56 protein-coding genes, 1 tRNA gene and 1 pseudogene (1 of these 58 cut by a window edge) are annotated in these 57,671 nt (G+C 41.2%); 32 read left to right on the top strand and 26 right to left on the bottom strand.

Features of this window, described 5'->3' with window-relative positions; genetic code table 11:
- Positions 1 to 177 precede the first annotated feature (177 nt).
- Genes ACN222_RS14790 through ACN222_RS14780 form a run of 3 tightly spaced genes read left to right on the top strand, consistent with a single transcriptional unit; the run spans position 178 to position 2,170 of the window.
- Complete coding sequence (locus tag ACN222_RS14790) at positions 178 to 486, top strand: helix-turn-helix transcriptional regulator (RefSeq protein WP_010997113.1); 309 nt, start codon at positions 178 to 180, stop codon at positions 484 to 486.
- Positions 467 to 1,387, top strand: coding sequence for a reverse transcriptase family protein (locus ACN222_RS14785; protein WP_010997112.1), 921 nt, complete (start codon positions 467 to 469; stop codon positions 1,385 to 1,387). Before ACN222_RS14790 ends, ACN222_RS14785 begins: the two co-directional genes overlap by 20 nt.
- 36 nt (positions 1,388 to 1,423) lie before the next feature.
- Entirely contained in the window at positions 1,424 to 2,170 is a 747-nt protein-coding gene (locus tag ACN222_RS14780) for a hypothetical protein (RefSeq protein WP_010997111.1), read from the top strand.
- An 80-nt stretch (positions 2,171 to 2,250) separates the two neighbouring features.
- On the opposite strand, the gene ACN222_RS14775 is transcribed toward ACN222_RS14780, so the two are convergent.
- From ACN222_RS14775 to ACN222_RS14765, 3 genes are read right to left on the bottom strand one after another with little or no spacing between them, the layout of a single operon-like run.
- Positions 2,251 to 2,583: a DUF5615 family PIN-like protein gene (locus ACN222_RS14775; RefSeq protein ID WP_044521565.1), complete on the bottom strand. Its 333-nt coding sequence runs from the start codon at positions 2,581 to 2,583 to the stop codon at positions 2,251 to 2,253.
- Positions 2,580 to 2,810, bottom strand: coding sequence for a DUF433 domain-containing protein (locus tag ACN222_RS14770; RefSeq protein WP_010997109.1), 231 nt, complete (start codon positions 2,808 to 2,810; stop codon positions 2,580 to 2,582). Before ACN222_RS14770 ends, ACN222_RS14775 begins: the two co-directional genes overlap by 4 nt.
- A 41-nt stretch (positions 2,811 to 2,851) precedes the next feature.
- Complete coding sequence (locus tag ACN222_RS14765; protein WP_010997108.1) at positions 2,852 to 4,444, bottom strand: bifunctional ADP-dependent NAD(P)H-hydrate dehydratase/NAD(P)H-hydrate epimerase; 1,593 nt, start codon at positions 4,442 to 4,444, stop codon at positions 2,852 to 2,854.
- Between the two features lie 386 nt (positions 4,445 to 4,830).
- On the opposite strand from ACN222_RS14765, the gene ACN222_RS14760 reads away from it, so the two are divergent.
- Both ACN222_RS14760 and ACN222_RS14755 read left to right on the top strand, forming a co-directional pair.
- Positions 4,831 to 6,471 (top strand): ATP-binding protein, encoded by a 1,641-nt coding sequence (locus tag ACN222_RS14760; RefSeq protein WP_126987055.1) that lies wholly within the window; start codon positions 4,831 to 4,833, stop codon positions 6,469 to 6,471.
- A gap of 22 nt (positions 6,472 to 6,493) precedes the next feature.
- Positions 6,494 to 6,886 (top strand): response regulator, encoded by a 393-nt coding sequence (locus ACN222_RS14755; protein WP_010997106.1) that lies wholly within the window; start codon positions 6,494 to 6,496, stop codon positions 6,884 to 6,886.
- Positions 6,887 to 6,988: 102 nt separating this feature from the next.
- Here the strand turns inward: ACN222_RS14755 and ACN222_RS14750 are convergent, their stop codons facing one another.
- Both ACN222_RS14750 and folK read right to left on the bottom strand, forming a co-directional pair.
- Positions 6,989 to 7,537, bottom strand: a complete 549-nt coding sequence (locus ACN222_RS14750; RefSeq protein ID WP_010997105.1) for an NUDIX hydrolase — start codon at positions 7,535 to 7,537, stop codon at positions 6,989 to 6,991.
- A gap of 85 nt (positions 7,538 to 7,622) precedes the next feature.
- The gene (gene folK / locus ACN222_RS14745; protein ID WP_044523084.1) at positions 7,623 to 8,144 is read right to left on the bottom strand and encodes a 2-amino-4-hydroxy-6-hydroxymethyldihydropteridine diphosphokinase; all 522 of its coding nucleotides are present in this window, start codon (positions 8,142 to 8,144) and stop codon (positions 7,623 to 7,625) included.
- Positions 8,145 to 8,650: 506 nt separating this feature from the next.
- On the opposite strand from folK, the gene ACN222_RS14740 reads away from it, so the two are divergent.
- The 3 genes from ACN222_RS14740 (at position 8,651) to ACN222_RS14730 (ending at position 13,950) form a co-directional block, all read left to right on the top strand.
- Positions 8,651 to 10,981: a transglycosylase domain-containing protein gene (locus ACN222_RS14740; RefSeq protein WP_044523083.1), complete on the top strand. Its 2,331-nt coding sequence runs from the start codon at positions 8,651 to 8,653 to the stop codon at positions 10,979 to 10,981.
- A 271-nt stretch (positions 10,982 to 11,252) separates the two neighbouring features.
- The gene (locus ACN222_RS14735) at positions 11,253 to 12,806 is read left to right on the top strand and encodes a DEAD/DEAH box helicase family protein (protein ID WP_010997102.1); all 1,554 of its coding nucleotides are present in this window, start codon (positions 11,253 to 11,255) and stop codon (positions 12,804 to 12,806) included.
- On the top strand, positions 12,736 to 13,950 hold the full coding sequence (locus ACN222_RS14730; protein WP_010997101.1) for a DUF790 family protein: 1,215 nt from the start codon (positions 12,736 to 12,738) through the stop codon (positions 13,948 to 13,950). The genes ACN222_RS14735 and ACN222_RS14730 overlap by 71 nt, the downstream gene beginning before the upstream one ends.
- Positions 13,951 to 14,091: 141 nt before the next feature.
- On the opposite strand, the gene ACN222_RS14725 is transcribed toward ACN222_RS14730, so the two are convergent.
- From ACN222_RS14725 to ACN222_RS14695, 7 genes are all read right to left on the bottom strand, one after another.
- Positions 14,092 to 16,239, bottom strand: coding sequence for a pentapeptide repeat-containing protein (locus tag ACN222_RS14725; RefSeq protein WP_231865567.1), 2,148 nt, complete (start codon positions 16,237 to 16,239; stop codon positions 14,092 to 14,094).
- A 60-nt stretch (positions 16,240 to 16,299) separates the two neighbouring features.
- Complete coding sequence (locus tag ACN222_RS14720; protein ID WP_010997099.1) at positions 16,300 to 17,307, bottom strand: zinc-dependent alcohol dehydrogenase family protein; 1,008 nt, start codon at positions 17,305 to 17,307, stop codon at positions 16,300 to 16,302.
- A gap of 354 nt (positions 17,308 to 17,661) precedes the next feature.
- On the bottom strand, positions 17,662 to 18,093 hold the full coding sequence (locus tag ACN222_RS14715; RefSeq protein WP_010997098.1) for a DUF6006 family protein: 432 nt from the start codon (positions 18,091 to 18,093) through the stop codon (positions 17,662 to 17,664).
- A 428-nt stretch (positions 18,094 to 18,521) separates the two neighbouring features.
- The gene (locus tag ACN222_RS14710) at positions 18,522 to 19,625 is read right to left on the bottom strand and encodes an AI-2E family transporter (RefSeq protein WP_010997097.1); all 1,104 of its coding nucleotides are present in this window, start codon (positions 19,623 to 19,625) and stop codon (positions 18,522 to 18,524) included.
- Positions 19,626 to 19,867: 242 nt separating this feature from the next.
- Positions 19,868 to 21,301, bottom strand: coding sequence for a bifunctional orotidine-5'-phosphate decarboxylase/orotate phosphoribosyltransferase (locus ACN222_RS14705; protein ID WP_044523080.1), 1,434 nt, complete (start codon positions 21,299 to 21,301; stop codon positions 19,868 to 19,870).
- A gap of 129 nt (positions 21,302 to 21,430) precedes the next feature.
- On the bottom strand, positions 21,431 to 22,153 hold the full coding sequence (locus ACN222_RS14700) for a molybdopterin-binding protein (RefSeq protein WP_010997095.1): 723 nt from the start codon (positions 22,151 to 22,153) through the stop codon (positions 21,431 to 21,433).
- A 25-nt stretch (positions 22,154 to 22,178) separates the two neighbouring features.
- Positions 22,179 to 22,778: a cytochrome b/b6 domain-containing protein gene (locus tag ACN222_RS14695; RefSeq protein ID WP_044521560.1), complete on the bottom strand. Its 600-nt coding sequence runs from the start codon at positions 22,776 to 22,778 to the stop codon at positions 22,179 to 22,181.
- Positions 22,779 to 23,039: 261 nt separating this feature from the next.
- Between ACN222_RS14695 and ACN222_RS14690 the strand changes: the two genes are divergently transcribed.
- Entirely contained in the window at positions 23,040 to 24,758 is a 1,719-nt protein-coding gene (locus ACN222_RS14690) for a peptidoglycan-binding protein (RefSeq protein ID WP_010997092.1), read from the top strand.
- A gap of 87 nt (positions 24,759 to 24,845) precedes the next feature.
- Here the strand turns inward: ACN222_RS14690 and ACN222_RS14685 are convergent, their stop codons facing one another.
- Both ACN222_RS14685 and ACN222_RS14680 read right to left on the bottom strand, forming a co-directional pair.
- On the bottom strand, positions 24,846 to 25,532 hold the full coding sequence (locus tag ACN222_RS14685; RefSeq protein WP_010997091.1) for a PHP domain-containing protein: 687 nt from the start codon (positions 25,530 to 25,532) through the stop codon (positions 24,846 to 24,848).
- 583 nt (positions 25,533 to 26,115) lie between these two features.
- Positions 26,116 to 26,322 carry a hypothetical protein gene (locus ACN222_RS14680; protein WP_010997090.1) on the bottom strand — a complete coding sequence of 69 codons (207 nt, stop codon included), beginning with the start codon at positions 26,320 to 26,322 and terminating at the stop codon, positions 26,116 to 26,118.
- An 89-nt stretch (positions 26,323 to 26,411) separates the two neighbouring features.
- Here ACN222_RS14680 and ACN222_RS14675 point away from each other — a divergent pair, with 89 nt between their 5' ends.
- Positions 26,412 to 26,687, top strand: coding sequence for a hypothetical protein (locus ACN222_RS14675; RefSeq protein ID WP_126987049.1), 276 nt, complete (start codon positions 26,412 to 26,414; stop codon positions 26,685 to 26,687).
- Between the two features lie 183 nt (positions 26,688 to 26,870).
- Here the strand turns inward: ACN222_RS14675 and ACN222_RS14670 are convergent, their stop codons facing one another.
- The 3 genes from ACN222_RS14670 to ACN222_RS14660 form a co-directional block, all read right to left on the bottom strand.
- Positions 26,871 to 27,473 (bottom strand): superoxide dismutase, encoded by a 603-nt coding sequence (locus tag ACN222_RS14670; protein WP_010997089.1) that lies wholly within the window; start codon positions 27,471 to 27,473, stop codon positions 26,871 to 26,873.
- 822 nt (positions 27,474 to 28,295) lie between these two features.
- Positions 28,296 to 29,900: a bifunctional pantoate--beta-alanine ligase/(d)CMP kinase gene (locus ACN222_RS14665; RefSeq protein ID WP_010997087.1), complete on the bottom strand. Its 1,605-nt coding sequence runs from the start codon at positions 29,898 to 29,900 to the stop codon at positions 28,296 to 28,298.
- Between the two features lie 183 nt (positions 29,901 to 30,083).
- Entirely contained in the window at positions 30,084 to 31,199 is a 1,116-nt protein-coding gene (locus ACN222_RS14660; RefSeq protein ID WP_010997086.1) for a septal ring lytic transglycosylase RlpA family protein, read from the bottom strand.
- A gap of 826 nt (positions 31,200 to 32,025) precedes the next feature.
- On the opposite strand from ACN222_RS14660, the gene glsA reads away from it, so the two are divergent.
- Positions 32,026 to 33,030 (top strand): glutaminase A, encoded by a 1,005-nt coding sequence (glsA, locus tag ACN222_RS14655; RefSeq protein WP_010997085.1) that lies wholly within the window; start codon positions 32,026 to 32,028, stop codon positions 33,028 to 33,030.
- Positions 33,031 to 33,063: 33 nt separating this feature from the next.
- Here glsA and ACN222_RS14650 read toward each other — a convergent pair whose 3' ends face one another.
- Together ACN222_RS14650 and ACN222_RS14645 are read right to left on the bottom strand one after the other, a co-directional pair.
- A complete protein-coding gene (locus ACN222_RS14650) occupies positions 33,064 to 34,296 on the bottom strand; it encodes a murein transglycosylase A (RefSeq protein WP_010997084.1) in 1,233 nt (410 codons plus the stop codon).
- Positions 34,297 to 34,551, bottom strand: a complete 255-nt coding sequence (locus ACN222_RS14645; protein ID WP_010997083.1) for a hypothetical protein — start codon at positions 34,549 to 34,551, stop codon at positions 34,297 to 34,299.
- A gap of 650 nt (positions 34,552 to 35,201) precedes the next feature.
- On the opposite strand from ACN222_RS14645, the gene ACN222_RS14640 reads away from it, so the two are divergent.
- The 4 genes from ACN222_RS14640 to ACN222_RS14625 all read left to right on the top strand — a co-directional run bounded on the left by ACN222_RS14640 (position 35,202) and on the right by ACN222_RS14625 (position 37,666).
- Positions 35,202 to 35,678 (top strand): VOC family protein, encoded by a 477-nt coding sequence (locus ACN222_RS14640; RefSeq protein WP_010997082.1) that lies wholly within the window; start codon positions 35,202 to 35,204, stop codon positions 35,676 to 35,678.
- A gap of 311 nt (positions 35,679 to 35,989) precedes the next feature.
- Entirely contained in the window at positions 35,990 to 36,358 is a 369-nt protein-coding gene (locus tag ACN222_RS14635; protein ID WP_010997081.1) for a cyclic nucleotide-binding domain-containing protein, read from the top strand.
- Between the two features lie 28 nt (positions 36,359 to 36,386).
- Positions 36,387 to 37,181 carry a carbonic anhydrase gene (locus tag ACN222_RS14630; RefSeq protein ID WP_010997080.1) on the top strand — a complete coding sequence of 265 codons (795 nt, stop codon included), beginning with the start codon at positions 36,387 to 36,389 and terminating at the stop codon, positions 37,179 to 37,181.
- Between the two features lie 173 nt (positions 37,182 to 37,354).
- Positions 37,355 to 37,666, top strand: coding sequence for an RNA recognition motif domain-containing protein (locus ACN222_RS14625; protein WP_010997079.1), 312 nt, complete (start codon positions 37,355 to 37,357; stop codon positions 37,664 to 37,666).
- A gap of 296 nt (positions 37,667 to 37,962) precedes the next feature.
- Here ACN222_RS14625 and ACN222_RS14620 read toward each other — a convergent pair whose 3' ends face one another.
- The 3 genes from ACN222_RS14620 to ACN222_RS14610 form a co-directional block, all read right to left on the bottom strand.
- A complete protein-coding gene (locus tag ACN222_RS14620) occupies positions 37,963 to 38,421 on the bottom strand; it encodes a PPC domain-containing protein (protein WP_044521553.1) in 459 nt (152 codons plus the stop codon).
- A 68-nt stretch (positions 38,422 to 38,489) separates the two neighbouring features.
- Positions 38,490 to 39,179, bottom strand: coding sequence for a ComF family protein (locus tag ACN222_RS14615; RefSeq protein ID WP_010997077.1), 690 nt, complete (start codon positions 39,177 to 39,179; stop codon positions 38,490 to 38,492).
- A 6-nt stretch (positions 39,180 to 39,185) separates the two neighbouring features.
- Positions 39,186 to 39,668, bottom strand: coding sequence for a GNAT family N-acetyltransferase (locus ACN222_RS14610; RefSeq protein ID WP_010997076.1), 483 nt, complete (start codon positions 39,666 to 39,668; stop codon positions 39,186 to 39,188).
- A 234-nt stretch (positions 39,669 to 39,902) separates the two neighbouring features.
- Between ACN222_RS14610 and ACN222_RS14605 the strand changes: the two genes are divergently transcribed.
- On the top strand, positions 39,903 to 40,202 hold the full coding sequence (locus ACN222_RS14605; RefSeq protein WP_010997075.1) for a type II toxin-antitoxin system RelE/ParE family toxin: 300 nt from the start codon (positions 39,903 to 39,905) through the stop codon (positions 40,200 to 40,202).
- Between the two features lie 11 nt (positions 40,203 to 40,213).
- A complete protein-coding gene (locus ACN222_RS14600; protein WP_010997074.1) occupies positions 40,214 to 40,507 on the top strand; it encodes a HigA family addiction module antitoxin in 294 nt (97 codons plus the stop codon).
- 105 nt (positions 40,508 to 40,612) lie between these two features.
- On the opposite strand, the gene ACN222_RS14595 is transcribed toward ACN222_RS14600, so the two are convergent.
- The 4 genes and pseudogenes from ACN222_RS14595 to ACN222_RS14580 form a co-directional block, all read right to left on the bottom strand.
- Entirely contained in the window at positions 40,613 to 41,020 is a 408-nt protein-coding gene (locus ACN222_RS14595) for a VOC family protein (RefSeq protein ID WP_010997073.1), read from the bottom strand.
- 17 nt (positions 41,021 to 41,037) lie between these two features.
- Complete coding sequence (miaE, locus tag ACN222_RS14590) at positions 41,038 to 41,637, bottom strand: tRNA isopentenyl-2-thiomethyl-A-37 hydroxylase MiaE (RefSeq protein ID WP_010997072.1); 600 nt, start codon at positions 41,635 to 41,637, stop codon at positions 41,038 to 41,040.
- 488 nt (positions 41,638 to 42,125) lie between these two features.
- Positions 42,126 to 42,584 (bottom strand): annotated as a pseudogene (locus ACN222_RS14585) (SDR family NAD(P)-dependent oxidoreductase); the annotation flags it as partial.
- 189 nt (positions 42,585 to 42,773) lie between these two features.
- Positions 42,774 to 42,860, bottom strand: a tRNA-Ser gene (locus ACN222_RS14580).
- A 106-nt stretch (positions 42,861 to 42,966) separates the two neighbouring features.
- Between ACN222_RS14580 and ACN222_RS14575 the strand changes: the two genes are divergently transcribed.
- The 15 genes from ACN222_RS14575 to ACN222_RS14505 form a co-directional block, all read left to right on the top strand.
- Positions 42,967 to 43,335, top strand: a complete 369-nt coding sequence (locus ACN222_RS14575; protein WP_010997070.1) for a 2Fe-2S iron-sulfur cluster-binding protein — start codon at positions 42,967 to 42,969, stop codon at positions 43,333 to 43,335.
- Positions 43,325 to 44,032, top strand: a complete 708-nt coding sequence (locus ACN222_RS14570) for a thermonuclease family protein (protein ID WP_010997069.1) — start codon at positions 43,325 to 43,327, stop codon at positions 44,030 to 44,032. Before ACN222_RS14575 ends, ACN222_RS14570 begins: the two co-directional genes overlap by 11 nt.
- Before the next feature lie 117 nt (positions 44,033 to 44,149).
- Entirely contained in the window at positions 44,150 to 44,962 is an 813-nt protein-coding gene (locus ACN222_RS14565; protein ID WP_010997068.1) for an inositol monophosphatase family protein, read from the top strand.
- A 240-nt stretch (positions 44,963 to 45,202) separates the two neighbouring features.
- Positions 45,203 to 46,153: a J domain-containing protein gene (locus ACN222_RS14560; RefSeq protein WP_044521548.1), complete on the top strand. Its 951-nt coding sequence runs from the start codon at positions 45,203 to 45,205 to the stop codon at positions 46,151 to 46,153.
- A gap of 184 nt (positions 46,154 to 46,337) precedes the next feature.
- On the top strand, positions 46,338 to 47,552 hold the full coding sequence (locus ACN222_RS14555; RefSeq protein WP_010997066.1) for an ATP phosphoribosyltransferase regulatory subunit: 1,215 nt from the start codon (positions 46,338 to 46,340) through the stop codon (positions 47,550 to 47,552).
- A 61-nt stretch (positions 47,553 to 47,613) separates the two neighbouring features.
- Positions 47,614 to 47,838, top strand: coding sequence for an indolepyruvate ferredoxin oxidoreductase subunit alpha (locus tag ACN222_RS14550; RefSeq protein WP_010997065.1), 225 nt, complete (start codon positions 47,614 to 47,616; stop codon positions 47,836 to 47,838).
- Positions 47,839 to 48,079: 241 nt separating this feature from the next.
- Positions 48,080 to 48,865: a PEP-CTERM sorting domain-containing protein gene (locus ACN222_RS14545; protein WP_010997064.1), complete on the top strand. Its 786-nt coding sequence runs from the start codon at positions 48,080 to 48,082 to the stop codon at positions 48,863 to 48,865.
- An 80-nt stretch (positions 48,866 to 48,945) separates the two neighbouring features.
- Complete coding sequence (locus tag ACN222_RS14540; protein ID WP_010997063.1) at positions 48,946 to 49,689, top strand: ABC transporter ATP-binding protein; 744 nt, start codon at positions 48,946 to 48,948, stop codon at positions 49,687 to 49,689.
- Positions 49,690 to 49,823: 134 nt separating this feature from the next.
- Entirely contained in the window at positions 49,824 to 50,981 is a 1,158-nt protein-coding gene (locus ACN222_RS14535) for a transporter substrate-binding domain-containing protein (protein WP_010997062.1), read from the top strand.
- Between the two features lie 244 nt (positions 50,982 to 51,225).
- Complete coding sequence (locus ACN222_RS14530; protein ID WP_010997061.1) at positions 51,226 to 51,957, top strand: carbonic anhydrase; 732 nt, start codon at positions 51,226 to 51,228, stop codon at positions 51,955 to 51,957.
- A gap of 145 nt (positions 51,958 to 52,102) precedes the next feature.
- Positions 52,103 to 52,720, top strand: coding sequence for a metal-independent carbonic anhydrase (locus ACN222_RS14525; protein WP_010997060.1), 618 nt, complete (start codon positions 52,103 to 52,105; stop codon positions 52,718 to 52,720).
- Between the two features lie 349 nt (positions 52,721 to 53,069).
- On the top strand, positions 53,070 to 55,277 hold the full coding sequence (locus tag ACN222_RS14520) for a heavy metal translocating P-type ATPase (RefSeq protein WP_010997059.1): 2,208 nt from the start codon (positions 53,070 to 53,072) through the stop codon (positions 55,275 to 55,277).
- A 4-nt stretch (positions 55,278 to 55,281) separates the two neighbouring features.
- Positions 55,282 to 55,770 carry a Mov34/MPN/PAD-1 family protein gene (locus ACN222_RS14515; protein ID WP_044521541.1) on the top strand — a complete coding sequence of 163 codons (489 nt, stop codon included), beginning with the start codon at positions 55,282 to 55,284 and terminating at the stop codon, positions 55,768 to 55,770.
- Between the two features lie 71 nt (positions 55,771 to 55,841).
- Positions 55,842 to 57,014, top strand: coding sequence for a molybdopterin-synthase adenylyltransferase MoeB (moeB, locus tag ACN222_RS14510; RefSeq protein ID WP_010997057.1), 1,173 nt, complete (start codon positions 55,842 to 55,844; stop codon positions 57,012 to 57,014).
- 136 nt (positions 57,015 to 57,150) lie between these two features.
- Positions 57,151 to 57,671, top strand: partial view of a Uma2 family endonuclease gene (locus tag ACN222_RS14505; protein WP_010997056.1) — the 5' portion only. Its footprint extends 49 nt past the window's final position; only the first 521 of its 570 coding nucleotides appear in the window; it begins with the start codon at positions 57,151 to 57,153; its stop codon lies off the right edge, out of view.

The raw sequence follows: 57,671 nt of genomic DNA, 5'->3' as shown, positions 1-57,671 counted from the left end.
AAGCGTTATGAGCGGTTTCTAAAATGGCTCCGCAAACCTCAAACGCTTCGTCTATTGTTTCAAATTGGCCCAGTCATTTTCAAAATTTTGAAGTGGTTGATCGATTTGTGGCAAGACTAGACTGTTAACTCTTTTATATAACTCTATTACAGACCCTCTAGCCAAAGAAGACTAAATATGTTGAATGAGGCTCTAAGGTTGATGAGGGTATTCCATGATTTATCTCAAAAGGAGATGGCAGAGAGACTAGGAATATCCAAGTCGTATCTTTCGGAAATTGAATCAGGTAAAAAAATTCCCACCCTTGATTTACTTAATCGTTATTCTGGTTTATTTGATATACCCGTATCCTCAATTATGTTCTTTTCGGAAAACTTAGACAAGGATGTAAAAACGGAAAAATTGAGGAATTTTGTATCTTCTAAGATTATTGCAATCCTCAACTTTATTGCTGAAAGGTCTGGTAATGCCTGTGCTGAGGATTAAAAAAATAGGTTATAAACTAGACCAATCACCTTTCTATTGTTTGCAATCTAAAGCAAAACTTGCAACTTTATTAGGCGTAAGCCGCAGTAGGCTCATACAATTGGCTCGCTCGGAAAGTTTATATATAGAAAAAGAAATTATTCATCCAAGGCGAAAAAAATCTCGTCTTGTGGAAAAACCAAAATATGAATTAAAGCTTATTCAAAAGCGAATTGAAGGGCTTCTCAAGCGAATTGAAATACCTAAATATATTCATGCACCAACAAAGGGACGCTCTTATGTTAGTAATGCAAAAGCTCATCTAAATAGTTATGTGATAAGCAGTCTAGATATTGTGAAATACTTTCCATCCACAAAATCAAAACGTGTTTATTGGTTTTTCCACACACGGATGAAATGCTCTCCAGATGTAGCGGCAATTTTAACAAAACTATCTACCTATAAAGAACATCTTCCAACTGGAAGCCCCTTGAGTCCAATTTTGTCATACTTTGCTCATATAGATATGTGGGAGGAAATTAATAATATTGTTGAGGATGCAGGTTGTATTCTTACCGTCTATATGGACGATGTAACAATATCGGGAGACTATGTAAGCCGTAATTTGATTTGGCAGATTAAAAAGAAATTTCATCGGTACGGATTAAGTAGTAATACAAAGAAAGAAAAATATTATATTGGAAAAAACTCGCGAAAAATAACTGGCGTGATCCTTGATTTTGAAAAAGGGGTTTTAAAAATTCCTAATCGACAGCACAAAAAAATGTACAGTATCCGCAAGCAAATCTCTAAAGAAACCCATCCTGACACCTATGCTCATCTAATGAGTAAGTTGAAAGGTTTAAAATCACAGGTACAGCAGATTCATAAAGCTAACAATACTCAAACAAATGAAAATTGAATATTTATTCAGTTCAATTCAATAACTGTAAGAATAATGTTGAAAGAAGCAGCACTCTACCATCGTCATTTTGATGGAACACTTTATCCCCTAACCCATAAAGAATCTAATTTACCTATTTTATCTAGAGTAATTTTAAATGGCGAGTCTTGCTATATAGCCCAAGGTATACAATCAAATAAACAGAATCCTCTTCGCAGCGTCAGCAATATTCTGAAACTAACACAAGAAGAAAGCTCTAAAGAAGCTCTTCGTGAGTGGATGCTTAGAGTAGGGCAACAAGAAGCTAACCGTATTAGAAATGAAGCAGTTAAAGCAGGAAATGCTATTCATGCTTATCTTCATTCTCACTTAATGGGAAAAAAAGCTAAACCTGTTGACAAACTTTATCAAAATTATCTTCAATCTCTTAATACATTGTTGCCCAATTTTGGAGAAACTATACTATCAGAACAATTTGTTGTAAGCTTCAAATATCGGTATTTTGGTAAAATTGACCACTTAGGTTTTTATAGAAAAACTTTAACCCTTAGTGACTTCAAAACTTCTATAAAGCCCAAAGTTTCCATAAATTGGATTCAGGATAAGATTATTCAATTAGCAGCTTACTATATCCCAATTGAAACTCTATATCCTGTTGAACAAGCAGCGTTAATTTATTTGATTAACGATGGTTCTTATAATGAATTCATTATAACTCCACAAGAGATGAACCTGTACAAGGAAATATGGCTTGAGAGAGTATCTCAGGCTAGTGCGATAAAAACTTTGAAAGCATCATAATAAATTCGCTCATGATAGCTAATCAGTCACATAATAGTCTCGGCTACCACCATGATACTTTTGAGAAAAACATATCTATACTAATAGAGTTCTAAGCAATGTAAATTAGGGTTATTTAAAAGCTCTTCAATTGCTTCTACTCCAGAACGAATTAAGACTTCGATTTGATTAGTTGGAACATTGCCGCAGCGTAACCATACAATTTTAGGCGGAGAACCATACAGGCGGCTTCTCTCAGCAAAATCTGCGTCTTGAGTCACAATACAAAAGTCGTTGGTTCTAGCAAATTGCCATATTTCGGTATCAGTCTTCTCTGCCAACCCATGAAACTGAACATGGCTAGAACCAGGGTATATGTCCGCCAATCTTGTCACCAATTTGCGACTCAAATTTTGATCAAAAAGTAACTTCAAGCATCACCCACTGAAGCAACTAAACGATGTTCACGATCAGCAGCAAATTCTAGACAGGCTCTGATGTCTTCCTCTGTCAATTCAGGAAAATCTTCTAAAATATCTGCATGGGACATACCAGCAGCTAACCACCCCAGAACATCGTACACTGTAATTCGCATTCGTCGAATACAGGGCTTACCACCTCGTTTATCTGGTTCAATAGTGATAATATTGCGATAGCTCATAGTGTTTATATAATGTTTAATTATCTTAAGTTTAGAGCAGCCTAAGAGCGACCAACAATCACCTTCAACAAATACTGTGACAACGTAAATGCGTCCACGCCTAACTCTGTGCGCTCACTGGCGGCTAAAATACCTGCTTGCCCGTGCCACCATGCAGCCGTAGCCACAATATCTTCTACAGGTATTTCTTTATTTGCCACTTGTGCCAACAATCCACCCAATAACCCCGTTAACACATCGCCACTACCACCACGAGCTAAAGCCGGCGTACTTTCGGGATTAATCCATACTGAACCTTGAGGATTGGCGATCGCAGTTCTCGCTCCTTTTAACAATACCACCGCACCGCTTTGGGTGGCTGCTTCCTGCACGGCTTTGACTCGATCATGTTTAGCATCAGCAACATCAGGAAACAATCGTTGAAATTCGCCTGTGTGGGGTGTGAGTACTGTTACTGCTGGGCGCTGTTGCAGTGTGGGTATTGTCCCCAACTGTGCCAAAATATTTAAACCATCGGCATCGAGAACTAAAGGGCGATCGCTTGCTAAGACTTCTTCCACAATAGATGTAGCATCTTTCGTTAAACCAGGGCCGCAGGCGATCGCACTAAAGGAACTTAACTCTGTCTTCTCTGGTAATTGTAACTGGGCGATCGCTCCACTTTCTGTCTCTGGGCAACCAATCACTAATGCTTCCGGCAAGTGTGATACCAAAAGCTGTTTCAGAGATTCGGGTACAGCAATTGATAACATCCCTACACCGCTACCCCTAGCACCCAAAGCCGTCAAAATTGCCCCCCCAGCATAACGTCGTGAACCACAAATTAACAGTAAATGTCCTTCCTTATACTTGTGTGTTACTGGTGGACGAGGTAAAGGCAAAGTAGATAAAGCTGTTGCTGGTGTAATGCGTTTGACTTTGGGTACATCTTCCAACACAGCTTGCACATCAGCCCAGGGAATATCAAAATCAATTAACTCAGCTTTACCTACATAATCTAAAGCCTGATCCTGCAACAAACCTTGTTTCCACAAACCTAAGCACAGGGTGTAAGTTGCTCGAATCGCAGTCCCTAAAACCTCACCTGTATCAGTGTGCAAACCTGAAGGCAAATCAATACTAATAATTGGCTTGTTCCATTCATTCAACTGATTAATTACTGAAGCAATGGGATCGGTAATTGTTCTTTCTAAGCCAAAGCCAAATAACCCATCAACCAAAACATCACAATCTGGTAATTGCTCAATTTCTCCATAACAAGGTATACCTATACTCTGAGCATATTGCAAATGCTGTGATGTTAATTCCTTGAGTTTATCAAAAGGCAAATAAACCCAAACCGCATAACCCCTAAAATGCAATTCTCTTGCCACAACCAAAGCATCGCCACCGTTGTGTCCAGGCCCAACGAGGATTCCCACGCAAGGAAATGGAGGCAAAATCCTTACTTGTTCTCTTTGTCTACCTTGTTCAAAGTTGGAAGAGAAATCTTGAATGCGGCTAGCAATTAATCCTGCCACTTTTTCCATCAAAGCGGGTACTGGCATTCCTGCTGCAAATATCCGCCCTTCAATTTCCCGCATTTGTGCAGCAGTAACGATGACTTGGGAAATAGATTCTTTTTTAGTTAGCATTTTACCTGATTAGAACACTATAAACTCACTAGAAATTGTGGTTTCCCACTGCTATCAACAAAACATTTTTTCTTCATATTGACTTTATTTTCATTAATACAACTATTAAAAATAGTACTTAAATGATTCAAGGAATGTCTCAATGTAAAGATTATTATTTTAAATTGCCACATAACAATCACTAATAACAAGTTTTGAAAAACAATGTATTTTTTTTTCACGACTGGGAAACATAGAGATTGAGAGTAGTAGATTACTCAGTAGATGTTCAGTATTTGTGGTATGGGTTACATTCTTTGGCTGTCGGCGTTTTGGTTTATGGCGATCGCTAGTACTACCAAGACTAAGTTGCCACAATTTCCTCTTAAGTATTATTGGTGACGCTTATGCTTCTTAATCGCTTCTGTCTTTCATTAAATGCTGATTTTACAAAGGTTTTAGTCAAGCGGAAACCCCAACTCTCCACATGGTCTATCTTGTTAAGTGCAATTATAATTGCGATCGCCAGTGCTGCTACTATTTATGAACTCAATCAGTTAGCAGAACGCAGCAATGACAAGAGATTGCTTTTGACTCGATTAAAAGAGCAAGTGAGCAGACTTAACGCCTTAGAATGGGAGGGCATTTCCAAAGGCGAAATTGATGAGGATTTAACCGAAGAGCTGGCAGAAAATAAGCAAAGTACAGATAGCATTTTGCAGCAGCTACGACAAATTAAACCACAAAAAAATCTGGACAATATTTTTGCCCTTCATACCAGCTATCAACAAGCAATTGACAACGCTTTACAGCTCGTTGCTCAAGGCAAAACCAAAGAAGCGATAAATGTTGATGCAGATGGCATTGATGAAATCTATGATGATTTATACGCTGAAGTAACAACCCTGGAAGAAGTCTACGTAGCGCAGAAGCAACAGACTAGACAATTTGCAGATATTGGCACTACTTTTTGTTTAATATTCGCATCTGTTATTATTGGTGCTTTGTCATACAAGTACAGCAAAAGCTTGTTGAACAAAAACCAACAGTTAGAAGCTGCTTTCCAAGAACTCAAACAAACCCAAGATCAATTGATTCAACAAGAAAAAATGGCAGCCTTAGGACAACTGGTTGCGGGAGTTGCCCATGAAATCAATAATCCCTTGGGTATTATTCAAGCATCAGCGACTAACACAGAACAAGCCCTGCAAGCAGCCTTGACTGAGCTTCCCTCTTTACATCAGCGTTTGAATTCCCAAGAACAAGAAAGCTTTTTTCAACTCATTAATCAAGGATTAAAAAACCAACCTACGACACTTTTTCAACCAGACCGTTCACTTAAACGTAAAATTACTGCTCATCTGCAAGAGCATAACATTGAAAATGCTAGAGATATTGCTGATCTCTTGATAGATATGGGCATTGCTGAAGATTGGGAATCTTTACTGCCTATGTTAAAAAGTGATCATGGTGAATGGGCTTTACAGTTCGCTTATGACCTAAGTTGCTGCTTTAGCAATAATCAGATGATTCTCAATGCTGTTGATCGTTCTGCTAAAATCGTTTTTGCGCTTAAAAGCTATTCTCATTTTGATCAAAGTGGCAATAAGCAGTTGATGCAGGTAACTACAGGACTAGAAACTACCATTGCCATCTATCAGAATCAACTGAAACGCAATATTCATTTAATTCGAGATTACCAGGATGTTCCCGACATTTGGGGATACCCTGATGAACTCATTCAAGTCTGGACAAATCTTATTTTCAATGCGATTCAAGCAATGGAATCAGGTGGGACACTGACCATTGCTATTCGTAAAGCAGAAGAATACGTTGAAGTCAGCATTACAGACACCGGATTGGGCATTCCTCCAGAAGTGCAGCAAAAAATCTTTGATGCCTTTTTTACCACCAAACCTGCTGGAGAAGGCAGTGGTCTGGGATTACACATTTGCAAAAAAATTCTTGACAAACATCAAGGACAGATCAAAATGGAGAGCAATCCAGGTCATACTCAATTCAGTGTTTGCTTGCCCATATTAACTTAGATAACAAGAGGAAATTTAATTTATGTCTAATGCTGCTATTCTCTGTGTAGATGATGAAGTTTCTATATTAAAAGCTCTCAAGGAACAACTCAAAAGGTTATTTGGCAATCGATATGTCTACGAAGTTGCCCAAAGTTCTGAAGAAGCCTGGACGGTTATTGATGAATTGGAAGAAGACGAAATCAAAATTCTCATTATTGTCTCTGATTGGTTAATGCCCAATGTTAGAGGTGATGAGTTTTTGATTAAAGTTCACCAACGTTTTCCAGAAGTGATTACCGTCATGCTAACTGGACAAGCTGACAAAGAGGCTATTGAGCGTGCCGAACAGCAAGCTAATCTTTATGCTTGCATCCGCAAACCCTGGACAGAGGAAGAATTGAAGTCAATTATTAATTCAGCCTTAAAACAATAGCCGATTTCATTAGCTATTGTTGGTATTCAATGATGATTGGCACGCTCAATAGCAAAAAATGGGGGTGTGGTAAATATCAGCTTTACCACACCCCCCTTGTTCTTAAACTAAAAACGGTCGCGCCAAGAAAAAACTAGTGATTGACTTCGCGTCTATGGGTTCTCCGTCGAGAATGGCTCTTTCCAGTTCTTCTGGTGTTAACAGCACAGTCTCAATATCTTCGTCGTCGTCTTGTTTTGGTGGTGTGTCTAGCTTTTCTAAATCCCTCGCCAAAAAAGCATAGATAATTTCATCGGAATAGCCAGGTGCTAGGAAAAATTCGCCTAATTTATCCCACTTTTGCGCGCTGTAACCAGTCTCTTCTTCTATTTCGCGCTTGACTGTTGTTAAGGCATCTTCTGTGGGTTCTAAAGTTCCTGCGGGAAATTCGAGTATCCGTCCTTGCACAGCAAAACGATATTGGCGGACGAGTACAAGTTTACCTTCTGGCGTTACAGGCACAGCTAAAGCGCCGCCGGGGTGACGAATGCACTCCCATTCTCCTTCAGCTTTGTTGGGTAAACGCAAGCGATTAACTTCAAAATCAAACTTGCGCCCTTTATAGAACAAGCGCTGTTTTAATAGCTGTGGTAATTCTCTACCTAATGGCATAATTTAAGCTTGTTTTGTCTTAAATAGCACAGATAAACACTGGAGTTGATCATTCTATCAGCGTTTTCTGCTCTGGGTAATGGTTTTAACTGCCCTTTAACAAATGTACATCAGAACAGTCTACCTTTTTTACCAGTTCTCTAATTACATATCCGGAAATTGGTTCTAACCAGTCGGGCGCAATCTCCGCTAGAGGTACTAAAACAAAGGCTCGCTCTTGCATTCGCGGATGGGGTATTTGGAGAGTTGGTGTATCAATAATTAAGTCATCATACAATAACAAATCCAAGTCTAGCGATCGCGGCCCCCAGCGCTCTTGACGCACCCGCCCAAACTTCTGTTCTATTGTTAGCAATACTTCTAGCAATTTTGGGGGGTCAAGTTCTACTTGTAGTATGATGCAACCATTTAAATAATCTGGCTGTGGCGGCCCTACTGCTTTGGTGATATACCAACTGGATTTTGCTTGTATTTGAATGCCTGGAATAGCTGCTAATTCTGCTGTCGCAGCTTCTAATATTGTTAAAGAATCACCGATGTTACTACCAAGAGCGATCGCGCTTGCCTGGATCTTTGGTTTAAACTCTGCATTGTGCTTTGTGAATATTTCTAGGCTATTTTTTTTGTTCTCAACAGACAATATTATTTAATGTATTGTTATTTTACAAACATTGATTACTTAAATACTATAGCACTCATGCCTACCTGATCATGGCTTCTAGCTAAAGATCCCCAACTTCTCTAAAAAATTGGGGACCATGCTGCTCAAAAATAATTGAAAACAGCTTTAAAGACTGAAGAAAGGCTATTATATCAGGGTTGGACGTTTTTATAAAATAAAATTGATGAGGTCTTTATTAATTTTCTGAGGTAATTACAAGTTGAAATATTGCTTATTTAACATTTACTTTAAAAACATTTTTTTGTAGCAATGAATTCAGTTAATTGTTTATAGGATATTATACTAACACGAACGTCTTGCACCAAACTCTAATCTATCCCTTAAGAGTTAGTGCAGAATATTCTGCACGGAACTAATGTGGAGAAACTTAACTTCCAGGTTCAAGCAATCAGTAACTAAATTTGAGTGACTCTGACAAGGGGGAACCACGCTTGCCACCTAGTAATCGTTACGAGCAAGAGGAAACCACAAACGAGAACTTACCGCCAACTCAGGTGGTAAGACAAAAAAAATTATTAAACCAGATAAGTGGTATAACATCTGGGATTGTTACTAGGTTTACAAGCCGTGAACACCCAATTTATCGCCGTGTATGGTTTTGGGCGGGCTTAAGTGTAGGTGGTAGCATCATTGCCTTCAATTACTTATTAGGGGAAATCGATAAAACCTTACCTGAGAAAGCGGAATTGCAAGCTGTCGTCCGTGAGCAAACAATTACCATCAAAGCTGTTGATGGCACTATATTACAACAGCAAGGCGAAGCAACCAGGGAAAAAGTCAATCTGGAGCAGATGCCGGAGATCCTCAAAAATGCTTTTATTGCCTCCGAAGACAGCAGATTCACTCAGCACCAAGGTATTGACCCCCAAGGAATTGTCAGAGCAGCCGTAAATAATTTGCGATCGCAAAATGTGGTAGAAGGTGGTAGCACGATTACTCAACAGTTATCACGGATTCTTTTCCTCAAACAAGAGCGTACAGTTTGGCGCAAACTTAAGGAAGTACGCCTTGCCCAAAAGCTAGAACAAGAATTAACCAAAGACCAGATTTTAGAGCGTTATTTGAATTTAGTATATTTAGGTGCTGGGGCTTATGGTGTAGCAGATGCAGCCTGGGTATACTTCAGTAAACCAGTAGACCAACTTACCCTCCCGGAAGCGGCAACAATCGCGGGAATGCCTCCTGCACCGAGCTTATTTTCACCAGACAAAAACCCGCAAGCAGCCAAACAACGACGAAATTTGGTATTGCAACGGATGGAAAAAGAGGGCTTTATTACACCAGCCCAAAGGCAAGCAGCCACCCAAGCAGTAATTACCCTCAAATCTAGTTTACCCAAGCGGTTACAAGTAGAATCCCCCTACTTCACCAGCTATATTCAGCAAGAATTGCCCAAGTATGTTTCTTCGGAAGTGTTAGCGAATGGGGGTTTAACTGTGGAAACCAGCTTAAACCCAACTTGGCAGCAAGCCGCAGAAGCAGCCGTTGCTAAAACTTTACGCAATCAAGGACGATGGCAAAACTTCAAACAAGCCGCTTTAGTTGCCATCGATCCCCGTAATGGGGAAATCAAGGCAATGGTTGGGGGTCAAGACTTTGGTCAAAACCAATTTAACCGTGTTACCCAAGCGCAACGCCAGCCAGGTTCCACATTTAAGGGTTTTGTCTATGCGACAGCTATCGCCACTGGTAAAAACCCCAACGATACTTATGTAGATGCTCCCGTTGTAGTCGATGGTTACGAACCGAAAAACTACGGGGAAACCTTCCGAGGCACAATGAATATGCGCGATGCCCTCACCCGTTCGGTGAATGTGGTCGCGTTGAAAATCATGCTAGATGTGGGATTTGAGCCAACAATTCAACTAGCCAAGAACATGGGGATTAAATCAAAACTCAATCCTCATTATTCTCTAGCCCTTGGTTCCAATGAAGTTAATCTCTTAGAGTTAACCAGTGCTTACGGCAGTTTTGCAACCCTTGGGTTACACTCGGAACCTCATGGCATCCGTCGTATCCTCAACCGCAAAGGTGAGGTCATCTGGTCAGCAAAATTTGACTCGAAGCGAGTGCTTGATCCTACTAGTGCCGCTATTATGACCTGGATGTTACGTAACGTGGTCGAAGCAGGCACTGGTGCAGCCGCCCAATTGCCTAATAGACCCGTTGCTGGTAAGACAGGTACATCTGATGAAGCCCGCGATTTATGGTTTATTGGCTATATTCCCCAAGTAGTTACAGGGGTTTGGTTGGGTAACGATAATAATCGTCCTACTTATGGTAGTAGTGGCAGTGCTGCTTACACTTGGCATGAATTTATGGAAAAAGCCATAGAGGGAATGCCAATAGAAAAATTTCCCGAAAGACCAAAACTGGAAGGTCGCAAGGGCAGCATCAAAGCAAAACCCATCAAAGCAAAACAAATTCTCAATCGTTCTCTGACACCTAATGAAGAGTCAGCGCAAGAGACTGGTTCTTCCAGCAGACGCAGAAGGCGCTCCCAACGATTAGAAGAAACCACTCCAACTGATTCACCTAGAAGACGTAGACGATATCGTAGCCAAGAATCAGGTTCTAGTGGTAGTGAAGAATCACCCCGCACAAGACGGCGCAGACCAGTTGTAGAATCAGATACTTCACAACCGTCCCGCAGGTCTCGACGGTCTTCATCCACAGTAGATAATAGCTCTGGCTCGGCCAGTTCTGCACCAACACCTTCTTGGCGGGAAAGACTTAGACCTAATTCATCCTCTTCTAACTAACTTAGGTTGTGAGCTATTATAGCTGGGGACTGGGGACTGGGGACTGGGTGAAAAGTCTTGTTGTGTCTAGGTTGTATCATCTATATGATGTCCTAACACTACTGGCGACAGCTATAATTAATGGGTTATGGGGCAAGGTTGATCAGACTTGTGTGTGTAGACGGTAGCCTAGCAGGGGAGGGGTTCTTCTTGGAACACGGAATTGGTATTCTAGTATCAGTTACCATCACCCCTTATTCTTAGAGAGGTTCCCAAATTCCCCAATTTTCCAATGGCTCGCACTCCCACCTTAAGCTACGATCGCGGTACACTAATTCTGCATCCACCACCACGGGGCAAAGCCTGGATGGATTATGCTACGTGGGATGATAGAGTAGAAAAATTTCGGATTCCGGCGATGAGATATCGCGCTGTGGTGGAAGCACTGCAAGCGGAAGACGTATTTTTCATCGATGAAGCCAAGCAATTTTACCCCATAGATTTGGTTCCTAGTTTAGAAATGGAACCCTATCCCCATCAGAGTGAGGCTCTAGCAGCTTGGAAACTAGCGGGAAGACAGGGGGTGGTGGTGTTACCAACGGCGGCGGGAAAGACTTATCTGGCGCAGTTGGCGATGCAGGCCACACCACGGACTACCTTAATTGTTGTGCCGACTTTAGACTTGATGCACCAATGGTATGCTCATTTGGTGGCGGCGTTTCCCGATGCTGAAGTGGGGTTACTTGGGGGTGGTTCGCGGGATAAATCACCAGTTTTAGTTGCAACTTACGATAGTGCAGCCATTCACGCCGAAGCCTTGGGGAATCAGTATGCTTTGATTGTCTTTGATGAGTGCCATCATTTACCTACCGATTTTAGCAAAGTGATTGCCGAGTATGCGATCGCTCCCTACCGTCTGGGATTATCAGCCACCCCAGAACGCACCGATGGTAAACACGCCGATTTGAATATTCTCATTGGTCAGGAAGTGTACCGCAAACGTGCTGAAGATTTGGCGGGGAAGGCGCTAGCTGAACACGAAATTGTGCAAATTAAGGTGAAGTTATCCCAGCAGGAACGGGAAAGATACAACAATTTAATTCAAATTCGCAACGATTTTTTGCGCCAATCAAAGGTTTCCTTGGGTAGTATACAAGGCTGGCAGATGTTTGTGCAGATGAGTGCGCGATCGCAATCTGGACGTAGAGCTATGTTAGCGCACCGTGAAGCCAAAGAAATCGCCTTGGGTACTGATAGCAAGTTAAGAATTTTAGCTAATTTACTCGCCAAGCATTATCCAGAACGAGTGTTAATTTTCACGGCTGATAATGCTACCGTTTATAAAATATCTCAAGATTTACTAATTCCCGCCATTACTCATCAAACACCAGTCAAAGAACGCCACGAAATTTTAACTAAATTTCGAGAAGGTGAATATAATACTTTAGTTGCTTCCCATGTGTTGAATGAAGGTGTTGATGTGCCGGCTGCTGCTATCGCCATTATTTTATCTGGGACAGGTTCAACTAGAGAATATATTCAACGTTTAGGAAGAATTTTACGTAAGGGAAATATTCAAAATAAACAGGCGATTTTATATGAAGTGATAGCGGAAGATACCAGTGAGGAAAATACTTCGGCACGGCGACGCGGGGAAGATAAGAAAGCAAATTTACAAGTAGTTTATGGCAGTGGTAAGGGAACAACCGCTAAAGCTGCCGAGCAAATAGAAATCAATTATGTAGTCGATAATTCATCAGCTAACAACCAGGGAAATGCTACCAACGGAACTCCTCAGCCATCGCCTAAACGGCGAAGAAATAATACCAAAAAGACTGAAGATTGATCAGAAAACCATAGATTTAACTAATGAATTAATCAGTTGTTTTCAAGCAGCACAAGGTAAGACTCAAGGCTTTTTAGAAAATCAACTTTTGGATTTAGAAGGAGACGCTACAGATTATCGTGTAAAACGGGGTTTAGCTTACATTATCAAAAGCAATTTCTGCACCTTTGAAGTAGTGAGTCCTCTAGAACCACCAATGTTAAGAGAACGGGTATTTTCTTTGGCTGCGAAATCTGCACCTAGTCGGGAATCAACACAACTGACATTGAGCAAGATTGCTGATGAATTAACTCAAGAATTAGAACGGGAAGTTTTATCAGAACAAGTCCGTGATGGACTTTATGCTGATTTGTCTGAAAATAAAATTTTGACAAACTTTGATGTCCCCACACCAGTAGATATATTAAATCGCTATAACTTGTCCCAGGTGCAGGGAATATTCTATAAAGCCAGCAAGTTAATTTTAAATGCTCATCGCAATGTTCCAGGGGAATATAAACTGTTATTCCGCTATCTGAAGCTATTTCAACTCATGGCTTATATTGAAGGCGATGCTGACCACGGCTTTACAATCACCGTTGATGGGCCGACCAGCTTATTTAATTCTAGTACACGCTATGGGTTAGCGATCGCCAAACTCATCCCCGCCTTACTTCATGTCACCAAATGGAGTCTAGCAGCCACATTACAAACCCGTGATGTCTACACAGATACATGGAAAACAGGCAGATTTACCCTTAATTCCGAGTGTGGTTTAGTCTCTCATTACTCCAAAGGGAAACCCTACGATAGTATGTTAGAAGCATCCTTTGCTGATAAATGGGATGCTTTAAAAACAGCATGGGTATTAGAAAGAGAAGTAGATTTAATTCCCATTCCTGGGAGTGTGATGATTCCCGACTTTCGCTTAGTTCATCCTGATGGGAGAGAATTTTTATTAGAAATAGTTGGTTATTGGCGACCAGAATATTTACAAAAGAAGTTTTCCCAAGTGCGGCGTTCTGGTTGTGATAATTTAATCTTGGCTATTTCCGAAAGATTGAATTTGGAAAAAGCTGGAGTTAAGTTGGATAATGTGCCGGCAAAAATCATTTGGTTTAAAGATAAATTATTGCCAAAATCTGTTTTAGCTGTGTTGGATTAAACTATCAAGTAAGCTATTCTGCTTTTAAGTTGCACAATCCATTGTGAGGACAGTTGACAGTTGACAGTTAACAGCGATTATTAGTAGTTATGCAATTTAGACGCGCATCAGCTTAGTCTGTATTTTGCCGCAGAGTTGGTACTACTTAAGATAAATTAATAGATTCAACCCTGGGATAGTGCGGGATAGTGTCCACAGAACTAAGGTGATGTAGAGTACGCCTAAACTCCATTGATACCAAGCCAGGGTAGCGATAATTCCTGGTAAATGTTCGTCTCTGAGGCGAATATCGTTAAATCCCAACCTGACTAAATTATTGAGGCTAAAATCATAATAATTGAGCCAGTTCCAATGGCGATCGCTTAATAATGGCATATATCTTTCCCGAAAGGTGGGATTTCTGGGAATGACTGGTAAACGTCCAATCAATAACCGCAGTTGTCTAAAGGTTCCGTCTTCTGTGAAGTAAGAAACATTGATTAAATCGTGATAACGACCTTGTTGATAAAGGCGAGTCAATAAAGTTACAGGTACGGGAACGATAATAATCAAAATACAGCCTAGTGTGAGCAAAGGTTGTTCCGCATTCTGAAAAATAGCTAATAAGCTAAAAAATTCTAAACAACTAAAACTAATGAGGACAGAAACGGTTTCGTAGTAGGTGGGAATAATTGGTACAGGACGCAGACGACGCGCGCGATCTACCAACCAAAAAACTAACCCAAAATAAGCGATCGCTACTCCCCCCACTCCAAATACTAACCAAAAGTTTGTACCGTAGCCACTCAACAACAGTAATACACTCAAAGCTAACCACAGCCAAGCTTCCAGCAACCAGCTTCCCAAGGAGAGAGGTTCCGCAACTACCAGGCGATCGCTCAGTTTATTGTATATTTCTAAATCAATGTCGGCTAAACTCAATAACTCACTACTATTGCGAAATGCTTTTATTTGCCGACGTTGGTCAATGACATTTGCTTGTGTAGGAGAAAAACCCAACTTAACTAAACTTGCTACCAAGGCACTATTAATATTTGTGCCAATTAAACGTTTACTTAACTCTTTGAGGCGTAATTGTTGCTTGGTATATTCTAATTGATTCGCATCGGCAACTTGCTGTTGCTGCCGGAAATTCTGCCCTAAATTTCGCAAAACATTTTGATTACCTTGTAATGTAGGGATATCAAACATTTGTCCAATTTGCCCAGGATTACCTAAAATTTTTGCTTGATTAGAATTAAAAGTTAATCCAGGGACATTTAAAAATGATGCCGAAGAAAATATGGCATCACTAAAATCTGCTTGATTGAGAATACTTGCACCACGTAAATCTACAGGTCGATTAAATAATGCTTCTCGAAAAATGACGGCTTGCTCAAAAGTTGTTTCTACTAAAGATAGTGACTGATTAAAACTAGCTCTGGTAAACTGTGCTTGATTGGCAAATCTTACCCCAGAGAAATCAGCATTATCTTGCCACTGGACACCACCAAATTTAGCCAATTGCTTAAACTGAGCTTCGTTAAAATTAGCCACATTTTCAAAAGAGATTCTTTGAAAATTAGCTGTCTCCTGAAATTGAGTTTGTTTGAAATTAGCTTTATCAAAGAAAACACTGTCTTGAAAATTACAGGCTTGTCTAAAACTGGCATTATTAAAGTTTACAGGACGACTAAATCTACTTTCATGCCAGTTAGTAGGCTGGAGAAAAGTAGCATTTTTAGCATTGACAGATTGCAGAAAAAAGGTATTAACAAATGTTACTTCTCCATTAAATCGGGTTTGTTCCAGGGTTAAGGCACCGCGAAAAACAGTCACATCACCTGCTACTGTTGGCTGAGTTCCTAGAAGTGATTGGCAATCTTTAGAATTAGGCAAACTCACAGCCAATGATTGCAAACAAACGAGGCGTAAGCGTTCTAATTGTTCTTGTTCAGTTTTGGTAAAAATGGGAGCGATCGCCTGAGCGTATAAAGGTGTTCTTAAACCCAAATCACTACCCACAAAATCCCCTTGAATCAGAGAATAACTCAAGTCTAAACCTAAAGGTTTTGCACCAGTTTTTTGCAGTTCTTTACGCAACAATTGATAAAATCCATCTCGAAAAATAGAGTTTTCTGGACGCAAATCAATTACCAGTTGCCGCAAATCTACAGTTAAATTCCCTTCCCGTAGCGTTGGTGTTCGTAATCGCTCTTGTAATAATTCTAGGGTTAAGGGTGTGCGTTCTGGTTGTGTTGGTGCAGCCCAAACTGGCAAAGGGAGCAATAATACTAACAACGCACACAAACTTATGAAAAATTTAGCTTTCCGCCAGCAAGTCAACAACGTATGCAATAGGATTCTCTATCATTCATCGCTAATCAGCAGAACAATTTTACCCGCAATACTGCCAGATTCAAGTAACTGATGAGCTTTAGCTGCATCTTGCAAAGGAAACTTATGACTAACGTGAATTTTTAACTTACCTTGATCAATCCAATCAGCACATTCTGTCAAAATTTCTGCCTGGTGTTGCTGCGCCTCCACTAAATTTAACAACATCGGTGTCAGCATTAATTCCAAGCCAATGCGTAAATTGCGGTTTCTGGCAACTTTCCAAACTGTATTTGCATCTGGTTCCAAAATCGTCACAATATCGCCATAGATACGCACTGCGGGAAAGGTTTTGTGAAAAGTTTCACCGCCAACAGTATCAAAAGCTAAATCTACACCTTCCCCGTTCGTCCAATCTAAAGCAGCTTGGGCAAAATCTGTATTTTTATATAAAATCACATGATCCGCACCCAGTTGTTTTACAAAATTCGCCTTATCTTCCGAACCAACCGTAGTGGAAACAATTGCACCTTTCAATTTTGCTAATTGAATCGCTACATGACCAACACCACCCGCACCCGCATGAATTAAAACCCTCTCTTTTGGTTCTAATCTTCCCCGTTCATATAAAGCTTCCCAAGCGGTGATTAGTACCAAAGGTGCGGCGGCGGCTTCAGCAAAGGTCAGGGAAGCTGGCTTATGGGCAGCAAAACGTTCATCGACAATAGTATATTCAGCGTAATTGCCTTGATGTCCTCCTAAACCACCATTGCAAAAATACACTGCATCCCCCACACGAAAACCCTGGACACCAGCACCCACAGCTTCTACAACACCAGCACCATCACATCCTAAAATGGCAGGCATTTGCTCAGGGTAAAAAGTGCCACGCTTGCGTAGTTTAGTATCAATGGGGTTAATACCAGCCGCTACCAAACGAACTAAAAGTTCTGTACTACCTACAGGAACGCCAGGATTGGGTACTTCCTGCAATTGCAGTACTTCAGGATTCCCCGGTGCGGTCATCAGAACGGCTTTCACAATTGTTTCCTCCAATCTGAAGTTAGATGCACACTTATACCAATTCAAAATTCAAAATTCAAAATTAAGAATCAAGACAGAACAAACTTTTGGGGCTATGTATAGCTGTCGCCATTAGTGTTAGGACATCAATAAATGATACAAAAATGATACAACCTAGACACAAAAAGATTTTTCACCCAGTCCCCAGTCCCCAGTCCCCAGTCCCCAGCTATATCTGTCACATTCTTTTTTCAAATTGGTATTAGATGCACACTTATTATAGGCAGTCCCCATGAAACAAGTTTCACAGTTATAGATGAAAAATATCTTGCACCTACACCCTTACACCCCCACACCCTTACACCCCTAAACTCATCTACGATTGCGGCATTGTAGGGGATAACGATTACCTCGCCATGTTGTCCAACCATCTGCAATCTTAGTACGACTGTTGTATCTAAGATACCAATTATCTTGCTCTGCACCTAAATAACGAATCCCTAAATCCTGTTTTGATCTGTTGGAAAAACGTTTTCCTAAAGGAACCCATCTATTACCATTATCACTAAACCGCCCGATGAGACGGACACCAGAAGTAGTAGAGCAAACATCACCATCACAAGTAGTCTGTGGGTCATCTACTACTTTCCATTGCATTTGGGCTGGTCTACCGTCAATATTACAATCCCACAAACCAAAGAACCACTCACTAGCAACTTGACTAGCTTGAGTATGACTAGATACCAATATCAAACTCGCGGGAACAATCGCCAAGCCTAAAAGCCATTTTGTGATGTTTTTCATGATACTTCACCAATACTTAAAGTTAAGCTGTACCTTCCATTAACTCATATGTATTAGCGTTGCTGTTTATGCAGGTAATCGATTACCCCGCTACCACTAACAGCACTAAGTCATTCCCTCTCCTGTATATGAAATAAAAAGCCCCCGGAAAATTCCAGGGGTGTTTAAGTATGCCATCAACTCTATTCCTAAATATAGAGAATGCCATTGACTGGACTTTAGCGCATCCGCATAAATGCAAAAATTGCATAATTTTAATGCTTATTTGGAAACTAAGTGGAGTTATGGTCAGAGAAAATGTATATAAATGATACTTTTGCGCCCATTATTACCGAAGCAAATCAGGTGAAAACTCAAGAAAACATAAGTTAGGCGATAGCGGAACGCCTAGCTTTGCTAATCGCCTATATAAAAATAGTTACATCACCTCATGATGACGTTGATTCTGGACTTAAGACTTCTGTCGTGGTTTCGGTCGGTAAAACGTTCTCAATACCAGTAGTTAAGGATGGGAAACCATCGACTGCATCTTTGATTAAACCAGCGACAGGGACAGCAATTAGCAATCCTAGCAAACCGCCAATGTATGTCCCCACAAGCAAAGAAACTAACACCCAAATAGGTCGCAGTCCTGTAAAACTACCTAAAAGGCGGGGTGCGATCGCCTGATCAATAATTTGATCAATGACAACTGCTACTGCTAAAATCTTCAACGCTAACCAAAAGTCATGGGTAGCTACGATTAAAGTAATCACAATCAAGCTAACAACATCACCGAAAGGAATTAAGCTTAAAAACCCAACTCCTAAGCCAAACAGTAACCCAAACTGCACTTGAAAAGCTAAAAACAAAAGAGTTTGAGAGGTTCCCATCAGTAAAGCTAAAGTCCCTTGTCCAATCAAATAATTTTGAAAATTCTTCTGAATAGATTGTTTTAACTTTTGAGCCAAAGACATCGGTAATTTTTTAAATATTCCTTCCCAAATTCTTTGCCCATCTACTAACAGATAAAAAGTGATCACAACTGTAACTATAGCTTCGGATATACTATCAACTGTTTCTACAATAATCTTAAAAGTTTGATTAGAAACAGACTCCAATTCATCAGGAATTTTATCAATAATCCGTGTTAATATCTGCCCTATATTCAACTTGAAATGTTGACCAATAGCCCAATCGTTTAAGTTTTGTAGTTTTTCTTGGCTAGAATCAATCCATAAGGGTAAAATTTTAGCAATTTCATGGAATTGCTCTATTGCTATGGGTAATAAGGTGACACCTGAAGCAATTAAAATAATCACAGTCAGAACAAAAACTAATCCTACTGCATTACTACGTTTAATACCCCGTTTCTGAAGAGCAGAAACAGGGTAGTTTAAAACAAATGCCAGTAATATTGCCAGGACAAATATTGTCACTAACGGTTGAAAATACTGGAAAAATGCAAAAACTAACCAACCATTTAAACAAACCAGAGGAAACAGTAGGGTTATTATTAACCATTTAATCAATTGATTGAGTGAAATATTCATATATAAATCAGATTTGATTGTTGAAAAATATAAGTATGTGTAGGCTGGGTATTGCCCACCAAAACCATGAGCCGATGGGTAATACCCACCCTACATAAATTTTATAGATCGAGTATGAATCTTATAGTTAATGTCAATTAACAGTTGTTTTTCTACTTACTTTAAATCCTTATTCTTACAGAAGCAGCATTAAAAATTATTGACCACTGACTACTGACTACTAACAACTGACAAATTCAGATTTATTCAGCAGTTAGAGCCAAAAACTGCTCATCATTTATCCGCCCTGCTTGGTGTAAAACACTAGTAATTTCCGAAATAGTTAAAACTGCATGACCCCGATACCCATTTGCTTGTAACTTATCTTTCACACCTTGCTCGTGGTCAATAAATACTACAATATCATGAACGTTTAACCCTGCTGATTTTAACTTATCTGCCCCTTCCATCACACTCTTACCACTGATGAGAATATCATCAACTACTACCACTACTTCACCAGTACGAAAATTACCTTCTATTAACCTCCGAGTTCCGTGGGCTTTCACTTCTTTACGCGGAAAAATCATCGGACAATTGAGACGCAAAGCTAAACCAGTTGCTGTTGGTAAAGAACCATAAGGAATACCTGCCAACCTATCGAAAGTGAGATTTTTAACAATATTTTCATAGCCACTAAGTACTTGATTAAATACCTGAGGATTAGAAATAATTTTACGTAAGTCTATATAGTAAGGAAACACCGCACCGGATGCTTGGACAAAATTACCAAACATAATGCAATCAATATCGTATAGCTGCAAAATTAAATCATGTAGAGGGTGTTGCTTAACAGTAAAAACATCAGGTAGCCATACAGAACAGCTAGCAACATCACGAACAGTTATATCCCTCACCTGATTAATTTCTGCACGTAGAGATTGAATTTCCTTAGATAAATTTGCACTTGCTAACATATCTTGGGGAACAGGAATTAACAAACCATTACCATCAGTATTTAAACCAACTTCTAAAATGCGGTTTAAATTGCCTCCTTCAGCCCAAATACTGCGTACCATAATCATTCTTTCCGGCGCAACTTGGCGAATTCTTGCCAAAACTTCAGCATTTGTAGTGCCAACTTCTAGACCTAATTGTTCTGGAGTACCCCAATTTTTGGACTCTTGTACAACTTGTAAATAAAGGGGTGATTCTCTTGTTGGATATTGCTGTAAAGCCTCTGCACCAGGGTTAGATGTAGAACATAGAATAAACACAGCTTTATCAGGATAAACTAAAAATGGAGCCACATGATCTTGTCCTGTATATGGGCTGAGAGTAATTGCATCTACCCCCCATTGTGTGAATACAGTCTTGGCAAAAATAGTACTTGTATTTAAATCGCTATGTTTAGCATCTAAAATGATGGGAATATGGCTAGGAATAGCAGCTAAAGTTTTTTGTAACAGTTCTAAACCAGGAACACCCAAGGCTTCATAAAAACCTAATGTTGGCTTATATGCACAAACAAAATCAGCAGTTTCAGCAATAATAAATTGCAACCAATCCCACAATCCATCTATGATATCCTGAGAGCTATAGCGTCCGGGCATCATTTCAGGGTTTGGGTCAAGTCCAACAAAAAGTAAACTCTGATTTTGCGATATATTTTGATGTAGTTTATCGAAAAAAATCATTTTATTTGTTAGGTAATTAGGTATAAAATTCTCAGTATCTGTAGGGTGGGCATTGCCCACCAAAACCATGATAAGGTAAGCATTGCCCTACCTAAATTTCAAAAATCAAGTATGAGTCCGATATAAAATTTAAATTCCTGCAAACCATTCATAACCCTTGTCTTCCCAATAACCTTTAAATATTGATAAATGACTAGCCAAAGTAATCTGAGTTACCCATTTACTCTGCTTATAACCAAGTTTAATTGGTGCAGCTAAACGTAAAGGCGCGCCATTATCAATGGGTAAAGATTCACCATTTTTTTCATAAGCTAATAATGTTTGGGGATGCAAAGCTGAGGCAATATCCCAACTTTCATAGTAACCATCAGCAGATTTGAAATAAACATACTGCACATTTTCTTTTGGTTGCGCGAGGGCAATAATCTCTCTTAGCTGTACACCACCCCACTGCACGATCGCCGCCCAACCTTCCACACAAACATGGCGTATAATCATGGAAGTCAAGGGCAAGTTTTGGATTTCTGCCATACTGATATTTAGAGGATGATTAACTTCCCCGTCCACAATTAAACGATATTTATCGACATCAATAATCGGTGTAGAACGAAAGCTATTAACTATTAATCCTTCTGGTTGGATTTCACTTGGGGAAAATTCTGGTACTAACTTTTGAGGATTAAATATTAACTTTTCTACTTTTTGGTTGAGTGGTTGAGAAACTGTACCCACTAAATCTTCTAAAGCTGGTGTACCACAGCCACCTAATAGCAGACTTACACTTGACATTCCAGAAAGTTGCAGAAACTGTCGGCGTGTTAATTGTAGACGACGAATATGAATTAAACCCATATTTTCAATACCAATTGACTAGACTTTACCAGAACATGGACTCTGTTAATTCTTCACCACCTGCTTTACGTCCTAATAAAGAGTGAACTATGACAAATATAATTACCATCGGTACTGAGGCAAAATGAACAATTCGTAGACTTTGCCAATTACCAAACATATCGACAATCCAAGGGAATTGAGCAGGTTTATACATACCTATGCCAGTCAGTAGAGCTAGCAGCAATATGGGAATTATCGATGTGTAGATAATGCGATGCCAGGCGTATATTAAACGTTTATTATTTTGGCTTTTTTGCAATGCTTTGATGTCATTAGCACCTACAAATCGATGTCGCCAGCGTTGAGTAAATAATATATAAAATCCGTACCACAAAAGATTTAAAGAGAATAACCACATGGCAGCAAAATGCCAATGTCTACCTCCAGCTAACCACCCACCTAAGGTAAATATTGGCGGAATGTGTAAGCCAGCGCGGCCACCAAAAACGGGATTGGCGTTGTAAATTTGCAGTCCACTGGTGAGCATGAGGAACAAGCTAACGATATTAACAGAGTGGAAAATCTTAGCACCTATAGCTTGGGTGGGTAATTTGCGTTTTTTGGGAGGAATTGTCACAGTCATAAATAATGAGAATAAAAAATCTATGCCCCACCAGGCTCTGGAAGCTGAAGATTCAGTCCATTATTCTGAAGCTAGCTATTCATTTACTAGAACTGACTGCAACTAATAGTAGCGATCGCACTCATTCTATTTATTCACAGCAATTTATACATAGCATATCAGCAAATTGGTCATCAGAAGACCGGAATTTTGTCAGTACAATTGATGCAATGAGTTATAATTTTTACTAAATTTACCAGAGTCTTAGTGATTCCCTGAACTATGGACACACTTGCTTATTTGCATTTGGCTGAGACTTATGAAACATCTACCACAGATGAATCTTCCCCAGAAATACCTTGGACAAAGAACCAGAGTAGCGCTTTAATGTTGGTGGCTTCTTTTGCAATGGGTTCTTTAAATTGGTGTCTTCCTACTGTGGCTGCTTTGAAAAAAGGTCACAGAAATCCTCAGGTAGCATCACTCCAGCAAAAGTTGCGAGCAAGCGGATATTTTCCCCAAGTTGCCACAGGATATTTTGGTTCTGTCACTGAAGCAGCTGTGAAGAGATTTCAACAAGCTAATGGTTTAAAGGCTGATGGAATTGTTGGGGCAGCAACCTTGGCAGCTTTAGAATCTAGTATAGGTGTATCAGAATCTAGTATCACAGATCCCCAAATAGCTACGTCTAAATCTTCTCTCAAACAGGGTGATATTAGCGATAGGGTCATGTCTTTGCAAGAAAAACTACAAGCCGATGGGTACTATCAAGGAGCGATTACTGGAAATTTTGATGCTGCAACCCAAGCAGCTGTAATTCAATTTCAACAAGCTAATCGGCTCGTTGTTGATGGGATTGTCGGGCCACAAACATCATCAGTTTTAGCATCAAGTACCAGAAAATTAGCGGCTTCGTTACCTCAAAAAACTACCCTCGAACCTTTTTTAACACAGCAGCCACAAAATCAGGTAAAAATATCACCCCAATCAGCTGCGCCTCCCAGTCCCTCACAAAAAATGCGGCTAATCAAAACTATTTCTGGGAAAATTTCTCCTAAATCAGTGGTTTATTCGGGTAATGGTTTATTCTTTGCCCAAAATATGATGTATAACCACACAATTACTGTATATGACCGCAACTATGAATTAGTTAAAGTTATCCCCGACGAAGTGGATTTATCTAAATATGGTCATTCCCGCTTCAAGGGTAAGTATCGAGGCGCTCCAGTTGAAGCTAGTTTTTCCCATAATGGCAAGTATGCTTGGATATCTAACTATCAAATGTACGGCCCTGGTTTTAATAACCCCGGTAGTGATAAATGTCATCCATCTCAGAAGACAGATAAGAGTTTTTTATATCGCATTAATACAGAAACCCTCAAGATAGACAGAGTTATTCCAGTTGGTTCTGTACCAAAATTTGTGGCTACTTCTACCGATGAGAACCTAATACTGGTGAGCAACTGGTGTTCTTGGGATTTGAGTGTGGTAGATATTAATCAAAATCAAGAAATTAAACGGATCAAATTAGGCCCCTATCCTCGCGGAATTGTCGTTGATCCAGCTTCCGAAACAGCCTACGTCGCTGTTATGGGGTCTTACAACATTGCTAAAGTTAACTTGAGAGATTTTTCTGTACAGTGGCTGCGGAACATTGGTAGTTCGCCGCGTCACTTGAATATTGATCCTGCGGGTAAATATCTTTATGCTTCTTTAAATGGTGAAGGCAAAATTGCTAAAATCAGCTTGCCTCAAGGTAATTTAGTCAAGAAAATCGCTACAGGTAATGCTCCCCGGAGTATGGTTTTATCAGCTAATGGTCAAACACTTTATGTTGTGAACTACGGTGAAGATACGGTTAGTAAGGTTCGGACTAGTGACATGAAGGTATTACAAAAAGTCAAAGTTGAACCTGATCCCATCGGTATTACTTACGATCCACAAACTAGAGAAGTTTGGGTAGCTTGTTATTCTGGTAACATTATGATTTTTCAAGATTAGGAAGTGACTGTGATACTCATCGTAGCACTTGTGATTAGTCGCCCCTGGCTGTTTACACCAGGAGTTTTGTGCAAGCGGAACGCATCTTTATAACCGTTGGAGTAAGCTTAAACCGTGGGTATCAGTACCGCAAGTATTGAAAATGCCATACTCTTTGGCTAGATTTTGTATTTGTTCTGATTCAATCACACTGGGTTTCCACGGGTTGGGGTTGTTGTAGGCGTAATATGTTTCTACACCATCAATCCCATATCCAGCAGCCGCCGGAATCAAATCGAAGTGAGATTTTCGATAACGTGCTGGATGCGCCAATACCGCTATCCCTCCGGCTGCATGAATGGCCTCAATTACGTTACCTGCTTGATATTCTCTATCGGTTGTTATCTTTCTTTGCAGATAAGGTTTCAGACTAAAATGTTCTGGCTGGAAAGCATAAGCCAAAATGTGAACCTCTACATCCAATAAATTGGCATTAATTTCTACACCACTCCACAGGTGAGGAGTTGTTACACCCGGATTGTTCCATTTCCAGTTTTCTAACCAAGCTTGCGCTGCTTCATACCCACCTACAGTATGATGATCAGTGATTGCAAAACCTTGTAGTCCGATAGCGATCGCCTGCTCCATCAACACACTTGGCTGCAATCTACCATCCGAATAAACAGTGTGCATATGAAAATTAAATAACTTCGGACAACTTTGAGCATCAATTGTCTGAAATACTTGCTTTAATAGTTCGGTGGAAGCAGATGTTCGAGCAAAATTTATAACCATAACCCTCTCTGAATAAAAATACTCGATTTCTCACAGACCAGCACATCACACTTAAATAAAAGAGAAATACTTAGCACGTTAGATTAGTGCCAATTAGCAGAAATTTTTCAATATGTTAAGACTACGTTAGCAAATCTCAATGCTTCTGGTCATGAGTATTTCCAATTGCCTTCATAAGTAGCAGTGACGAATATTGCTATAACTACTATTTGCGTACTTAGGTAAATATTCAGATAAATAATCGTTAAATAATCTATTTTATAGAGCGATTGTAGCTTTCTTATACACGAGATTCTTTTTAAGAATGTATCAAATGTAACTTGACTTCTACTATGTTTTCAATTTACAGGAAGCTGAAATAGATTGTGATTGCTGGAGTATTCAACGGCGAAAGTTTACTAAATTTATAGTAAGCACTTTAGTACTCAAACATTTAAGCACTAAAGTGCTTACTAATAACACGCTTATCTGTAAATACTCCCGTGGCAGAATACTAGTACAGCGTGACCAAACTCAAAAAACCATTCTGACTATCCTGCAAAACCTGAAAGGATATTTTCCTCTCCCTCGCAGAGCTGACTCATCAAAAAACCTCATCTTCAACACCACGCCACCATTCACCCAAATTCATTAAATCTTCGTGAATATCTGCTAATTCCTCAGCGTAGACATTTGCGGGAATAGTATCTCGGTGTTCTTGTAATTTTTTCAAGCGTAGTTGCACCAATAGCCAAGGTTTAGCAATGCTATCAGTGGATTCCATGTATTGAGCCAGTTGTTTGCTATCCATATATTTCTGATGTTGATTGTCCAACTACTTTTAGGATATGTAATACTAATTGAAAATTCAAAATCTACTCCTACAGAAAATACAGCAATTTGCGAGTAAGTGAGGAACAGAAGACAAGAAATAAACTCAAGCATCATAGTGTTTATAACTTCTGCTTTGTCTGCGACACCCTCTGCAAACTTCCTCCTGTAGGAACCTACGGTGTACACACAAGTCTTGAAATAACGCCTAACGCTTGGTTTCGTCGTCTAGCTCTAGGCTGTGCGATCGCTCTGGAAGCCTGTCATTGCGAGGAGGAACGACGAAGCAATCACAAAAACTACAGGATGATGCGATTACTTCGCTCCGCTCGTAATGACAGTTAAAAGGGTCTTTACTGCTTGAAACCCTTGCAGATAGTACTTGTGTGTACACGGTAGCCTGTAGGAACTGGCAAATAACTAGAGAGCAAAGCAGCCACGACTCAATCGTGACTGCTTGTTTTGTTGAAGAAAAATTAATTATTGCTGCTGGAGAGATTCAGCAACAGCCCTCATCTGACTGGACAACTAAGCTTTAGCATAATTCGCAGCAGCAAAGTCCCAGTTAACCAAGTTATCTAAGTAGTTCTTGATAAAAGCTGGGCGAGCATTTCTGAAGTCGATGTAGTAGGCGTGTTCCCAGACATCCAAGGTTAAGAGTGCTTTTTGTCCATGAGCCAGGGGATTTTCGGCGTTTGGAGTTTTAGTGACTTTCAGTGTACCGCCATCATCAATTAGCCAAGCCCATCCGCTACCGAACTGAGTTGCAGCAGCGTTGGAAAATTCTTCTTTCAATTTGTCGAAGCTACCAAAGTCTTGGTTAATTTTGGCTGCGAATTCACCTGTAGGCGCGCCGCCACCTGCGGGCTTTAAAGAATTCCAGAAGAAGGTGTGGTTCCACACTTGAGCAGCGTTGTTAAAGATTCCAGCTTTAGAGGCATCCTTAAAGGCAATTTGGATGACTTCTTCTAAGGATTTATCAGCCAATTCTGTACCATCGGTGAGCTTGTTCAGGTTATCTACATAAGCTTTGTGATGTTTGCCGTAGTGATACTCGAAGGTTTCACCTTTCATGCCATACTGCTCTAAAGCATTAAAGTCGTAGGGTAGTGGTTCCTGTACAAATGCCATTTTGTGAAGTCCTCTCTTTAGCAGTTTCCATTTAAAAGCTATTGCAGCAGCCTGGGAAATTACAGGTTTGGTGCTGACTAGTTTTATATCCTTAAATCCTGGGATATAAAACTTAACATCGTCATTCTACTACCAAAGTGAAGATTCAGACAAAGTAGTTTTTTAATAAGTCAAAATCCGGTCAATCAATGACTATAAATAAACACGGCTAATACATTTGGGGTTAACCTTGATTAAAGTCTGTCAGTATGAAAATTATTGATGAACAGCATAAGACTTTTAAGCTTTCGTCTCCATCTCTCAGCAAAGGGACTACTAAGCTTACACCTTCATAACTCATCTTATTAGCAATGTGGGGTGCAAGATGATTGAAATTACTTATCAGGCGATATATCCCCGATCTTTCAAAAAAATCGGGGATATATTTACGCACAGCTACTAAGTAGGTTAATAAAAGTAATTGATTTAATCAAGAAATTGTTCTCTACAAATCTATTTAGATATCTCCTAATTTCAGAAACTTCCATCTTTAGAAATAGGATTGAATAGTTTTCTAATCTATCTAAAGTTAGATGAATGATATTTTAAGACAGTTAAAATTTTCACTAACTAGCATCAAGATAAAAGGCTGTGGAGGGTTTGTGTCATGAATCTGAGATTAGATATCAAAAAGCCCTGTCCCCTTATAGCTGAAGATTTTATCTTAGCTTGATGTCCTAATCTATCTGGCTACGGCCATAGCATAAAAAATAGGGAGTCAATGTTGTACACTTACTCCCTAATAAGTTGAAAAAATCCAAAACTAACAACAGTTGACCATGACTACCATTGAGACAAGCGTTGTTGGTAGTAATCAACAATTTGGCTAGCAACATCCGATATGCTGAGTCCATCTGTTTGCAGTTCAACTGCATCTGCTGCTTTTTGTAGAGGGGAAACTTTGCGAGTGCTATCTTTCCAATCGCGTTCAGCGATGTCTTTTTCTAGCTGTTCTAGACTGACTTCTGGTTGACCTTGTTTTTGAAAGTCTTGCTGGCGACGACGAGCGCGTTCACCCACGGAGGCGGTTAAAAAGATTTTTACTTCAGCGTCAGGAAATACGTGAGTACCAATATCTCTACCTTCAGCTACCAGTCCACCGCGTTTACCCCAGCGTTGTTGTTGCTTCACTAGCGCTTGACGTACAGCAGCTTGAGCAGCGATCGCCGATACTTGAGAAGTCACCTCAATCGTGCGAATGTTCTGGGTAACATCAGTATCATTAATCCAAACACGCACCGGAGATTGTAAATCTTGGCTAGGAGTTAGCTCGATTTTACACTTGCTCGCTAATTCAGCGATCGCGCAATCATCGTCAATGGCAATACCCTGTTGTAGCACCAACCAAGTCACAGCACGATACATCGCTCCTGTATCTAGATACACTAGACCGAGTTTAGTTGCTACTTGACGAGCCACGGTGGATTTTCCTGCACCGGCTGGCCCATCAATAGCGATGATAGGTTGGCGATCGCGCAAAATGGTATTGTCAATCAAACGTGTAGAGCCAAGACGAGCAGCGATCGCCAGCATTCCTTCCTCCTGAATTTTATCTAATGGCATTAACGTAGTCGGTTCAACCAATTCTATATATTCCACTAAAACACTACTAACCTTGGCTAATTCCTGCCGTACCACTTCTCGCAACCTACTGCTATAGCGGACACCTGCCTTAAATGCAGCCTCAGCTTGCAGCAAGCCACGATACAATACTGCTGCTTGCTGTTTTTCTTGAGCAGTTAAATACTGGTTGCGAGAGCTACAGGCTAAACCCGATGCTTCCCGCACAGTGGGACAAGCAACAATTTCTACAGGCAAATCTAAATCAGCCACCAGCCGTTTAATCACAGCTAACTGCTGACCATCTTTTTGACCGAAATAAGCTCGGTCAGGTTGTACCAAGTTCAAAAGCTTGGTCACAATCGTCGCCACACCCTGAAAGTGACCTAACCGAGAATGACCACACAAGCCAGATATCATAACAGATGGAGGGATTACTTGTGTAACTTGAGATTCTTGTATATTTTTCTGAGGTATGCCTAATTCTTCCGGAGAAGGGGCAAAAATCGCATCAACTCCCCCTTGCTCGCACAATTGTCGGTCTTGTTCTAAAGTGCGGGGATACCTTCCATAATCCTCATTTGGGCCAAATTGCAGAGGATTGATAAAAATACTCACAATTACAGTAGAGTTTTCGTGCCGCGCTCGTTCAATCAGGCTCAAATGGCCTTGATGTAAACTCCCCATTGTTGGCACCAGGCCAATCGCAGTTTGATACCAGCTAGTCATACTATCTAGTATCTGTTCTTCTGATGCTGTCAGCCGACTTTCCCAGCGACGTTTATTTAAATAGCAGCGTAAAGCCGCAACTGTTGTCAACAGGCGCACAAAAAAATACCCCTAGTTCCTCATTGAACCTCTCCCCCGTTAGTTTATATCTGAAATAGGGGTAAGAGATGAGTGAACTAGAGGAATTGGGGGTTGGGTATTAGGAATTGGGTACTGGGTCATGGGGGATACTGGTCTCCTGCTTTCCCTATCCCCTCATTTTCCCTTGCCAATCCCTAATCTCTATCTTCCCAAAACTTCAATCCTGACTGGTGCAACACCACTACCGATCATTCCTAACACTCTGGCTGCACCTGTGGATAAATCAATCACTCGGCCGCGAGTAAATGGGCCCCGGTCGTTGATTCGCACCACTACAGAACGACCGTTGCGGGTATTGGTAACACGAACTCTTGTGCCGAAAGGTAAGCTACGATGAGCAGCAGTCATGGCTTCTGGATTAAATCTCTCACCAGTAGCAGTTGGTCTGCCAGCAAACCCATCTCCACGTCCATAAAAGGAAGCTATCCCCTGAAAACTGAGTCTAATACTGCTAGCAATTCGCTGCGGCAGATTTGCTATTGGGTTTGACGAACGCTTTGGTGAGCGTGCTGGTAAATTAGCGATTTCTTTGAGAGGCGAAGCATTACCTACAAGTCTGCGGAGACGATTAGTTGCTTGCAACGCATCGTTAGCAAGGTTGTTGGTGGAATCTGCTAGCCTTGTGTTTTGATTAATTTCCACCAATTCTTGATTCTTGACTTTGATGGTGTAGCGCTCTGACTTTTGCTGACTGGAAGAACTTTTATTTTGAGATTGAGAGGCAACTAATGAAGAGTCTGCACCCTTCCAACTTACAGTAATCTGGTCAGCCTTGACATTATCCCTGATGAGCTGATTGATTTTTGCTGCTACTAAACTAGCTCTTTTAACGGGATCGTCGTTTTGCGAACGGTTCTGGATTCTGGCATCTGCTAAATTCCCCAGACTTGCCACCTGAACTGATTTCTCAGTATTAAGGGCGTACGGTTGCACGCCCTCATTATCTCCAATTGCTCCTACTTTTGTCTCCACGCTGGCAACTGGGTTAGAACTCACAAAGGTAAGAACTGGAATTTTCCGAATAAATAGGGTTGCCGCCCTACGACCTCCAAGGTTATGAGGATGAATGCTCGTAATCACAGCATCCGAGGTTCTTTTCCCTTCTGATGATTGAAACTCTCCTACCTTGACTGCATCACTAGCTAGGATTTGCTGTGCTGGTGCTGTAGCTTTAGTAGTTTGAGTCCGACCGACTGCGGGCGTACCCAAAACAGTTACAGATAGGGCAACAATAGTCCACAAATGTCTTTGATTCATGCGTCCGATTTTTAAAGCGACTGTAGAACAGCAGTTTTGTTAACTCATAAGAATTTGCTTCACTTTTAGTGGCAACTCCTAAAAATGCAAACTCGTTCCGCTTTCACTTTCTGTTTTATAACTCGCATCAGACTAACATGAACTTCTGGCGTTGGGGATCAGGGTTTTATCGTAGGGATCGGCGCTTTTCCCAAATTTGTTTTCTGATAATAAGCGTGAAACCTTGTTCAAATGCGGATTTCACCCATGTAGCGTTTTTTTCGATCTACCAAGGTTTTCTTAACAAAACTTAACAATTTCCTGGACAAAAATTGCCATAAAAATTGTCATAAATGACAGCATTATTGCTTAGACAATATGTGTATTCTCTAACTTATTATTTTATCTGATAGACATTATAATAATCAATTATAATACAAAAAAGTTATGTTAAACCTACTGAGTTAAGCTATGTTCATATTTCCTTTATATTAGCTTACACCTGATATATGTCAATAGTTACAGAGATAAATATTTTAAGGACAAATACTAGTGAGTATTTATCCTCAGCTAATTTTTATGATACATAGATATGTAATACTACTCTCAAATTAGTAAAAAAAACGTGATGCCAATGACAATTGACCACAGTAAAGCTAAGTAAAAAAAACTGCTTACTTTTGTAGCTTATTTATTTTTAAGTAAAACCTGAATTATATAGTGAGATAATGAAAAACTGGGCTTTAGTTTGAGTAGATTAACTTTTAAATGTATAAAATATAACTTTTACTCCAAAAGCCCCAAATTACTTAATAAAACGCAATTTTTGAGAGCAAGCTATTAGCTGATGAGCGATCAAGCCAATCAAGGAGATTTAGAAATACGTCCCTCTCCCCTATTAAAGGTGATCAACGATTTGCATTCTAAATACAAGTCACTCAAAGAGGGGATAGTAGCGAACTACATACCAGAGCTGGCCAAAGTCAACCCAGACCTGTTTAGTATTTCCATCGTTACAGTGGATGGTCAGGTTTATCAGGTAGGAGATTATCAACAACTATTTACTATCCAGTCTATTTCTAAAGTTTTCGCCTACGGACTAGCGTTAGAAGATCATGGACGGGATTATGTGTTGACTAGGGTTGGTGTAGAACCAACAGGGGAAGCATTTAACGCGATTATTTTGGATGAGCAGTCGAAGCGACCTTATAACCCAATGGTCAATGCTGGGGCGATCGCCACCACTAGTTTAATCAAAGGGGCTGGGGCAACGGAACGCCTCAATCGGGTACTAGAAATGTTTCGCCGATATATTGGTCATGATGTGTTTGTTGATATTTCCGTATTTACCTCCGAACGCAGTACAGGACACCGTAATCGGGCGATGGCACATCTCATGCTCAACTTTGGCATGATAGATAGAAATATAGAAGAAGCATTAGACCTATATTTTCAGCAATGCGCTGTGATGGTTAACTGTCACGATCTGGCGGTGATGGCCGCTACCTTGGCGAACAGGGGTGTGAACCCAATCACAGGAGAACAAGCGGTAAATAGTAGATATATAAAAGATATCCTCAGCGTCATGTACACCTGTGGGATGTACAACTTTGCTGGAGAGTGGGCTTATAAAGTCGGTATTCCGGCAAAAAGCGGCGTTTGTGGGGGAATTATGGCAGTTGTTCCGAATCTGATGGGAATTGCCGTGTTTTCTCCACCTTTAGATATTCGAGGTAACAGTGTGCGAGGAGTGAAGGTGTGCGAAGAACTTTCTCAGCAGTTAGGCTTACATCTATTTGAATGTATGAAAGTGGGAAATGGAGAATGGGGAGTGGGGAATTGTGAGTGTTGAGTTGTTATTCTCCCCTGCTCCCTGTTTCCTGGCCTATTTCCTCAACAACAAATAATAGAGTGAACCATGGCCACCTGTAACACCTGCGCGATCGCCTGCTTGTTTCCCAGTTCCCATGAAGTAATCTACTCTTCCTGGGCCTTTGATCGCATTACCAGTATCTTGATCTAATACATAGCGGCTGACAGTGCGATACTCCATTCTTCCACCAGCGACGGGAAAGGGAATAGAAGTATGAACAAGTGCTAGTGCGCCCGGAGGCATTAAAGATTTATCTGTGGCAATAGAACGTTCTGGGGTTACTGGTACGTTGATACTACCAGTAGCTGGCCTACTACCAGTTTCTTGGAAGAAAACAAATCTTTCCCAACGTGGTAAGTAGTTATTTAATTCCTCTGGTTGTTGGCGGAAGAAACTGATCATTTTTGGCATAGTCATCCCAGATAAGGGAAGTTTGCCATCTTTGGCCAGTTCTCGCCCAATACTAGTCCAAGGATAATCGGTTCCACCTGCATAGCCGATCGCGGTTCGCTGTCCATTAGTTAATTGAATTTGGGCAGAACCTTGAATTTGTACCATGTACGCATCTAGGCGATCGCTAAACCACAGCAATTCTGAGCCACGCAATGGGCCTGTATGCCCTTGTAAACCGTCTTCACCTTCCAGTTCCAGCCTTGTTGGGTGTGGTTTAGACCATTGCTGGAAATTAGATGGTAATCGATATAGAGGATATTTATATACGGAAGTTCTTACACGACTAGCTCTATAAACTGGTTGATAGTAAGAAGTAAACTTAACAGTACCCTTGCCGTCATTACCTACAGACTGGTAAAAAGCAAACTCTCGTCGCACCGCAGCTTGCAACTGGGCGGGAGTTCTAGAATTGACAACTAGTTGACGGAAACGTAACAAACTCCGCCGTACCCGACTCAGGGTAATTCCTCTGACTGGATAATTCTGATAAATTCGTTTGGCGGTATTCGTTTGTAAGTAACGCAAACTGTTGTCTATGGCTGCTAATAGCGCTTTGCGGTCACTGGCTCTACCTACACCAAAAATTTGCTCATCGAAACCCAAACAAGGATTTTGGGTAACACAGTTGTTACCAATTTCTACAAGTTTAAGGGGAGTTCGAGTTACAGGCGACGGTAGTTGAGGATTGCTAGGGAGTGGTGACGGGACATCAATCACCTGGGCTACTGCGATCGGATTTACCAAAGCAATTCCCAGACTTAAGGAAAACAAAGCAAGGGTTTTTCTTATCATTTAGTTGAATCTTTCAACACTAGAACTAAAAACAGGTTCTACTCGGATCGCTACAATCCGGGAAGGGCGCACAACCATATACTCCCCTTGAATATTCTTGATGGGTACGCTAATAAAATCACTAGAACCAGATTTGGGTACTAGTTCGCCACTATACCATTTTTGGAATTCCTGAATAGTGGGAAACCGTACTTCTTCTCGATGACCACTTTCCAACATCATGTGTACGGCGTATTCGTTTGGAGTTCTAGGCATAAGGTTGAATTCCTTAAAATATGTTCAACCTATTGTTAACCACGTTACACCAGAATGAAAAGGGTAAGCATACGGGAGCAAGATTTGCTTTTCGAGGAGAGGCAGAAATTAGAAACTCATCACACATTACTCCTGATAGTTCTTTCTCTTCCCGCCTATGACGGTTACTCAACTGGAGACAGTTCCCAGGAATTTGGAAATATGGGGTTTAGGGGTCAATACGGTTCGGATAAGCAGAGGAGGCAGGGGAGGAAAAGAGGTTATTTTCATAATGTTTCTCTTCCCCTGCTTCTCTTCTCCCCTTACTTCCCCTACCTGCCTTAACCAAGAAATCTCTTAACCGAACCGTATTGGTTTAGGGGTTTAAATCCCCGGCTTCTATCAAGCCGCAAGTGTTGTGGCGGGGTCTGTCTTACAAAGTTCATACGGAGGAAACCTCCGCTCTGACTTTGCGCTAAATCCCCATTACAACACGGAAAAAGCGAATGGCGTTGGCGTTAGCCTCTCGTAAGAGATACCGCAGGCTATTGCGAATTGGTTTAAATATTGCTGCTGATTCAGCTTTAAAAGCCATGATTGTTTTTTATCATGGATAATAAACTCTCAAAATATAGTTACACTTACATCTATGTAGGGAAATTTCTGCTGCTATGGTAACTACTGCTCAATCCCTAAACAGCGTGCTTTCACCGGGTAATCTGCGTAGAGTGCATCATATTGCTCTTAATGTTAAAGATATGCAGGCTTCCCGCCATTTTTACGGTACTATCCTGGGATTATATGAACTCACAGGCGATGAAGTACCAGCTACTTTGGTGGAACTTGTCGCCACTGGAAAAGTTGCTAACTTCGCCACCCCCGACGGTACAATTCTAGACTTATTTTGGACACCTGATTTAACACCAGCAAACCCAGACCCAGAACAAAGTTTTACTAGAGCCTACCATTTAGCATTTGATATTGATCCTGGGTTATTTGAGCAAGCAGTGGCAGTTGTGCGAGAAAATAAAATTGCGATCGCTCATGGCCCCGTCACTCGTCCAACTGGTAGAGGTGTTTACTTCTACGACCCCGACGGCTTCATGATTGAAATTCGCTGCGACCCACAATCAGGAACTAGCAAATAAAAAATATTAAAATTTCTAGTTGATTAATGTTAGTAAAGGCGCAGAAGTCAGCCTAACTGTTAGATTGGGCTAACTTCTGCTACACTCCTTGCATATATAAAAAATAACAGCGTTTAAAGTCTTTCAACTGCCAAATTGCCACAAACCTTTTTCAGTACTTGTCAATTTTTATACAGCATAAATGTTGAATTTAGATACTAATAAACATATTTCGGGGCTGATGCCTCAACAGAAAGTAGTATAATTTTTCCTGCTCTGATATTGCCTGTCCAAAGGCTGGAGCTAAAAATAAAAAATCTAGGTTTGTGCTTATGTTAAGTCCTGTAGTGACGATCGCCATCTTTCAAAAGCAACCCAATCCTCAGGTATTTTCAGCAGGTCAAGTCATCTTTGAAGAAGGACAAGCGGGTGATTATATGTACGGTATTGTAGAAGGAACTGTTGATTTATTGATCAACGGTAAGGTTGTAGAAACAATAGAGGCTGGAGAAATCTTCGGTACAGGTATATTAGTAGGAGTGAATCATCGGAACTATACAGCGATCGCTAAAACTGATTGTCAACTAGCTTACTTAGATGAGAAAAGGTTCTTATTCGCTGTCCAAGAAACACCAATGTTTGCTCTCAATGTCTTGAGAAATTACTCAGAACGTCTCAGCCGTTTGCAACGTTTAGTTTAATATCGCAGTATGTTTCAACCGCAGGGAAATGAGTAGTACTTTATATCGAAGGCAACTACTGAAATTATTGGGTATGAGTGTCTTGGGAACCTCATTTTCTAGTTGTGTCACATCTCCAGCTAGGGCAAAAACGGTAAACTGGGGATATATCGGCAAAGTAGGCCCAGAGCATTGGGGTGAGCTTTCCCCTGACTTTGCCCTTTGCCAAATAGGCAGAAAACAAACGCCGATTGATTTGCAGATTGCAGATGTGAAAGATGTCCACAGCAGCAGTCAAGATTTGTTAGTTACCAATTATCAGCCAACGGCATTACACCTAATCAACAACGGTAAAACAGTCCAAGTCAACTATCAACCAGGCAGTTATCTCAAGTATGCTCACCAAAAATTTGAGCTGCTTCAGTTTCACTTTCATCACTTCAGCGAACATCGGGTTGATGGGAAATTATATGATATGGAACTCCATTTAGTTCACCGGAGTAAATCTGGCGACTTAGCCGTTATGGGTATTTTCTTGCAAGCAGGAGCATTTAACCCGACGCTGCAAATTATCTGGGATGCCACACCTCAAAACCAAGGAACAGACAAAAGAATAGAGGATATAAATATAGACGCTTCCCAATTTCTCCCAGCACAACACAGATTTTTTACTTATTCTGGCTCTCTGACAACCCCACCCTGTTCAGAAAATGTTCTCTGGTGCGTAATGGCGACACCTATCGAAGCCTCTCCTGCACAGATAGCTAAGTTTAGTCAAATGTTTCCCCAAAACGCACGTCCAGTGCAACCTCTCAACGATCGCCTAGTTATCGAAGCCATTTAAAATTTTTCTGTCAACTTCCCCGGATTTTGTGTTGCTATGTCATACTAAGAGATGAGAATTAATTCGGCGACCGCGTTTGTTTTGAGTATTGACAGGCTTTTCCCTTTTGGTATTTACAGACATTTCTCCGAAATCTCAATCCCTAGACACTTCTGATTTTGGAGACAATAAATATGTCTATTTATGTTGGTAATCTTTCTTACGACGTTACAGAAGAAAGCTTGAATGCCGTATTTGCAGAATATGGTTCTGTAAAGCGGGTTCAGCTACCTGTAGACCGTGAAACCGGCCGTGTACGCGGCTTTGGATTCGTGGAAATGGGCAGTGATGCAGAAGAAACAGCAGCAATTGAAGCACTTGACGGTGCTGAGTGGATGGGACGCGACCTTAAAGTAAATAAGGCTAAACCCAGAGAAGACAGAGGCGGTTCTAGGGGTTCCTTTGGCGGCAATCGCAGCAACAACAACTTCCGTAACCGCTATTAAGAAAATATAGATTTGAAGTGGAGAACAGGGAATGAAGAAGTAGTTATTTCTACCTCCTAACTTCCCAAAATTTTAATGCTCCTTTTGAACAAAACTTATCACTAAATATCGGCTCAGGCAAGAATGCTTGAGCCTTTTTGATGTAACATCTGCAATTATAGCCGTAGCCAAATAGGTTAAGACATCAAGCTAAGACAAAACCTTGACAACACAAGGCTTTCAAGCCTGTCAACCGTCAACAGCCATAACACCTCATACCAGTCTTTCTGAATTACAAATTAGTATGATTTTGCTATTTATTTCATTGGTTGCAACTTAGTCACCTTGAGTTTAAAAGGCCCAACCCCAGTTTCACCAAAAGACCGGACACGAATAATAAAAGTCCCTGTTTCATTGATGCGGGTAAACAGTAGAGAATTGCTAGTGCCATCGGGGCCGTCATCATTTTCTGCTAATGTTGAGCCATCAGGTGCAAGTAGTGTGATGATACTGTCAAAACTTTCTGAAGATAAATCAACTGCTAGATTATCCCCCTTATTCAGCTTGACCGCATAGTCACGGGCAAATCCACCCTGACCTGTGGGAATGTCTTTATCTGAAAGCGCATCAGAAAGTTCTTTAAACTCAGTCAACAAGATAGGACTGTACAACTTACTTTGAGCAAATGCTGCTGTTGTACTGATGGCAATTGCCATTAACGTAGCGGGAAATATATTTATTCTTGTGAAATTTTTAGTCAGAAATTTACTGATCATTGTAAGTGATGTTCCCACAACAACTGGGTGGTTTGGTTAATTATAGATTTCCCAGAGATAGCTTGCCATTAATTTTTGATGTATCTATCTTTTACAGCACTGGCTGTAGTTGCTAACCCTAAGACAGTGATTTCATTTTGACGCAGTATCTGCACGGCAGATTTAACAGTAGCACCAGTGGTGTAAATATCATCTATTAACAATACTGGGCTTTTTGGGCAGCTATGACGAAAATCTTGACCAATTGCAAAAGCTTCAGCCAAGTTATTTTCTCGTTCAGATACTGATAAACCAAACTGCGCTGTTGTCTGGCGCACTCTCGCCAAACCATTTAGTTGCAATTTTAGTCCAGTTGTTTGGCAAAAGCTTTGAGCAATTAAGGCTGCTTGATTGTATCCTCTTTGTTTTTGCTTGCTGGGGTGGAGTGGGATCGGTACAACTAAAATTTGTGTTGTTTGATGAAGAGAATGTAACAACCAAGTTTCTCCTAGCCATTGTCCCAAAGGACGGGCAATTTGGGGTTGATTATCGTACTTCATCAGTGCGATCGCTCGTTTGAGAGTACCACCATACAAACCCCAGCTAAATACGGGTATCGGCTGTTTCCACAAAGCATGAGGGTGTTTATGATGGCATTTTTGTAATTGTCTGGTGCAGTTAGGACACAATTCAGTAGATGTAGGTCTTTGACACAGAGGACAGTTAGATTGCAAAAACAGGTCAAGCAGACCTTGAAAGTGGCGACTCCATGTTGGCATTTAAAGCTACTTGAGGAATTTGACATAGACGCGATCGCACCGCGTTGTTTCCACTCCCGTGGCTGGTTGGTAGCCATGATTTTCATATAGCTTGACTGCTTCTACCAAAACACTGGCTGTTTCAATCCAAATTTCTTGAAAACCACGAGAGGTGATCGCTGCTTCTAACTGTTGTAACAAATATTTCCCCAAACCCAAACCCCTAACACTGGGTAAAAGATACATTTTCCTGATTTCTACAGCCTTTTCCCCGCGATTTACAGGGTAGTATGCCCCAGTACCTACTATTTGGCTTTGGTGTTCAATTACCCAAAACTCACCCCCAGTTGCTAAGTAACATTCTTCTACTTGCAACACATCGCGGTCTGCACCTTTGGGTTCCCAACCTAAACCGTATTCTGATAATACGTAACTGATGACTGAGGAGGCTTTAGTGCGATCGCTTTTTTGCCAGTTACGAATTAAGAAGTCTTGATAGTAGCTGTTCATTACCGTTTGTGGGTCAGGTTTTTACAGAAAAGTCTTCTGGATCTATTCCCAATTTACCCAGCATATAGCTTCTCCTGTTGATTTTAGCTCAGGTGACACTTGCAAAGCACGGATTTTATCTATGTAAGACAACAGTTGTTGCGTTGGTGACGATAGAGGCGATCGGATTAATTTTTTGTGCTAAGATTATTATGGGTTACGTAACACATAACTATTATTACATAACCATTTAATATGTCTCCATCAGATGAATACCCTAAATATAAAGATAAAAGGACGGAGAAATTTGCTTTAGGAGAAAGGGTTAAAGAGTTTCAATCTTTTGAGAGACAAGCACAAAAACGATTAGATATTATAGATGCAGCCCCTAATAAGGAAGTGCTAATGCAACTACCAAGTAATCGTTTTGAGTCATTAGGAGGCGATAGAAAAGGTCAGTACAGTATCCGAATTAATGAGCAGTGGAGAATTTGTTTTAACTGGCCTGATGATTTTCTTAAGCCCTTCAACATAGAGATTACAGATTATCACTGAAGGAGAGATAAATGGCACGCCCACCAATCCACCCCGGAGAAATTCTTGCTGACGAAATTACTGAACTCGCTATGACTGCGAGTGATTTAGCGCGTGTTCTCCATGTTCCCAAAAACAGAATTACTGAAATCATTAATGGCAGACGAGGGATAACAGCCGATACAGCTTTGCGATTAGGACAATATTTTGGAACTGGTGGAGAATTCTGGTTAAATCTTCAAAAGAATTATGAGCTAAGGTTAGCTGAACAAACATCAGGGAAAGAAATACAAGAAACTATTTGTCCTCGTATCTTAGTATCTTGAATTGATCATAGAGTCTTAAAATTTGGTAAATGGATAAGCGGCAGTTCTTAATCGGACATGATTAGCAACTACCAATTACCCATTACCACTCTTTAATTAATAATGTTAATTAACATTGCTCATATTGCTAAAAATTTCAATTAAATTACCATCAGGATCGCGGAAATGTGCTGTTCTTAATCCCCATTCTGGACGGTTTAGAGGTTGTGTGACAATGATTGCATTATGGTCTTTGAGATGATAATAAAACTCATCTACGTTATCTACAGCGAAAACTAAAGCTACTTTGTTCTGACATTCAATCGCTGAAGGTTGATAAGCACTGGGGACAGCTTCCGCCATTAATTCTTTTCTGAACAAAGCTAACTTAATAGAGTCGCCGGTATGTAACTCAGCATAACCACTATTTTCGTCACCCCAATCGATAAAAAATCCGAGTGCATCTCGATAGAATAAAAAACAATCTTTGTAGTTGGAGACAAGCAACCTGATATGTGTTAACTGTATCTGCATATTTATTGGTGATTATACTAACTATGAATTCTAGGTTCTGGGTGTAAATTTTCCAGTAACTCACTTTCAACAATAGCTAATTCATCGAGCCTTTGACTAACAATTTCCCGGTCAAAGTAAGTATCCGCTAAAACCCAATATGTACCAAAGTGTCGCGCCTCTGAGGCCATCAAACCTTTATAAAACTTGGCTAGTTCTGGTTCGGGACAGTGTGTAGCTAATAAGCCTAAGCGTTCGTGACTTCGTGCTTCGATTAAACCAGTCACGAGTAAGGAATCTAAAAAGCGTTCGGGTTCGTTGGTACGTGCAGCCGCTTTTAAGCCAGCGCCATAGGGAGGAGGGGGTAGGGGTGCTAGGGGTATATTGCGGCGTTCTAGCCACTGATTTACCAGTTCAAAATGTTCTAATTCTTCACGGGCGATCGCCGTTAATTCCCTTACCATTTTGGTATTGGATGGGTAGCGAAACATAAAATTTAAAGCCACACCCGCCGCTTTGCGTTCGCAGTGGGAGTGGTCAAGCAATATGATATCTAAGTTAGCGATCGCTTGTTCTATCCAAGCCTCACTCGTAGTTTGCTTTAGTACATTGATTTTTGGTAACACGGGGGTAAGCACAGGACGAAAAAACTATCAAAATTGTAACTCCAGCACATTGATTGTAATGTGAGTGGCTGGCTTTTCGGTTATCTGCGTCAAAAAAGTGCTGTTATATTTTCTCTCTAGCTCAAATAAATAAATCACCAGGGCGGAGGAAAAGACCTAACTCACTTCACAATCCTTGCTTTTAATCAGCTTAAACTGCACTTAGTTAGTTATAATTCCCAACACTCTGGTGTTGATTAAGCGGAAAATTCCGCAATTAGGGTAAAAGTAAAGGGCTTAGAAAGCATATAACAGTCATCTTAAAAGTATTGTATCAAGACACACATTTTTATTTAGTTTTTAGAGTCTCTCAGAAGCACTATTCCTATCGCATTAAGACTTACAGATAATTGGAGATTCATGGTATCAATCAATCATGACAATGGATAAAATTATCGACATTGCACACCCTACAAAAACTTAAATATATTTAATAATCATATTTAATTCCTAATATTTCATTACCAATCTATTGGCTGGCGATCGCGGAAGAAACCACCAGAAGCACCACCATCAGGAAGAGTTGCTAGCCAGACGATTGTATCAACTCCCTCTTCAGGGGTTCGTGGTGCATCTTTCCCACCCATATCAGTTTTAACCCAACCAGGACACACAGAATTAACTAAAATATTCGTCCCTTTTAATTCACTGGCAAAAATTCGCATCAGTGCATTTAAGGCTGTTTTGGAAATGCGATATGTGGGTATACCCGAACCCATATCAGTTAACTGTCCAGCGCCGGAAGAAACATTGACAATTCGACCATAGTTTTGTTCCTGCATTAAGGTTATTAATGCCTGAGTTACTCGCAAAACTCCATAAACATTTGTATCTATTGTTTGTTGTAAAGTCTCTATTTTTGTATGCAAAATGCTGTTATTACCTGTTTGAGAATCCATATAGATGGCTGCATTGTTAAGTGAAGCGAGTAATCCATACGAGATTGTTTGGGTGATCTATCGAATTGTGAGTAATATCAAACTCGACCGACTACCAATCCCAAACAAGCGGTTGTTTTAAATTAAATTTTAGTAATATCTAAGAATCAGTTTCACCCAACTATTGGTAGAGTTTGGGTGAAAACTATATATTTAAACTAGGCTGAATAACGGAGAGATAGGGATTTGAACCCTAGAATACGTTTCCGCATTACAGACTTTCCAGGTCTGCGCCTTAAACCACTCGGCCATCTCTCCAGATGTCACGATTTACTATTGTACGCTGAAACTCTAAAAAATGCAAAGATAAAGAAAGAAATTTTTTAGAGCAATCTGAAAGTCCCAATCAAAATCCCGAACCAAGATGTCCGAGACACACACAGTTAAAGTACGCGATCGCGCCACTGGCAAACAGTATACCCTAAAAGTACCAGAAGACCGATATATCTTACACACGGCCGAACAACAAGGGGTGGAATTGCCATTTTCTTGTCGCAATGGGGCTTGCACCACTTGTGCTGTCAGGGTCGTATCTGGTGACATTTATCAACCAGAGGCAGTGGGATTATCCCTAGAGTTGCGTCGTCAAGGTTATGCTTTGTTATGCGTCAGTTATGCCCGTTCTGATTTGGAAGTAGAAACACAAGACGAAGATGAAGTTTATGAGCTTCAGTTTGGGCGCTATTTTGCCAAGGGAAGAGTGAAAGCCGGTTTACCCTTAGATGAAGAGTAAAAGCAAGATGAATAACCAGGGTGCAGAGGGCAGGGGTCAGGAAGAGAAGCCGCAAGGAGGGTTTCCCTCCGGGCGAACTTCCCTACGGGACGCTACGCGAACGGGGGCAGGAGGTAGGGGGGAAAGCTTCCTTCGCTCCACCTGCACCCTAACCCACTTCCCACGCTTCCTCACCTGGGTACAAAAACTCGCCATGTTCGCCTGTCTATTACTGCTGGTGAGTTGTCAAGCCAAAAATCCTGCCACAACGGCAACTCAGGTCAGGATCGCGCGGGTGGTGAGTGGCCAGACTTTAGAAGTTGTGGGCATGGCGGAACAACCAAATTTAATTTCTCAAGTGCGATTAATTGGCGTGGATGCACCGGATTTGCGCCAACGTCCTTGGGGCAATCAGTCCAAGGAATTTTTAGAACAATCCATAGGCGATTTAGACAAACCTGTAATGTTGGAGTTTGATCTTGAAGCCAAAGACACAATTGGTCGGACGTTGGCTTACGTGTGGAAAGATGACAAGTTATTAAATGAACAGGTAGTTAAACAAGGGTATGCTTTGTTTGTAGAGCGATCGCCTAACCACAAATACGATCAGCGTCTAGAACGCGCCCAACAATGGGCAAGAATCATGGGTCAAGGTATTTGGAGTTCCGATAAACCCATGCGTCAAACACCTACTGAGTTTCGTCGCCTGAATCGTTAGGAAATAGGAGGCTGGGGATCAGACAACTGTAGGGGCGGGTTTACAGATATCCTCACTCTCGGACGATGATCTTCATAAACCCGCCCTTACTAACAACTGACAACTGACTAATGACTAATGACTAATTTACAAACTTTTCTCGATATTGCGACAGAAGCCGCCTTGGCTGCGGGGGCGGTTTTACAGGGTTATTTGGGTAAGTTAGAGGACGCAATCACGGAAAAAGGTCGTCCTGGTGATTTAGTGACCGCCGCCGATAAAGCCTCAGAAGCGGTAGTTTTAGAAATTATTCGTCGTCACTTTCCTCAACACTCCATTTTGGCTGAGGAGTCGGGAAAGTTGGGGAATCAAGATAATGAATATCTTTGGGCGATCGATCCCTTAGATGGGACGACTAATTACGCGCACCAATACCCAGCTTTTTGTGTGTCTATTGGGCTATTAATTAACGGTGTACCCCAGGTTGGTGTGATTTACGACCCATTTCATGATGAGTTATTCCGGGGGGCTGCTGGTTTGGGTGCAACACGCAATCGTCGTCCTATCAAGGTTTCTGATACTTCAGAATTGAGTAAAAGCTTGTTGGTAACTGGATTTGCCTACGATCGCCGGGAAACACCAGATAATAACTATGCAGAATTTTGCCACCTCACTCATCTCACCCAAGGCGTAAGGCGTAGCGGTTCAGCCGCCTTAGATTTAGCCCACGTAGCTTGTGGTCGTGTCGATGGTTATTGGGAACGAGGAATATCTCCTTGGGATGTTGTCGCTGGGGTGATTCTATTAGAGGAAGCGGGCGGCAAAGTTACTGCCTATGATAGTACTCCCTTAAAAATTGCCACTGGCAGAATTCTGGCAACGAATGGTTCTATTCACGACAATCTGAGTCGGGCATTAATGCAAGTACCGCCACTATCGGCTTGGGAATAAGATAATTGGTAATTGCTAGCAGCTATGGTTTAATCTACATAATCTCTACGAGAAATCACTGATAAAAACCTATGCTTTCTTGCCGCCTTCCCTTTGCCCCCGCCACTTGTACTCTGCCTCCTTAATAGATGAAGATTCACCAAAGAGTAGTAAATAATTTCTATAGACCACTGACGTTTACCCGATCAAGCGCAGTAAACTAGAAAAAATCTTACGCCTTCCTTGGTGCAAAACCGCTATATGTCTCTGAGAATAGATCGTGGATTATTTAAATATGATTTCATAGACCATCACGCAATCTTGTGTGTAGCTGTTGATGCAGATGCTAAAGAAATCCGCAAGCGATATCTGAAAATTGCTCGCCATTTACACCCTGATAGCAGTACTATCGTCACCGAGACAGAAAAAAAATTAGCTAGCGAATTATTATCAAAGTTGGTAAATCCAGCTTATGAGACACTATCAGTAGAACGAACTCGTTCAGAGTACATTATTGTTTTATCCCAAATAGGTAAGCGTTTATTACAGGAATCAGCTTCCATTGAACTGACTACTGATTTAGCTAAACAGTTAGCATCTGCCCCCAATTTTGATTTACTTTATAAAAGTGCGATCGCTAAAATGGGGGAAACTCAATATAACTCGCTCAAAGAGGCAATTCCCATCATTTCCCAAATTAGCGAGTTGAATTTAGTTTACTTGATGCGGACTGCGGGGAAAGCTCTTGCCGCACCAGCACCAGCCGCTAAATCCACAGTTAGCTCAACCTCCACTCAGCCAACCAACAACTCTGCACCACCCCCACCAGAACTACCAAAAGAAGATTCGTCTGTTGACCAGTATTTGCGCCGCGCTCAAACTTTGATTGACAAAAACCAATTCCCCCCAGCCGAAGTAGAGTTGAAAGATGCGCTGAAGATAGCTCCTAAGAGCAGCCGTTGTCATAGCTTGCTGGCTTTTATATATCTGAAGCAAAATAAGCTGAAAATGGCAAAAATTCATTTCGATAATGCCCTAAAATTAGACCCCAATGATCAAACAGCGTTGACATGGAAACCTAAAATAGATAAGGCTCTAGGTCAACAATCTAGTAGCTCTAATGTCAATGCACCTTCCAGTAATGGCGATAAACAGTCAGATAAATCTGGAGGTGGTTTGTTTGGTGGCTTGTTTGGTGGGAAGAAAAAATAGTCAGCGACTCACCCTAAGCGCTATTGCATGATGGTGGAATTTTGCCCCTAACCTCCGGGATGGGACGATACAAAAGCTGACATTGACGCGCTACTAGCAAATTTACTACCAACCACAAGGTGCTGAAGACGAATATTTCTAGCCGCGTTTCAATCAGCGTGGGGAATCACATAACGGAGGATGAATGGTGTATCAACCAGCAGCGGGAGCCAGGGATTTATTACCTTTAGATGTGGCTCAAAAACGCTGGATTGAAGATAAGTTACAACAAGTGTTTCACCGTTGGGGTTATCACAGAATCATAACCTCAACGCTGGAACGCATGGATACCTTGATGGCGGGTGAAGCAATTCAACGTCAGATGGTGATTCAACTACAAAATTCTGAAGATGAAGAGTTGGGATTGCGTCCAGAGTTGACGGCTTCTATTGCTCGTGCTGTTGTTACGCGCATGGCAAATCTGCGTCATCCCCAGCGCCTTTACTACAATGCCAACGTCTTTCGTCGCATCTGGGAAAATAGGCATAATCGCCAGCAAGAGTTTTATCAAGCTGGTGTGGAATTATTGGGTGTCGGTGGACTGTTGGCCAATGCGGAAGTGTTGCTGTTGGCGGGTAATTGTTTGACAGCATTGGGTTTACAGGATTGGCATTTAATTTTAGGTGAAGCGGGAATCACCCGATCGCTTTTAGATGCTTTTCCCATCAATTTACGTGCTAAAGTGCGTAGTGCGATCGCTCACCTTGACCGCATTACAATAGACACACTCCCCTTAACTGACGAACTGCGCGAACGTGCCAGAATCATGCTGGATTTGCGAGGAAACAGCGCCGATGTGTTGCAGAAAGTCAGTAGCCTCAATTTAGATGCAGAACAGCAAGAGGCGGTCAATAACCTCAAGTCTCTAGTAGAGTTATTAGAATCTGGGGGTAAATTTCCGATAATTCTCGACCTGAGTCTGATTCAAACCATAGACTACTACACTGGTCTTGTATTTGAGATTGTCAACAATACTGATTCACAAGCAAGAGTTTTAGGGCGGGGTGGACGCTACGACCAGCTTTTAGGGTTGTATCATCCCCAAGGAGAAAATATTCCGGGGATTGGATTTGTCCTGAATATTGAAGACTTATACCAAGTTCTTTTATCTACACAGCAATTACCACAGGAAACCCCAGCTAGTGATTGGTTAGTCGTGCCAGAAAACCCAGCAGCCCATAGTGCGGCTTTTGCCTACGCTCAAAAACTACGTGAATCTCCTGATTTAGTTAGAGTAGAATTAGACTTGGGTAGCACAGATAGAGCAACCATTAAACAATATGCCCGCGATCGCAGTATTGCCCAAATCGCTTGGATCAAAGCCGACGGATCACCAATAATTGAAAAGGTGAGTCAGTAGTTTAGAGTCTGAAAATCTGCTGAGAGTTGACCAATGACTAAAAAGAGAGGGGAACGAGAATATGCCACACACTATTGTTACTGATGTTTGTGAAGGTGTTGCCGACTGCGTAGATGCTTGTCCAGTGGCTTGTATTCATGAAGGCCCTGGTAAAAATGTCAAGGGAACAGATTGGTACTGGATTGATTTTTCCACTTGTATTGATTGTGGTATCTGTCTACAAGTATGCCCTGTAGAAAAGGCGATCGTGCCAGAAGAAAGACCAGATTTGCAGAAGACTCCGTAATTTCGGTTATTTATTCCAGGAACATACTTAAGCAAACAGGCATCTTTCAAACTTGAAGGTTGCCTGTTTTTCTGTAAATGTACAGAATTCTAAATCAAATACCAAAAAAATATGAAAGGTTGCTAAATTTATTGTAAAGATGAGAAGCCATCTGGCTACTCAATCCTCGGTATTCCCTAGACTATTTTTTCAGGCAGAGTTGTAGAAATCCATATCTATCGAGAAATGATAGCGATAATTTATGAAAAGGCTCAGTATCTTACCTAGTGTTCATCTCTGCGTTTTCAGCCTGTCTTGTGTTGCTATTAACTTGCTGTCATCACAAAGCGCCACAGCCGCTAGTTTTGACCTGAATTTTACAGCCTTAGCCGGAACAATTAATGTAAATCCATTAAATAAAGCTTCAACTGCTATATATAGATCTGATCTTGCAAGCCTTGGTTTTGATATTACAGCAATTAAACTCAGTGACATTATAGGTATAGCCGCAGGTTCTCCTGGTAAATTTAGCGGTTTTGATTTAGATGCTATTAAAATCAGTAGTACGTTAATTACAAATGCTGAAGATGTCAAAACCCTTCCTGGGTTAGATGTGTTTGATTTTACTCCACCTCAAACTATTTTTTCCCCTGGAACCAAACGTGATCCTGGCAATTCAATTTATGCCCACTATTTTGCTGGTGACGATTTATTTGGTAGTAAAGACGGTGAAGTAAATAACAGTATTGCTACACTAGGTAGTTTTGATGCCAACGCCATAACTGATAATACAGCCAGGGGATTTCTGAGTTTAGGTGTAGGTGGGGAAATTTTATTTCAACTGACCCAAAAAGTCTCAACAGCTAGCCCATTGTATCTTTACATTGGGGAGGTAGGTAATAATGGTGAGCAGGTAAGAGGTCGAGTGACGGCTATCGGTACAATCAGTAGTACAACTACTGTTCCTGAACCTGCTAGCTTAGGGGCTTTGTCTTTAATGGGACTCTACTTAACAAGACGTATTTGGAAAAAGAAGAAAATTGTATAATTTCGGATAAATTATAATTGAGTTTTTTTGAAACATAGGTTGAACGCCTATGTTTTATAATTTTCAGAATTAAGGATTTTATGTCAGGTTCAGCACAAAATTTTACTCCTCTGCTAGAAGTTGAAAACGTCCATGCAGGATACATCAAAGATGTAGACATATTGCAGGGGGTGAATTTTCGAGTTGAATCAGGGGAACTAGTGACAGTAATTGGCCCCAATGGCGCTGGTAAATCTACCTTAGCAAAAACCATTTTTGGACTTTTGACACCCCATACAGGCAAAATTACTTTTAAAGGCAAGAATATTGCTGGACTTAAATCGAATCAAATTGTGCGCCTGGGAATGTGTTACGTGCCGCAAATCGCCAATGTCTTTCCATCCCTCAGTGTAGAAGAAAATTTAGAGATGGGGGCGTTTATCCGCAATGATTCCCTGCAACCATTGAAAGACAAAATATTTGCTATGTTTCCTAGATTAAGCGATCGCCGTCGTCAACGCGCAGGCACACTCTCCGGCGGAGAACGTCAGATGCTGGCAATGGGCAAAGCTTTAATGTTAGAACCTAGTTTGCTGGTGTTAGATGAACCATCTGCTGCCTTATCCCCAATTCTAGTAACACAAGTATTTGAGCAAGTTAAACAAATCAATCAAGAGGGAACAGCAATTATTTTAGTTGAACAAAACGCCCGTAAAGCTTTAGAAATGGCAGACCGTGGTTATGTACTAGAATCTGGACGTGATGCCATATCCGGCCCCGGACAAGAGTTATTAACTGATCCTAAAGTAGCTGAATTATACTTAGGCGCAGGGAAAGGGCATTAGGTAAGTCTGACCAAGACAATTGATTCACTCAGGGTAAAAGCCCCTGAATTTATTATTGAAAATCTAAGGCGGTTAGTAATATTTGTCATGGGTTGGGAATGATAGATATTGCATATAAATCTTAGAGAATATTTATGATAAATGCGATCGCCCAAAGATTTTCTCAATTTGTTGCGGCAAGGAACATAAGGCGTTTCCTGAAACTCCCTATCTGGCTAGGAATGGTATGCGGAATTTTGGTGTTGTTCCTAGTTGTTCATCCAGTGCAGTCCCAAGAACCTGAAACTCAAAAATCCTTTGTCGTAGCTACTAGAGCTATTCCCCCCTTTGTCTTTACTGACAATGGTGAACTATCAGGATTCAGTATTGATCTTTGGCGCAGTATTGCCAGCCAGATAGGTGCAGAGTCTAAATTCGTGGAATATCCAAGCGTTCCTGATTTGCTCTCATCTGTGCAGAATGGTAAAGCCAATGCAGGGATTGCAGCCATCTCAATTACAGCTGAACGTCAGCAACAATTTGACTTTTCCTTACCCATGTTTAGTGGGGGATTACAGATTTTAGTACGCAATCCAAAACTCAGTAATAGTGGCACACCTAATATTTTGTCACTATTCTTATCGACAACGATCTTACAAGTGCTTGGCTTGGCTTTGTTGCTCATTGTCATAGCCGCACACGTCATTTGGTTATCTGAGCGTCATCAAAAAGAAGGCATGATTTCCCAATCTTACTTTCCTGGGATTTTCAAAGCCTGTTGGTGGGCTGCTGCTACCTTAGCAACTCAAGCTGATGAAATGCCCAAAGGAGTCATCGGTCGGATATTAGCTATTATTTGGATGTTTATCGGTGTACTATTTGTCACTTACTTTACAGCAGCTGCTACCACTTCGCTAACTGTGCAACAGTTACAAGCAGATATCAACAGTGTAAGTGATCTACCAGGCAGGGTGGTGGCAACAACAACTGGTAGCACAGCTGCAACATACTTAAAACAACAGAAAATTTCTGTCTTAGAGGTTCCCAAAATTGAGCAAGCTTACGATGCTTTAGAAACAAAAAAAGCTGAAGCTGTTGTTTTTGACTCTCCTGTACTTCTGTTCTATGCTGCTAATCAAGGTCAGGGAAAAGTAGAGGTTGTGGGCAGTGTCTTCCGCGAAGAAAACTACGGTATTGTTTTGCCTAATAATAGCCCCTACCGTAAACCTATTAATAATGCCTTACTGAAACTCAAAGAAAATGGCACTTATCAATCACTGTATGATAAGTGGTTTGGTGTCAAGGACAGTTGAACTAGGGAGTATACAATCTGGCAAGTGTAGGTTTTTCATAAGGTTAATGAGTAATGACTATAAAACCAGCAACGGAATAATGGTTGCATCCACCCCTACACCCCTATACCCTAAAGCCAGTGTTTTAGGGTTTGACTACTAACTAATAATTAAATAACTCTTAAAGCGTGTGCAAAAGTACTCTTGAAACTTTGTTAAGTTTGGTATCTTTCTGATAACAGTCAAACTGTTGTTAGGTAAAGAAATGAGTCGAATCAATGGATTTATTGGCCGTCGTAATTTCTTAGGGTTAGCCGGCGCGGGAAGCTTGGTTGTTGCTGCTAATGCTTGTGCTGGTAGTTTGACTGTAGGTAAAGAAGAACCTGCTATTGCTGATGTCAAATCAATTAACCTTAATCCAGTAAATCCACAAAAAGCTTTAAAGCTTTTACTGGATGGTAATCAAAGATTTGTCAAAAGAAAACCAAAGTATCCTAACCAATCACGGCAAAAACTGCAATCAATTGCCAAAGCACAGTATCCTTTTGCGGCTATTTTGGGTTGTGCAGATTCGAGAGTCCCGGCGGAAATTGTTTTTGACCAAGGGCTGGGGGATTTATTCGTGGTGCGAGTAGCTGGTAATATTGCCAGTGATATGGCGATCGCTAGTTTGGAATATGCTACATCTGTACTCGATACACGGTTGATTGTCGTTTTAGGGCATACAAAATGCGGTGCTGTGGCAGCCAGTGTGAAAGATGAACCCCTTCCTGGCAGAATCGGCTATTTGGCGGAGAGTATTAGACCAGCCTTGTCAAAATTACCGTCAAAGTCCAAGGATGTTAATAAAGCAGCTGTTATTGCTAACATCCAGTACCAAGCTGAAAAGCTGCAACAAAAATCAACCATTTTGGCACAGTTAGTTAATAAAGGTACTGTCCAAATCATTGGTGCTGCTTACGATATTGATACCGGAACAGTCTCAGTAATTTCTTAATATGACTTACGCACCCAGTTTGTCTGTTGAGACTGGGGGTAAGGGAAAGGCCTTTTCATGTTTTCTTGTGTAGGCATTTTATGATGGCTACTTAAAACCTCAACTTGTGAGAATATAAATAGATACAAACTAAAGCATTTACTGAATGAATCTCTTCAAACCGAGGATTCTAGTATTATTTGCAGCCACCGCACTTATATCAGGTATTGCAATTGTCGCCCAGACATCCGTTGCCGACTCCGGTGACAAAATCACGGCTACTTCCAGTCTGAAAACGCCAATCGTCAATAGGGCGATTACTGAAAGCGAAGTGTTGGCTGCTCAAAAGGCTTGGGGGGAAGCTTTGGTGGCTATTTCCACAACCTATGATGCGAAAGGTAAAGCATCAGCTAAAGCTTTAGCTGAAAAGGTGATTGACGATGCCTACGGTTATCAATTCGGCCCCGTTCTTTTCAAGCCTACACTCGCCATATCTCCCCGTACCTTCCGCACCACCCGTGCAGGGGCTTTGGCATACTTTGTGGGGGACGATAAAGCTTTTCCTGAGGACAAGGGTTTTGCTTTGAGTAGCTGGCGCAAAGTAGAGATTAAGAATGCAGCGATTTTCATCACTGGTAACACAGCTACTACGATGGGTAACGTAATCATCACCGACAAACAAGGTAAGGCCACCACGGTAGACAAGACTTGGCAGTTCTTGAAGGATGATCATGGTAAGCTGCGTATTATTACGCATCACTCCTCACTACCTTATGAACAATAAGATATTCATAAGACTTACGCATGAAACCGAAAGATCAAGGGTTTGAACAAGGGTATGGGGGTATAAATGTTTGACACTCTTACATCCCTTACTCTTAAACCCTTACACCCGGTCTTAACAGACAACCTGGGTGCGTAAGTCCTAATTTATTTAAACTTAATCTTTAAAAATAATTTCATTGGCTAGAAATAATTGAGCAAGGGTATTCAATATACTTATATTCACAGTTAAAGTCCTCACAAGCACTTGATTAGTCTTGTTATGGCATAACTGTTTTGTGGGATATTGAATTCATTGCAACGATAGAATCCCACTCATTAAGTCGCTACACCACCATGAGGGGGAAATCATGACTGCCACCAAGCCGGAAACTAGTAAGCAAGTGGCTCAGAAATCAAGTATCATCGCTGGAGTTGCCTACAGTGTAGTGCATACAATTCCAGGCAGAATCAGATTTCGCGTTCCCCTGGTAGCCCATGACCTCTATTATGCTCAACGCCTGCAAGAATTACTAGAATCTGACAGTCACATATTGGAAGTACGGGTTAATCCCTGGGCAGCTTCTGTTGCTATTAGATATGAGCAATCTGCTAGCAATAGGCTCATAGAAGCTTATCTGGTAGGTTTACTTCATCAGGCTAAATTTAGGCAACCGTCAACAGTCAACCGTCAACAAGTAACAAAATCAGATAATGCTGGTGTAAAATTGCCAGTTTTGGCAACCGTGTTAGCTGTATTGGGTTTGGGGTTCCCCATTCCCAGGGCAATAATTGCAGCGACGGTAGGACTTGCAGCTTTACCGGTAGCGAAACGTGCTTATACTAGCATTACCCAAAAACGAAAATTAAATATAGATTGTCTAGATTTTATCGCGATCGCCTTAACTTCTGCCCAAGGAAACCTGTTAACACCAGCTTTGGTGATGACACTGCATGAAATTGGCGATATAATACGCGATCGCACCGCCAGAGTTACGGAAAATCACGCTGCCGATTTACTGGCTTCTTTGGGGCATTACGCTTGGGTTGCACAACCAGATGGGCAGAAAAAACGCCTCCTCGCTACACAAGTACAACCACAAGATACAGTCATAGTCTATCCCGGCGAACAAATCCCCGTAGATGGGCAAATATTAAGGGGTAAAGCTTTAATTGACCAACAAAAACTCACTGGTGAATCCATGCCAGTTTTGCGTCAGGTGGGAGAAGCGGTTTATGCGTCCACCTTACTCAGGGAAGGAGAAATTTACATCCAAGCCGAACGAGTAGGAACAGCTACCCGTGCTGGTGCAAGTATCGAGTTAGTCCAACAAGCACCCGTTCACGATACACGCATGGGTAACTACGCGGCGGACATTGCCGACCAAGCCATATTACCATCTCTAATTTTTGCCGGACTGGTATTTGCAGCCACCCGCAACCCTGCCAGGGCTGCATCTATCCTCACCCTTGATTTTGTCACAGGTATCCGCGTTTCCCTACCTACAACTTTCCTCGCCGCCTTACACCACGCCACAAGACACGGTGTTCTCATCCGTAGTGGTCGCGCCTTAGAAAAATTGGCACAGGTAGATACATTAGTTTTCGATAAAACAGGCACATTAACCAAAGGTGATATCGAAGTTGTGGAGGTGGAAATCATCGCCGACAGAATCACCACCCACAGACTTATAGCCCTAGCCACCGCCGCCGAACAACGCCTAACCCACCCAGTAGCCGAAGCCGTGGTACGTTATGCCGAGAAACAAGGTATAGAAATTCTGCCCAGGCAAGAATTTGAGTATGAAATTGGCTTAGGTGTACGAGCCGAAATTGACGGTGAACAAGTTATAGTAGGGAGCGATCGCTTTTTGCGTCAGTGTGGCATTCCCCTCGATTGTCTTTATGAACCACATAGTTGCAACCATGCAGATTGTCCCAAGCACCTCAATTGTCGCATCTCCGCCCATGATTCTTTACTGTATGTGGCAGTAAATCAGGAATTTCAAGGCGTAATCTATTACACAGACCCCCTGCGCCCAGAAAGCCCAGCCGTAATTGAGAAACTACAAACCGAATACGGCATGGAAATACATCTACTGACAGGGGATAATCAGCAAAGGGCTATGGCTGTTGCGGCGGAACTCCATCTTCCCCTATTCCAAGTCCATGCAGAAGCATTCCCCGCACAAAAAGCCGAAATAATCCAGAAATTCCATGATTCAGGTAAAACTGTCGCCTTTACCGGCGATGGTTTAAATGATTCCATCGCCTTAGCTTATGCCGATGTCGCCATTTCCTTTGGTAGTGGTTCCGAAGTAGCTAGGGAAACAGCCGATGTTGTCCTGATGGATGATAACTTAACTAGTTTTCTCGAAGCAATAGCGATCGCCCGTCAAACCCAAGCAGTCATTAAACAAAATATCAGTTTAGCCGTAGTTCCCAACCTAGCCGCTTTAGGACTAGCGACCACAGTAGGAATACATCCCCTAGCGGCAACTGTAGTTCATAATGGTTCAGCCATTGCAGCCGGGTTAAATGGTCTGCGTCCCCTCATGCACAAAGACCCGCCAAGGTAGAAAGATGAATCAACCAACTATCAAACTCTTACCAGAACATCAGCAAACCATCCTCAGCCATGCTGAAAGCGTCTATCCTCAAGAGTGTTGTGGGTTGATGATGGGATATATAGCCAATGGGGTGAAAACTGTTGTGGAAGTCATACCTACCGCTAACGCTTGGGAGACAGAAGCAGATAACTTTACCCAAGAAATAAATAAGACAAATATCACTTCCCCAACTTCCAGTTTAAAAAGAAGATATGCGATCGCTCCTCAAATTATGTTACAGGTACAAAGAGAAGCACGGGATAAGTCACTCAATATCATTGGTATCTATCATTCTCACCCTGATCATCCTGCCATACCTTCAGAATGCGATCGCCTCTATGCTTGGGCTGGATACTCGTATATAATAGTTTCCGTCCAAAAAGGTATAGCCAGTGACATCCTTAGTTGGAGTCTTGATGACAATCATCAGTTTCAATCAGAAATAATTGATAACATAACTTAAATACTTAAGACTAAAGACCGACATCATTTTTCGATACAATCAGTAGTCCGCGCTTCCGCATTCAAACTCCTATGCTTAATCCCAACCTGGAAGATATCCAGTTAACTAAAGACGACTACGAACGCTACTCCCGCCACCTGATTTTGCCAGAAGTGGGAGTGGAAGGGCAAAAACGGCTCAAAGCTGCCAGTGTACTTTGTATCGGTACAGGTGGACTAGGTTCACCACTACTGTTATATTTAGCCGCCGCCGGTATTGGACGCATCGGTATAGTCGATTTCGATGTCGTTGATACTTCCAACCTGCAACGCCAAGTCATCCACGGAACATCATGGGTAGGTAAACCCAAAATTGAATCTGCAAAGAACCGCATACATGAGATTAACCCCTATTGTCAGGTTGACCTCTACGAAACTCGTCTCAGTTCCGAAAATGCCCTAGATATCATCAAACCTTACGATATCGTGGTGGATGGTACAGATAACTTCCCTACCAGATATCTAGTCAACGACGCTTGCGTATTGTTAGATAAACCCAACGTCTACGGTTCAATTTTCCGCTTTGAAGGACAAGCCACAGTCTTTAACTACGAAGGCGGGCCGAACTACCGCGACTTATACCCAGAACCACCACCACCAGGACTAGTTCCCTCCTGTGCAGAAGGTGGAGTATTAGGGATTTTGCCAGGAATTATCGGTGTAATTCAAGCCACGGAAACAGTGAAAATTGTTTTGGGCAATGGTAATACTCTCAGTGGTAGATTGTTGCTGTACAACGCCTTAGATATGAAATTCCGTGAGTTGAAACTGCGTCCCAACCCCATACGACCAGTAATTGAAAAACTGATAGATTACGAACAATTCTGTGGTATTCCTCAAGCCAAAGCAGCCGAGGCGCAAAAAATGCAAGAAATTCAAGAAATGACTGTTACCGAACTCAAGGAATTGCTGGATAGTGGGGCGAAAGATTTTGTCCTGCTAGATGTGCGTAACCCCAACGAGTACGAAATCGCCAAAATTCCTGGTTCTGTATTAATACCTTTACCAGACATTGAAAATGGTAATGGTGTAGCCAAAGTCAAAGAAGCCCTCAACGGACACCGCTTAATTGCTCATTGTAAATTAGGTGGGCGATCGGCAAAAGCCCTAGCCATCCTCAAAGAATCGGGGATTGTGGGGACAAACGTTAAAGGCGGAATCACCGCTTGGAGTCGGGAAGTAGATCCATCCGTTCCTGAATATTAAGACTAATAGTTGTAATGTAGAGAACAAGCGGGGGAAATTCACAACTTTGAATTTCCCCTTTTCTGTAATCTAACATTGCATAATTTGAATAATAGTCAATATTTCTTTGCTGGGATTGTTTTAGGAGTAATTGCTGATGTCGTTATCAACTCCAGTATTCGCCAACAAGACACTAGAGGAGTTTCTGAAATTACCAGAAACTAAACCCGCCAGTGAATATATTGACGGTAAAATCAACCAAAAACTGACGCCTCAAGGAGAACATAGCACCTTACAAAGTAGTTTGGTGACAGCTATTAATGAGATTGCTAAACCACAAAAATTAGCTTACGCATTTCCTGAGTTACGCTGCACGTTTTCGGGAAATTCTATAGTTCCAGATATTGCTGTCTTTGAATGGTCACGTATTCCTTTACGTCCTAATGGCAGAATTGCCAATCAATTTGAAATTTCCCTCGATTGGATTATTGAAATTCTTTCTCCAGAACAATCCCCTAATCGGGTTATCCGTAAAATAATGTTTTCTATGCAAAATGGTGCAAAGCTAGGTTGGTTTCTCGACCCTAATGATGAATCTATCGTGGTTTTTCAACCTGATATATTACCAGAAATCAAAGCAGGGAAAGATATTTTACCTGTTATGAGTGTATTGGCGAA

It is taken from the genome of Anabaena sp. FACHB-595, from assembly GCF_048568275.1.
In the GTDB taxonomy this organism is placed as follows: Bacteria; Cyanobacteriota; Cyanobacteriia; order Cyanobacteriales; family Nostocaceae; genus Trichormus.
This window is presented reverse-complemented; position numbering and strand designations above follow the sequence as displayed.

Excerpts from the sequence above, each read along its gene's own strand:
- ACN222_RS14790 (WP_010997113.1), top strand. The coding sequence starts at position 178 with ATGTTGAATGAGGCTCTAAGGTTGATGAGGGTATTCCATGATTTATCT.
- ACN222_RS14785 (WP_010997112.1), top strand. The coding sequence starts at position 467 with ATGCCTGTGCTGAGGATTAAAAAAATAGGTTATAAACTAGACCAATCA.
- ACN222_RS14780 (WP_010997111.1), top strand. The coding sequence starts at position 1,424 with ATGTTGAAAGAAGCAGCACTCTACCATCGTCATTTTGATGGAACACTT.
- ACN222_RS14770 (WP_010997109.1), bottom strand. The coding sequence starts at position 2,810 with ATGAGCTATCGCAATATTATCACTATTGAACCAGATAAACGAGGTGGT.
- ACN222_RS14765 (WP_010997108.1), bottom strand. The coding sequence starts at position 4,444 with ATGCTAACTAAAAAAGAATCTATTTCCCAAGTCATCGTTACTGCTGCA.
- ACN222_RS14760 (WP_126987055.1), top strand. The coding sequence starts at position 4,831 with ATGCTTCTTAATCGCTTCTGTCTTTCATTAAATGCTGATTTTACAAAG.
- ACN222_RS14755 (WP_010997106.1), top strand. The coding sequence starts at position 6,494 with ATGTCTAATGCTGCTATTCTCTGTGTAGATGATGAAGTTTCTATATTA.
- ACN222_RS14750 (WP_010997105.1), bottom strand. The coding sequence starts at position 7,537 with ATGCCATTAGGTAGAGAATTACCACAGCTATTAAAACAGCGCTTGTTC.
- ACN222_RS14735 (WP_010997102.1), top strand. The coding sequence starts at position 11,253 with ATGGCTCGCACTCCCACCTTAAGCTACGATCGCGGTACACTAATTCTG.
- ACN222_RS14730 (WP_010997101.1), top strand. The coding sequence starts at position 12,736 with ATGCTACCAACGGAACTCCTCAGCCATCGCCTAAACGGCGAAGAAATA.
- ACN222_RS14715 (WP_010997098.1), bottom strand. The coding sequence starts at position 18,093 with ATGAAAAACATCACAAAATGGCTTTTAGGCTTGGCGATTGTTCCCGCG.
- ACN222_RS14710 (WP_010997097.1), bottom strand. The coding sequence starts at position 19,625 with ATGAATATTTCACTCAATCAATTGATTAAATGGTTAATAATAACCCTA.
- ACN222_RS14705 (WP_044523080.1), bottom strand. The coding sequence starts at position 21,301 with ATGATTTTTTTCGATAAACTACATCAAAATATATCGCAAAATCAGAGT.
- ACN222_RS14700 (WP_010997095.1), bottom strand. The coding sequence starts at position 22,153 with ATGGGTTTAATTCATATTCGTCGTCTACAATTAACACGCCGACAGTTT.
- ACN222_RS14695 (WP_044521560.1), bottom strand. The coding sequence starts at position 22,778 with ATGACTGTGACAATTCCTCCCAAAAAACGCAAATTACCCACCCAAGCT.
- ACN222_RS14690 (WP_010997092.1), top strand. The coding sequence starts at position 23,040 with ATGGACACACTTGCTTATTTGCATTTGGCTGAGACTTATGAAACATCT.
- ACN222_RS14685 (WP_010997091.1), bottom strand. The coding sequence starts at position 25,532 with ATGGTTATAAATTTTGCTCGAACATCTGCTTCCACCGAACTATTAAAG.
- ACN222_RS14680 (WP_010997090.1), bottom strand. The coding sequence starts at position 26,322 with ATGGATAGCAAACAACTGGCTCAATACATGGAATCCACTGATAGCATT.
- ACN222_RS14670 (WP_010997089.1), bottom strand. The coding sequence starts at position 27,473 with ATGGCATTTGTACAGGAACCACTACCCTACGACTTTAATGCTTTAGAG.
- ACN222_RS14660 (WP_010997086.1), bottom strand. The coding sequence starts at position 31,199 with ATGAATCAAAGACATTTGTGGACTATTGTTGCCCTATCTGTAACTGTT.
- glsA (WP_010997085.1), top strand. The coding sequence starts at position 32,026 with ATGAGCGATCAAGCCAATCAAGGAGATTTAGAAATACGTCCCTCTCCC.
- ACN222_RS14650 (WP_010997084.1), bottom strand. The coding sequence starts at position 34,296 with ATGATAAGAAAAACCCTTGCTTTGTTTTCCTTAAGTCTGGGAATTGCT.
- ACN222_RS14645 (WP_010997083.1), bottom strand. The coding sequence starts at position 34,551 with ATGCCTAGAACTCCAAACGAATACGCCGTACACATGATGTTGGAAAGT.
- ACN222_RS14640 (WP_010997082.1), top strand. The coding sequence starts at position 35,202 with ATGGTAACTACTGCTCAATCCCTAAACAGCGTGCTTTCACCGGGTAAT.
- ACN222_RS14635 (WP_010997081.1), top strand. The coding sequence starts at position 35,990 with ATGTTAAGTCCTGTAGTGACGATCGCCATCTTTCAAAAGCAACCCAAT.
- ACN222_RS14630 (WP_010997080.1), top strand. The coding sequence starts at position 36,387 with ATGAGTAGTACTTTATATCGAAGGCAACTACTGAAATTATTGGGTATG.
- ACN222_RS14625 (WP_010997079.1), top strand. The coding sequence starts at position 37,355 with ATGTCTATTTATGTTGGTAATCTTTCTTACGACGTTACAGAAGAAAGC.
- ACN222_RS14620 (WP_044521553.1), bottom strand. The coding sequence starts at position 38,421 with ATGATCAGTAAATTTCTGACTAAAAATTTCACAAGAATAAATATATTT.
- ACN222_RS14615 (WP_010997077.1), bottom strand. The coding sequence starts at position 39,179 with ATGCCAACATGGAGTCGCCACTTTCAAGGTCTGCTTGACCTGTTTTTG.
- ACN222_RS14610 (WP_010997076.1), bottom strand. The coding sequence starts at position 39,668 with ATGAACAGCTACTATCAAGACTTCTTAATTCGTAACTGGCAAAAAAGC.
- ACN222_RS14605 (WP_010997075.1), top strand. The coding sequence starts at position 39,903 with ATGTCTCCATCAGATGAATACCCTAAATATAAAGATAAAAGGACGGAG.
- ACN222_RS14600 (WP_010997074.1), top strand. The coding sequence starts at position 40,214 with ATGGCACGCCCACCAATCCACCCCGGAGAAATTCTTGCTGACGAAATT.
- ACN222_RS14595 (WP_010997073.1), bottom strand. The coding sequence starts at position 41,020 with ATGCAGATACAGTTAACACATATCAGGTTGCTTGTCTCCAACTACAAA.
- ACN222_RS14575 (WP_010997070.1), top strand. The coding sequence starts at position 42,967 with ATGTCCGAGACACACACAGTTAAAGTACGCGATCGCGCCACTGGCAAA.
- ACN222_RS14570 (WP_010997069.1), top strand. The coding sequence starts at position 43,325 with ATGAAGAGTAAAAGCAAGATGAATAACCAGGGTGCAGAGGGCAGGGGT.
- ACN222_RS14565 (WP_010997068.1), top strand. The coding sequence starts at position 44,150 with ATGACTAATTTACAAACTTTTCTCGATATTGCGACAGAAGCCGCCTTG.
- ACN222_RS14560 (WP_044521548.1), top strand. The coding sequence starts at position 45,203 with ATGTCTCTGAGAATAGATCGTGGATTATTTAAATATGATTTCATAGAC.
- ACN222_RS14555 (WP_010997066.1), top strand. The coding sequence starts at position 46,338 with ATGGTGTATCAACCAGCAGCGGGAGCCAGGGATTTATTACCTTTAGAT.
- ACN222_RS14550 (WP_010997065.1), top strand. The coding sequence starts at position 47,614 with ATGCCACACACTATTGTTACTGATGTTTGTGAAGGTGTTGCCGACTGC.
- ACN222_RS14545 (WP_010997064.1), top strand. The coding sequence starts at position 48,080 with ATGAAAAGGCTCAGTATCTTACCTAGTGTTCATCTCTGCGTTTTCAGC.
- ACN222_RS14540 (WP_010997063.1), top strand. The coding sequence starts at position 48,946 with ATGTCAGGTTCAGCACAAAATTTTACTCCTCTGCTAGAAGTTGAAAAC.
- ACN222_RS14535 (WP_010997062.1), top strand. The coding sequence starts at position 49,824 with ATGATAAATGCGATCGCCCAAAGATTTTCTCAATTTGTTGCGGCAAGG.
- ACN222_RS14530 (WP_010997061.1), top strand. The coding sequence starts at position 51,226 with ATGAGTCGAATCAATGGATTTATTGGCCGTCGTAATTTCTTAGGGTTA.
- ACN222_RS14525 (WP_010997060.1), top strand. The coding sequence starts at position 52,103 with ATGAATCTCTTCAAACCGAGGATTCTAGTATTATTTGCAGCCACCGCA.
- ACN222_RS14520 (WP_010997059.1), top strand. The coding sequence starts at position 53,070 with ATGACTGCCACCAAGCCGGAAACTAGTAAGCAAGTGGCTCAGAAATCA.
- ACN222_RS14515 (WP_044521541.1), top strand. The coding sequence starts at position 55,282 with ATGAATCAACCAACTATCAAACTCTTACCAGAACATCAGCAAACCATC.
- moeB (WP_010997057.1), top strand. The coding sequence starts at position 55,842 with ATGCTTAATCCCAACCTGGAAGATATCCAGTTAACTAAAGACGACTAC.